The 43,849-nt window shown below is 54.6% G+C and carries 39 protein-coding genes, 1 tRNA gene and 1 rRNA gene (1 of these 41 cut by a window edge); 24 read left to right on the forward strand and 17 right to left on the reverse strand.

Annotated elements, in window-relative coordinates:
- Both K5Y30_RS10895 and orn read right to left on the reverse strand, forming a co-directional pair.
- A tRNA-Gly gene (locus tag K5Y30_RS10895) sits at positions 1-38 on the reverse strand; it reaches 38 nt to the left of the window's first position.
- Positions 39-337: 299 nt separating this feature from the next.
- On the reverse strand, positions 338-886 hold the full coding sequence (gene orn / locus K5Y30_RS10900; RefSeq protein WP_101762856.1) for an oligoribonuclease: 549 nt from the start codon (positions 884-886) through the stop codon (positions 338-340).
- A 103-nt stretch (positions 887-989) separates the two neighbouring features.
- Here orn and rsgA point away from each other — a divergent pair, with 103 nt between their 5' ends.
- The 3 genes from rsgA (at position 990) to mscM (ending at position 6,374) form a co-directional block, all read left to right on the forward strand.
- A complete protein-coding gene (gene rsgA, locus K5Y30_RS10905) occupies positions 990-2,033 on the forward strand; it encodes a small ribosomal subunit biogenesis GTPase RsgA (RefSeq protein ID WP_101762855.1) in 1,044 nt (347 codons plus the stop codon).
- Between the two features lie 93 nt (positions 2,034-2,126).
- Positions 2,127-3,023 (forward strand): archaetidylserine decarboxylase, encoded by an 897-nt coding sequence (asd, locus tag K5Y30_RS10910; RefSeq protein WP_222211387.1) that lies wholly within the window; start codon positions 2,127-2,129, stop codon positions 3,021-3,023.
- Positions 3,024-3,038: 15 nt separating this feature from the next.
- A complete protein-coding gene (gene mscM, locus K5Y30_RS10915; protein WP_101762853.1) occupies positions 3,039-6,374 on the forward strand; it encodes a miniconductance mechanosensitive channel MscM in 3,336 nt (1,111 codons plus the stop codon).
- 52 nt (positions 6,375-6,426) lie between these two features.
- Here mscM and mdh read toward each other — a convergent pair whose 3' ends face one another.
- Positions 6,427-7,362, reverse strand: coding sequence for a malate dehydrogenase (gene mdh, locus K5Y30_RS10920; protein WP_222185330.1), 936 nt, complete (start codon positions 7,360-7,362; stop codon positions 6,427-6,429).
- Between the two features lie 424 nt (positions 7,363-7,786).
- Between mdh and argR the strand changes: the two genes are divergently transcribed.
- From argR to yhcN (K5Y30_RS10940), 4 genes are all read left to right on the forward strand, one after another.
- On the forward strand, positions 7,787-8,257 hold the full coding sequence (gene argR / locus K5Y30_RS10925; protein ID WP_008101964.1) for a transcriptional regulator ArgR: 471 nt from the start codon (positions 7,787-7,789) through the stop codon (positions 8,255-8,257).
- 488 nt (positions 8,258-8,745) lie between these two features.
- On the forward strand, positions 8,746-9,009 hold the full coding sequence (yhcN, locus tag K5Y30_RS10930; protein WP_222211388.1) for a peroxide/acid stress response protein YhcN: 264 nt from the start codon (positions 8,746-8,748) through the stop codon (positions 9,007-9,009).
- Positions 9,010-9,098: 89 nt separating this feature from the next.
- Positions 9,099-9,365: a YdgH/BhsA/McbA-like domain containing protein gene (locus tag K5Y30_RS10935; RefSeq protein WP_007891990.1), complete on the forward strand. Its 267-nt coding sequence runs from the start codon at positions 9,099-9,101 to the stop codon at positions 9,363-9,365.
- A 100-nt stretch (positions 9,366-9,465) separates the two neighbouring features.
- Positions 9,466-9,732, forward strand: coding sequence for a peroxide/acid stress response protein YhcN (gene yhcN / locus K5Y30_RS10940; RefSeq protein WP_008101968.1), 267 nt, complete (start codon positions 9,466-9,468; stop codon positions 9,730-9,732).
- 50 nt (positions 9,733-9,782) lie between these two features.
- On the opposite strand, the gene K5Y30_RS10945 is transcribed toward yhcN (K5Y30_RS10940), so the two are convergent.
- From K5Y30_RS10945 to aaeX, 5 genes are all read right to left on the reverse strand, one after another.
- On the reverse strand, positions 9,783-10,052 hold the full coding sequence (locus K5Y30_RS10945; RefSeq protein ID WP_036647722.1) for a hypothetical protein: 270 nt from the start codon (positions 10,050-10,052) through the stop codon (positions 9,783-9,785).
- A 25-nt stretch (positions 10,053-10,077) separates the two neighbouring features.
- Entirely contained in the window at positions 10,078-11,532 is a 1,455-nt protein-coding gene (locus K5Y30_RS10950) for an NAD-dependent succinate-semialdehyde dehydrogenase (RefSeq protein WP_222211389.1), read from the reverse strand.
- Positions 11,533-11,643: 111 nt separating this feature from the next.
- Positions 11,644-13,596, reverse strand: a complete 1,953-nt coding sequence (gene aaeB / locus K5Y30_RS10955; RefSeq protein WP_222211390.1) for a p-hydroxybenzoic acid efflux pump subunit AaeB — start codon at positions 13,594-13,596, stop codon at positions 11,644-11,646.
- An 11-nt stretch (positions 13,597-13,607) separates the two neighbouring features.
- Positions 13,608-14,537 carry a p-hydroxybenzoic acid efflux pump subunit AaeA gene (aaeA, locus tag K5Y30_RS10960; RefSeq protein WP_101762847.1) on the reverse strand — a complete coding sequence of 310 codons (930 nt, stop codon included), beginning with the start codon at positions 14,535-14,537 and terminating at the stop codon, positions 13,608-13,610.
- A 10-nt stretch (positions 14,538-14,547) separates the two neighbouring features.
- Positions 14,548-14,751, reverse strand: coding sequence for a p-hydroxybenzoic acid efflux pump operon protein AaeX (gene aaeX / locus K5Y30_RS10965; protein ID WP_021508145.1), 204 nt, complete (start codon positions 14,749-14,751; stop codon positions 14,548-14,550).
- A gap of 258 nt (positions 14,752-15,009) precedes the next feature.
- Here aaeX and aaeR point away from each other — a divergent pair, with 258 nt between their 5' ends.
- Positions 15,010-15,927 (forward strand): HTH-type transcriptional activator AaeR, encoded by a 918-nt coding sequence (gene aaeR / locus K5Y30_RS10970; protein WP_101762846.1) that lies wholly within the window; start codon positions 15,010-15,012, stop codon positions 15,925-15,927.
- Positions 15,928-15,968: 41 nt separating this feature from the next.
- Here the strand turns inward: aaeR and tldD are convergent, their stop codons facing one another.
- The 8 genes from tldD to csrD all read right to left on the reverse strand — a co-directional run bounded on the left by tldD (position 15,969) and on the right by csrD (position 28,381).
- On the reverse strand, positions 15,969-17,414 hold the full coding sequence (gene tldD, locus K5Y30_RS10975; RefSeq protein ID WP_110867445.1) for a metalloprotease TldD: 1,446 nt from the start codon (positions 17,412-17,414) through the stop codon (positions 15,969-15,971).
- A 64-nt stretch (positions 17,415-17,478) separates the two neighbouring features.
- Positions 17,479-21,297 carry an AsmA2 domain-containing protein YhdP gene (yhdP, locus tag K5Y30_RS10980; RefSeq protein ID WP_222211391.1) on the reverse strand — a complete coding sequence of 1,273 codons (3,819 nt, stop codon included), beginning with the start codon at positions 21,295-21,297 and terminating at the stop codon, positions 17,479-17,481.
- A 46-nt stretch (positions 21,298-21,343) separates the two neighbouring features.
- On the reverse strand, positions 21,344-22,813 hold the full coding sequence (gene rng / locus K5Y30_RS10985) for a ribonuclease G (protein WP_101762841.1): 1,470 nt from the start codon (positions 22,811-22,813) through the stop codon (positions 21,344-21,346).
- Positions 22,803-23,396, reverse strand: a complete 594-nt coding sequence (locus K5Y30_RS10990) for a nucleoside triphosphate pyrophosphatase (RefSeq protein WP_222211392.1) — start codon at positions 23,394-23,396, stop codon at positions 22,803-22,805. The genes rng and K5Y30_RS10990 overlap by 11 nt, the downstream gene beginning before the upstream one ends.
- Positions 23,397-23,404: 8 nt before the next feature.
- The gene (gene mreD, locus K5Y30_RS10995; RefSeq protein WP_101762839.1) at positions 23,405-23,893 is read right to left on the reverse strand and encodes a rod shape-determining protein MreD; all 489 of its coding nucleotides are present in this window, start codon (positions 23,891-23,893) and stop codon (positions 23,405-23,407) included.
- Positions 23,890-24,924 carry a rod shape-determining protein MreC gene (mreC, locus tag K5Y30_RS11000; RefSeq protein ID WP_222185322.1) on the reverse strand — a complete coding sequence of 345 codons (1,035 nt, stop codon included), beginning with the start codon at positions 24,922-24,924 and terminating at the stop codon, positions 23,890-23,892. Before mreC ends, mreD begins: the two co-directional genes overlap by 4 nt.
- Before the next feature lie 156 nt (positions 24,925-25,080).
- Positions 25,081-26,124 carry a rod shape-determining protein MreB gene (mreB, locus tag K5Y30_RS11005; protein WP_007891976.1) on the reverse strand — a complete coding sequence of 348 codons (1,044 nt, stop codon included), beginning with the start codon at positions 26,122-26,124 and terminating at the stop codon, positions 25,081-25,083.
- A gap of 310 nt (positions 26,125-26,434) precedes the next feature.
- On the reverse strand, positions 26,435-28,381 hold the full coding sequence (gene csrD, locus K5Y30_RS11010; protein ID WP_222211394.1) for an RNase E specificity factor CsrD: 1,947 nt from the start codon (positions 28,379-28,381) through the stop codon (positions 26,435-26,437).
- A gap of 324 nt (positions 28,382-28,705) precedes the next feature.
- Here csrD and msrP point away from each other — a divergent pair, with 324 nt between their 5' ends.
- The 16 genes from msrP (at position 28,706) to K5Y30_RS11090 (ending at position 43,576) form a co-directional block, all read left to right on the forward strand.
- A complete protein-coding gene (gene msrP, locus K5Y30_RS11015) occupies positions 28,706-29,710 on the forward strand; it encodes a protein-methionine-sulfoxide reductase catalytic subunit MsrP (protein WP_101762837.1) in 1,005 nt (334 codons plus the stop codon).
- On the forward strand, positions 29,711-30,313 hold the full coding sequence (msrQ, locus tag K5Y30_RS11020) for a protein-methionine-sulfoxide reductase heme-binding subunit MsrQ (protein WP_101762836.1): 603 nt from the start codon (positions 29,711-29,713) through the stop codon (positions 30,311-30,313). It abuts the gene before it with no gap.
- Positions 30,314-30,545: 232 nt separating this feature from the next.
- On the forward strand, positions 30,546-30,998 hold the full coding sequence (gene aroQ / locus K5Y30_RS11025; protein ID WP_101762835.1) for a type II 3-dehydroquinate dehydratase: 453 nt from the start codon (positions 30,546-30,548) through the stop codon (positions 30,996-30,998).
- Between the two features lie 21 nt (positions 30,999-31,019).
- A complete protein-coding gene (gene accB, locus K5Y30_RS11030) occupies positions 31,020-31,490 on the forward strand; it encodes an acetyl-CoA carboxylase biotin carboxyl carrier protein (protein ID WP_101762834.1) in 471 nt (156 codons plus the stop codon).
- Positions 31,491-31,501: 11 nt separating this feature from the next.
- The gene (gene accC / locus K5Y30_RS11035) at positions 31,502-32,851 is read left to right on the forward strand and encodes an acetyl-CoA carboxylase biotin carboxylase subunit (RefSeq protein ID WP_008101999.1); all 1,350 of its coding nucleotides are present in this window, start codon (positions 31,502-31,504) and stop codon (positions 32,849-32,851) included.
- Positions 32,852-32,923: 72 nt separating this feature from the next.
- Positions 32,924-33,166, forward strand: coding sequence for a YhdT family protein (locus tag K5Y30_RS11040; protein ID WP_192412303.1), 243 nt, complete (start codon positions 32,924-32,926; stop codon positions 33,164-33,166).
- Complete coding sequence (gene panF / locus K5Y30_RS11045) at positions 33,156-34,601, forward strand: sodium/pantothenate symporter (RefSeq protein WP_101762832.1); 1,446 nt, start codon at positions 33,156-33,158, stop codon at positions 34,599-34,601. Before K5Y30_RS11040 ends, panF begins: the two co-directional genes overlap by 11 nt.
- Positions 34,602-34,612: 11 nt before the next feature.
- A complete protein-coding gene (prmA, locus tag K5Y30_RS11050) occupies positions 34,613-35,494 on the forward strand; it encodes a 50S ribosomal protein L11 methyltransferase (protein ID WP_110867451.1) in 882 nt (293 codons plus the stop codon).
- 240 nt (positions 35,495-35,734) lie between these two features.
- Entirely contained in the window at positions 35,735-36,424 is a 690-nt protein-coding gene (locus K5Y30_RS11055) for a carbonic anhydrase (RefSeq protein WP_222211396.1), read from the forward strand.
- 115 nt (positions 36,425-36,539) lie between these two features.
- Positions 36,540-37,280 (forward strand): carbonic anhydrase, encoded by a 741-nt coding sequence (locus tag K5Y30_RS11060; RefSeq protein WP_222211397.1) that lies wholly within the window; start codon positions 36,540-36,542, stop codon positions 37,278-37,280.
- Positions 37,281-37,590: 310 nt separating this feature from the next.
- Positions 37,591-38,556: a tRNA dihydrouridine synthase DusB gene (gene dusB, locus K5Y30_RS11065; RefSeq protein ID WP_176970593.1), complete on the forward strand. Its 966-nt coding sequence runs from the start codon at positions 37,591-37,593 to the stop codon at positions 38,554-38,556.
- A gap of 24 nt (positions 38,557-38,580) precedes the next feature.
- Positions 38,581-38,877, forward strand: coding sequence for a DNA-binding transcriptional regulator Fis (gene fis, locus K5Y30_RS11070; protein ID WP_007891954.1), 297 nt, complete (start codon positions 38,581-38,583; stop codon positions 38,875-38,877).
- A gap of 542 nt (positions 38,878-39,419) precedes the next feature.
- Positions 39,420-40,445 (forward strand): amino acid ABC transporter substrate-binding protein, encoded by a 1,026-nt coding sequence (locus K5Y30_RS11075; RefSeq protein WP_101762828.1) that lies wholly within the window; start codon positions 39,420-39,422, stop codon positions 40,443-40,445.
- A gap of 66 nt (positions 40,446-40,511) precedes the next feature.
- Complete coding sequence (locus K5Y30_RS11080; protein ID WP_110867453.1) at positions 40,512-41,690, forward strand: amino acid ABC transporter permease; 1,179 nt, start codon at positions 40,512-40,514, stop codon at positions 41,688-41,690.
- Between the two features lie 15 nt (positions 41,691-41,705).
- A complete protein-coding gene (locus tag K5Y30_RS11085; RefSeq protein WP_222185317.1) occupies positions 41,706-42,806 on the forward strand; it encodes an amino acid ABC transporter permease in 1,101 nt (366 codons plus the stop codon).
- A gap of 8 nt (positions 42,807-42,814) precedes the next feature.
- On the forward strand, positions 42,815-43,576 hold the full coding sequence (locus tag K5Y30_RS11090) for an amino acid ABC transporter ATP-binding protein (RefSeq protein ID WP_304623900.1): 762 nt from the start codon (positions 42,815-42,817) through the stop codon (positions 43,574-43,576).
- Positions 43,577-43,727: 151 nt separating this feature from the next.
- Here K5Y30_RS11090 and rrf read toward each other — a convergent pair.
- A 5S ribosomal RNA gene (gene rrf, locus K5Y30_RS11095) occupies positions 43,728-43,843 on the reverse strand.
- Positions 43,844-43,849 lie beyond the last annotated feature (6 nt).

Here is a 43,849-nt window from a genome sequence, read left to right on the forward strand (position 1 = left end):
TTGGCAAGGTCGTGCTCTACCAACTGAGCTATTCCCGCATAATCATCGTATTTGTGTTGGTTACTGCGTTGGCTGCCTTCACTCAATCAGGTCACTTACTGAAGTAAGCTCCCAGATATTCGCTCAGTTGCCGCCTTGTACCCAACTCAACTACTCGATTCTGAACTTCGCCGTACTACTTTACTTCTCCGTTCCGCATGAAATTCTTCACCGGTACGGGGTGCGCATTATACGAGAAATCCTTTCAGTCGCAAGAGTCTAAAAGCAAAATTTTGCGCTTTCCGCGCGTTCGCTGCTTTTATCGACAACCTGATGATTTCCTGCGCACCCGCGGCGGTTAAAGCTGCAGGAAGTGCTCGCGATAGTACGCCAACTCGGCGACGGACTCGCGAATATCATCCAGCGCCTGATGGCTACCGGACTTTTTAAAACCTGGCAAGATATCTGGTTTCCAGCGGCGCGCCAGCTCTTTCAGCGTGCTGACATCAAGATAGCGATAGTGGAAATAGGCTTCCAGTTCAGGCATGTACTTAAACAGGAAGCGACGATCCTGACCAATACTGTTGCCGCAAATCGGCGAGGTGTTCGCTGGCACCCACTGTTTCAGGAACTCGATGGTGGCCAGTTCCGCCGCACGGTCATCGTGCTCGCTGGCTTTGACGCGCGCCACCAATCCGCTATTGGTGTGCGTGCGCACGTTCCAGTCATCCATCAACGCCAACTGATCGTCAGATTGATGCACCGCGAACACCGGGCCTTCTGCCAGGATGTTAAGGTTGGCATCGGTCACGATGGTAGCGATCTCAATAATGCGATCGCGTTCCGGATCCAATCCGGTCATTTCGAGGTCGATCCAAATCAGGTTGTTTTCATTTCCAGCTGTCATGCGTTTCCCGCCTGTTGCCAAAGTCGTCATTAAACTCATTTCAGGTGTATCATAGACGTTTTGCCCAGCAGGGCGAAACCTGGCGAAAGCCGTGAGAGGATGCGTGAGTAAAAACAAACTGTCGAAAGGTCAACAACGTCGCGTAAGCGCCAACCATCAGCGTCGTCTGCAGCAACGGAGCGATAAGCCGGAGCCGGATGATAGTCTGTTTGGAGAAGCGGCTGATGGCGTGGTGATCAGCCGTTTCGGCATGCACGCAGACGTGGAAGATAGCGAAGGCGTTGTGCATCGCTGTAACATCCGCCGCACTATTCGCTCGCTGGTCACTGGCGATCGCGTTTTATGGCGCGCTGCCATTGGCGGCGGCAAAGGGATCGTCGAAGCGGTACACGAACGTAAGACGGTGCTTACGCGCCCAGACTTCTATGACGGCGTGAAACCGATCGCCGCCAACATCGATCAGATCATTATCGTTTCGGCGATCCTGCCAGAGCTGTCACTCAACATCATCGATCGTTACCTGGTCGCCAGCGAAACCCTTGGCGTGGAACCGCTGCTGGTGCTCAACAAAACCGACCTTTTAGATGCCGAAGGCCGCGCGTTTGTTGATGAGCAGATGGAGATCTATCGCAACATTGGTTATCGCGTCTTGATGGTTTCCAGCCACGCCAAAGATGGCCTGGTTGAACTGGAAAGCGCCTTAACCGGCCGTGTCAGCATCTTTGCCGGCCAATCTGGCGTGGGTAAATCGAGCCTGCTGAATAACCTGCTTGGCCTGGAGGTAGCGGCTGAAATTCTGACCAACGATGTGTCGAACGTTTCTGGATTAGGTCAGCACACCACCACCGCGTCACGCCTTTACCACTTCCCGGCGGGCGGCGATGTGATCGATTCACCGGGGGTGCGTGAGTTTGGTTTATGGCATCTGGAGCCGGAACAAGTGACGCGCGGCTTTGTCGAATTCCGTGAATTCCTTGGCGGTTGTCGTTTCCGCGACTGTAAGCATGATACCGATCCTGGCTGCGCCATTCGCGAAGCGGTAGAAGAGGGCAAGATTGATATCTCGCGCTTCGATAACTACCACCGAATTCTGGAAAGTATGGCGCAGGTAAAGACGCGTAAAAACTTTTCCTCCGACGCAGATTAAGCAGTACAACGGCACATTCGCCAACGCGCTGGGGCGCTGCTACAATCCGCCCCCTTTTTTGTTAACGACACGTAATTAAGCCAGGAGGCAACGGTGTTTGATCGTTTTAAACTCGGCCTGAATCATATTTTGCCTAAAAAAGGGCTCACCGAGCTCGCCGGTTGGGGCGCCAGCCGTCGTGGTGGCTGGCTCACTAAAGCGGTCATCGACATATTTGTCTGGTACTACAAAGTGGATATGGCCGAAGCCAGCAAGCCACATACCGGCAGCTACCGCACCTTCAATGATTTCTTCGTGCGTCCGTTAAAAGAGGGCGCACGTCCGATCGATCCTGACGCCTCTTTACTGGCGCTGCCCGCCGATGGCGCGATCAGCCAGCTGGGCCGCATTGCCGGCGATCAGATTTTCCAGGCCAAAGGTCACACTTACAGCCTGCAGGCGCTGCTGGCCGGTAACGACGATCTGGCGGATCAGTTCCATGATGGCGAGTTTGTTACCACTTATCTCGCCCCGCGCGATTATCACCGCGTGCATATGCCGTGTAACGGCATCCTGCGCGAAATGATCTATGTGCCGGGCGATCTCTACTCCGTCAACCCGCTGACCGCACGTAACATCCCGAATCTGTTTGCGCGTAACGAGCGCGTGATCTGCGTATTCGATACCGATCATGGCCCGATGGTGCAGATCCTTGTCGGTGCCACCATTGTGGGTAGCATCGAAACCGTGTGGGCGGGCACCATTACGCCACCGCGCGAAGGTGTGATTAAACGCTGGCGTTATCCGTCTGCCGATCATGATGGTGCGGTGGTGCTGCTGAAAGGCCAGGAAATGGGTCGCTTCAAGTTGGGTTCAACGGTGATCAACCTGTTCGCGCCTAACCGCGTGAAGCTGGCAGAAAGCCTCGAAGCCGAAAGCAAAACCCGCCTCGGTCAGCCGCTGGCCATCGCCCTGCCTCAGCCTGGCGACAGCGTCTCACTTAGCAAATAACCCGGAATCTCTCCCGTGCGTGTTTTCCTCTCCTTGCTGCTGAGCCTTGTGCTCAGCAGTTCTGTATTTGCAGCCACCGTTCCGCAATCCAGCCAGCTAAAGCAGGAACTGGATGCGGCTAAATCGGCGAAAACCTCACCCGCGCAAACCGAGCAGGTGCAGGCGCTCGAATCGGCGATCAATTTCCTCAACGAGCGCGATGAGTCGCTGGAGCGCGCGAAGCAGTATCAGCAGGTGATTGATGATTTCCCGCGGCTGGCGCGCGAATTACGTCAGCAGATCGCCACGCTGACGGACAGCAGCAAGGCGGTGCGCAGCAATATGAGCAGCGCCGAGTTGGATCAGGAGCTGTTGCAGGTTAGCAGCCAGCTGCTGGAGGAAGGCCGCCAGGCGCAGCAGGAGCAGGATCGCGCGCGCGAGATTAGCGATTCACTGTCGCAGCTGCCGCAGCAGCAAACCGATGCACGCCGGGCGATGACCGAAAGCGATCGTCGCGCGCAGAGCGCTTCGACGGCGACTACGCCGCTGGCGCAGGCGCAGATTTACGCGCGTCAGGCGGAAAACGCCGCCAATAAAGCGCGCGTGGACGAGTTAGAGCTGGCGCAGCTTTCGGCGAATAACCGTCAGGAACTGGCGCGCATGCGCGCCGAAGTACATCAGCGCAAAGCGACTCAACTGGATAACTATCTGCAGGCGCTGCGCAATCAGCTCAACAATCAGCGCCAGCGCGAAGCTGAACTGGCGCTTGAGCGCACCGAGCAGTTGGCGGAAAACAGCGGCGATCTGCCGAGTTCGATCAGCGATCAGTTCCGCGTTAACCGCGAACTCTCCGCAGACCTCAATCAGCAAGCGCAGCGCATGGATTTAGTCGCTTCGCAGCAGCGTCTCGCCACCAATCAGACCTTGCAGGTGCGTCAGGCGCTGAGCACGCTGCGTGAGCAGTCGCAATGGCTGGGGGCGTCCAATCTGTTGGGCGAAGCCTTACGCGCGCAGGTTGCCCGTCTGCCGGAGATGCCGAAATCTCAGCAGATTGACAGCGAAATGGGCCAGCTGCGCGTGCAGCGTCTGCATTATGAGGATCTGCTGGAGCGCCAGCAGGAACTGCGCAAAGCCAAGCAGGATGACGGCACGCCGTTCAGCAGCGATCAGGTACGCATCCTCGAAGCGCAACTTAAAACCCAGCGCGAACTGCTGAACTCACTGATTTCCGGTTGCGATACGCTGATTCTGGAAATCACCAAGCTTAAAGTTTCCAATACGCAGCTGCAGGATGCCTTAGCCGAAGTTAAAGATGCGACGCATCGCTATCTGTTCTGGACCGCTGACGTTAATACCATCGGCCTGAATTTCCCGGTGGAGATGGCGCAGGATCTCAAGCGTCTGCTGTCGCTGGATACCGCCGGCCAACTCGGCAAAGCGCTGGCGATGATGTTTACCAATCGCGAAACCGTGTTACCGATTATTGGTGCGATTCTGCTGGTTGGCTTCAGCATCAGCTCGCGTCGTCACTACAACGCCTTTATGGAGCGCTCCGCCAGCCGCGTCGGCAAAGTGACGCAGGATCGCTTCAGCCTGACGCTGCGCACGGTATTTTGGTCGATTCTGGTGGCGGTGCCGCTGCCGGTATTGTGGGCCGCGCTCGGTTACGGTTTACAGCATGCCTGGCCTTATCCGTTCGCCGTGGCGATTGGCGATGGCATCACCGCCACGCTGCCGCTGCTGTGGGCCTTTATGATCAGCGCGGCGTTTGCGCGTCCCGATGGCTTGTTTGTGGTGCATTTCCGCTGGCCGCAAGCGCGCGTGGCGCGTGCCATGCGCTATTACTCGCTATCGGTAGGGCTGATTGTGCCGCTGATCATGCTACTGATCGCCTTTGCCAATCTCGACGATCCGCAATTCTCCGGCACGCTGGGACGCGTGTGCTTCATCCTGATTTGTGGCGCGCTGAGTATCGTTACCGTTAGCCTGAAACGCGCCGGTATTCCGCTCTATCTGGATAAAGAGGGCAACGGTGATAACTTCGTAAACCGCATTTTGTGGAACCTGATGATCGCCCTGCCGCTGGTGGCTGCCCTCGCCTCCTGCATCGGTTATCTCGCCACCGCGCAGGCGCTGCTGGCGCGTCTGGAAACCTCGGTGGGCATCTGGTTCTTCCTGCTGGTGGTGTATCACATCATCCGCCGCTGGATGCTGATTCAGCGCCGCCGCATCGCCTTTGACCGTGCACGTCAGCGTCGTGCCGATATGCTGGCCAACCGCGCGCGCAGTGAAGAAGAGAAAGAGCAATCAACGCCAGCGAATGCCGACACCATCGAAATCGATGAGCCAAGCATTGATCTCGATGAGATCAGCGCACAGTCGCTGCGTCTGGTGCGTTCAATCCTGACGCTGATTGCGCTGGTTTCGGTGATTGTGCTGTGGTCAGAAATCCACTCGGCGTTTAGCTTCCTTGATAACATTCCGCTGTGGAATGCCAGCACTACCATTCAGGGCGTGGACAGCGTGCAGGCGATTACGCTGGGTGCGGTGTTGATTGCGATTCTGGTGCTGATCATCACCACGCAGCTGGTGCGTAACATGCCGGCGCTGCTGGAGCTGGCGCTGTTGCAGCATCTCAGTTTGGCGCCGGGCACCGGCTACGCCATTACCACTTTGACCAAGTATGCTTTGATGCTGATTGGCGGCTTGATTGGCTTCTCAATGATGGGCATTGAGTGGTCGAAGCTGCAGTGGCTGGTTGCGGCGTTGGGTCTGGGGTTGGGCTTCGGGATGCAGGAGATTTTCGCTAACTTTATCTCCGGCCTGATTATCCTGTTTGAGAAACCGATCCGTATTGGCGATACCGTGACCATTCGCGACCTGACGGGCAGCATCACGCGCATCAACACGCGTGCCACCACCATCACCGATTGGGACCGCAAAGAGATCATCGTGCCGAACAAGGCTTTCATCACTGAGCAGTTCGTGAACTGGTCGCTGTCGGATTCAGTGACGCGTGTGGTGCTGACGATTCCAGCGCCCGCCAGAGTCAACAGTGATGAAGTGACCAACATTCTTAAGCAGGCAGCCGATCGCTGCACCTACGTGCTCGATATGCCAGCGCCGGATGTGTTCCTTGTCGATCTGCAGCAAGGTATTCAGCTGTTTGAACTGCGCGTGCATGCAGCGGAGATGGGGCATCGCATGCCGCTGCGCCATGAACTGCATCAGCTGATTCTGCGCGGCTTTGAGGAGCATGGCATTGAGATGCCGTTCCCGCCGTTCCAGGTGCGCATGGAGACGTTAGGAAAGCAAAACCCCGCGACTAACGGTGCGCCCGCCAACAAGACCTTCAAATCTGGCGGATTATAGAAACAAAACGCCCGGCAGTTGCCGGGCGTTTTTTATTGCCGCTCAGAGTGCATCACTTCACAAACTCTTCGCCCTGCGCGATATCTTTCTTCAGCGTTTCCAGCATGCCGTTCAACGCCTGCTGTTCGAAGGCACTCAGCGTGCCCAGCGGACGGCGTTCAACGATGCCGTTTTTGCCCAGCAGCAGCGGCTGCGAGAAGAAGCGGGCATATTCACCATCGCCTTCCACATATGCGCACTCAACTACGTTGGCTTCGCCTTGCAGGGCGCGAATCAATGAAAGGCCAAAACGGGCCGCCGCTTGTCCCATCGACAGCGTCGCCGATCCGCCACCGGCTTTGGCTTCCACCACTTCGGTGCCCGCGTTCTGAATACGTTTGGTGAGATCAGCCACTTCCTGATCGCTGAAGCTCACGCCTTTCACCTGCGACAGCAGCGGCAGAATCGTTACGCCTGAATGTCCGCCCACCACCGGCACTTCAATCTCGTTAGGCTGCTTGCCTTTCAGCGTCGCGACAAAGGTATTGGCGCGAATGATATCGAGGGTGGAAACGCCAAACAGGCGATTCTTGTCATACACGCCGGCTTTTTTCAGCACTTCGGCCGCAATCGCCACCGTGGTATTCACCGGATTGGTGATGACGCCAATCAGCGCTTTTGGCGCGGTGCTGGCAACCTGTTCGATCAGGTTACGCACGATACCGGCGTTAACGTTAAACAGGTCGGCGCGATCCATGCCCGGCTTACGCGCCACACCCGCGGAAATCAGCACTACATCAGCACCATGCAGCGCAGGCGTAGCATCTTCACCGCTAAACCCTTCCACGGTGACTGCCGTTGGGATGTGACTGAGATCTACCGCCACACCGGGTGTTACCGGGGCGATATCGTAAAGTGAGAGAGCTGAGCCTGCGGGTAATTGCGTTTTGAGCAGCAGTGCGAGCGCCTGGCCAATACCACCAGCGGCACCGAGAACGGCAACTTTCATCCTGAACTCCTTATTAAGGTGGGGCAGAGATATGCCGAAAATCCATCAGGTTACGAGTTTAATCAACTTCTCAGGCGATAGCGACTAAACCTGTCGCGCACTAAACACTACGCCGCAATCGGCTCCCGAGACATCTCCACTTCAGAAGTCGCCTGAATGATTCATTCGCAGCCAGAAGACAATGGACGGCAATGATCATCGATATTGTTGTTACCACTTCAATAATATAACAACTTTGCAACCTTCGCTTTGCGCGTCCACCCGCGATTTTGGTGCAACATCATATTCTGTTATGATGCCCGCCCCGCAGGTCATTACCGCGATTCTCTTACCAGACTTATTGCATAAAAATTCATCTAAATGCATAATAATTTATCTGCCGTGGGCCTGTTGCCCTCTGCAACCCCTTTTTAATTGGTAGCTTATGCGAAACCCATCGAAACAAGACGACTTGATTAAGGCGTTTAAAGCCTTATTGAAGGAAGAGAAATTCAGCTCCCAGGGCGAAATCGTGCAGGCGCTGCAGGAAGACGGCTTCGAGAATATTAATCAGTCCAAAGTTTCTCGCATGCTGACCAAGTTTGGCGCGGTGCGCACGCGCAACGCCAAGATGGAGATGGTTTACTGCCTGCCTGCTGAACTCGGCGTGCCCACTACCACCAGCCCGCTGAAAAATCTGGTGCTGGATATCGATTACAACGATGCGTTAGTGGTGATTCACACCAGTCCGGGCGCGGCGCAGCTGATTGCGCGCCTGCTGGATTCGCTGGGCAAAGCGGAAGGCATTCTCGGCACTATTGCCGGTGATGACACCATCTTTATTACCCCCGCGCGCACCTTCTCGGTAAAACAGCTGTACGACGCGATCCTGGTTTTATTCGAACAAGAGCTATAAAACCCTGCTGCATACCGGCAGTTCCTCTGCCGGTAATCTTGCCCTTTGCGCTTCATTCGTAACCATTCTGTTACAAATCCCTTTGTAAATAATAAGTTATCCATATGCCTGTCGGTTCTTTTCAGCCGCTATCATTGGTACGACCTTTGTGCCCGTTTAACCTTATGCGCTATTTTACGCTGCTTCACACATTGTGCTCAGTGTCTTTCCCTTCTCTATCTGTATCAGCCAGCGAGATCAACCACGATCTTTCGCACTAAAAGATAATTTGATGTAGATCATTGTTTTTACGGTGAAATAACCACCTCTGGTTAAGATCCAGGCGTTTTTTATAACTTCAGGTTCTAAAAAAGTGCCATAAGGATAAAGAATTACAACCAAACATTATTAGCTCAGTATTAATTTCATGGGTTATTAGATCTATACTTGTTTTCGTGATGCAAATCACACGAAAGAAAAAGATAAAAATAGACGACGAGGAAAATATCATGAACGTTAAAACTACTATCGCGACTTTGAGTGTTCTCTCTGCCCTGTCATTTGGTGCTTATGCAGCAGATTCTATTAATGCCGAACAGGCAGCGAATCTGCAACCTGCGGGCACCATCAGCGTCAGCGGCGTGGGCGGTTCTCCAATGGATATCCGTCAGCAGTTAAACGATAAAGCCGACCAGCAAGGTGCGAAAGCCTATCGCGTGGTTGAGGCGAATACCGGTGACAGCTACCACGCAACCGCTGAGCTGTACAAATAAGTTATTGACTTAAAAGCAATGTGAACGGCGACCCGTTTGAGACGCTCTTGCGTCTCAGGTTGCCGGCCCCCATTTCAGGAGAGTGAATCATGAAAACCAAATTAGCTATCGCAGTACTGGGCCTGGCTTCTGTTCTTTCTTTTGGCGCGAGCGCCGCCAGCCTGGTTTCAAACCAACAAGCTGAACAGTTGCAATCTCTGAACCAAACCATCAGCGTGAGCGGTGTTGACGGCGACCAAACCAACGTTCGTCAGGAACTGTCACAGAAAGCCGATGCGCAGGGTGCCAGCCATTACCGCATCATCGAAAGCAACCGTGGCGATACTTTCCACGTAACTGCTGAACTGTACAAATAATCACTAATTGAACGTCCGGTGTCTTGATGGCGCCAGGCAATAGATCGACGACCCGCCCCCCTTTTCTGCCGCAGGTTGTTGATTAAACGAGGAGAAAATTATGAAAATCAAAACAACCATCGCAACTGCTACCCTGCTTTCCCTGTTCGCCTTTGGTGCTTCTGCAGCACAACTGGTCACCGAACAACAGGCGCAGAATCTGCAACCTACCGGCAGCACCATTTCAATCAGCGGAACCGGCGGTTCGCCAATGGATTATCGCGCCGAGCTTTCTCAGAAAGCGGATGAGCAAGGTGCCAGCGCTTACAAAGTGATTGAAGCGAAAACCGGCGACAGCTACCACGTGACAGCTGAGCTGTATAAGTAATTCCTCGTCAATTAAGACGAACCCTTTGGCCCCGCTCGCCGGGGCCCTTTTTACTTTATATTGAAGCGGAGCTGGCCTTCCAGCTCCTCTTCTGCTTCATCAAATAGCAGGATCAATGCGCCATACCGGCGTTTCTGCCCTTTCCCCAGATTTACAAATTCAATCTCCAGCGGCAACGGCAGTTGCTCACCGACAATCGCATCCCAAAGATCGTCAAGATCGTTGATGGCGAGATCGGCTAGCGCAAAACGATCGCTAAACTGTCGATAAAAATGGGCTTGATCGACAATCTCGTCGAAATCGAAACGCTCGGTTCTCATCATGACGCCCTCTTGGTTGTTGCGGCTAGCTGAGTCCGCCGAGGTGCAACGCTTTAACTTCCAGATACTCTTCCATCCCCAACACCGATCCTTCGCGTCCCAGTCCAGACTCTTTCACGCCGCCAAACGGTGCCAGCTCAGTGGATACCGCGCATTCGTTAATGCCGATCATGCCCGCTTCCAGCGCCGCTGAGACGCGGAACACCCGTTGCAGATTCTGCGTGTAGAAGTAAGCCGCCAGGCCAAATTCGGTGTTGTTGGCGCGCGCAATCACCTCGGCTTCATCGTCAAAGCGGAAGCAAGCCGCAACCGGACCAAACGTCTCTTCCTGCGCCAGCTTCATCTCTTCATGCGCTTCGCCAATCACCGTTGGTTGCCAGAAGTTGCCGCCAAGAGGATGACGTTCGCCGCCGACCAGCAATTTGCCGCCTTTACTCAATGCATCTTTGACGTGCTCCTCCACTTTCTCCAGCGCGGACGGCTCAATCAGCGGGCCAACGATCACGCCTTCTTCCACGCCATTTCCGACTTTTAGTTTGCCCACCGCATCGGCCAATTGATTAACGAAGCGATCGTAGACCGCGTTGTGCACATAGAAGCGGTTGACGCTGACGCACACCTGCCCGGCGTTGCGGAATTTGTTGGCAATCGCGCCATGCACCGCCGCATCAATATCGGCATCATCAAACACGATGTAAGGCGCGTTGCCGCCTAACTCCATCGAGACTTTTTTCATGGTTTCAGCCGCATTACGCATCAGCGTTTTGCCTACCGCGGTGGAACCAGTAAAGGAGATTTTGCGCACCGCCTTGCTGGCCATAATCGCGTCGCTGATGGCATGCGTATCGCCCGCCACCGCATTGAGTACGCCATCAGGCACACCGGCTTTCTGCGCCAGCGCCAGCAACGCGAAGGCGCTCAGCGGTGTGTTGTTAGCGGGTTTGATGATGCCGGTACAGCCTGCGGCCAATGCGGGGCCAAGTTTGCGCGTCAGCATCGCCATCGGGAAATTCCACGGCGTGATCGCCGCGACCACACCAATTGGTTCGCGCGTCGCCAGAATGCGCGAGCCTGGTTTAGCCGGCGGGATGATTTCACCGTTGGCGCGTTTCGCCTGCTCGGCAAACCACTGAATAAAGCTGGCGGCGTATTCCACTTCACCTTCGGCTTCTTTAAGCGGTTTACCCTGCTCGGCGGTCATCAACTGGCCGAGCCAGCTTTTGTTCTCAATGATCAGTTGATACCAGCGATAGAGGATTTCGGCACGCGCCTTGGCGGTTTTATCGCGCCAGGCGGGAAACGCACGCTGCGCGGCGGCAATCGCCTGTTCGGTTTCTTGCTGGCCGGCTTTCGCCACGTTAGCGATAACTTCGCCGGTGGCAGGATTGGTCACCTCAAAGGTGGCGCTGGCTTTATGCCACTGACCATCAGCGAAATAGCCGGTCTTGAAAAATTCGTGTTGTTGCAGGGAAGTGGACATCGGTTTTCTCCTGTCAGTTTGCGTCCTGTCAGGAAAGTATAGATGCCAATATCAGAGGTTTTTGTGTCAGCGTGGGATCTAAAAGGCCGCTGCAGGTTGCAGCGGCCAGTTTCAGATTTGTATTAAGGTGTTCTGATACTTATCCAGCATCAGCGCCAGCCGTTTCACCGGCTCGGTGACGTTATCAGGCGCAGCATAGTGCTGCAGCTTTTCCTGATACACATCCAGCTCCTTGAGCAGCCGCTCGAAGTAATAGCGCCGCTTATCATCGCTGGTCGCGGAGATAATGCGGTCGGCGGTGTAGCGCAGCTGGCGGTGATAGGCCGAGAGATCTGCATTCACCGGTACTTCAGCATTGCGCAGGCGTTGATGGCCGATAATCAGGGTCAGCGCGATCCGGTATTTATCGATATCGCCGGGGAACAGGTTGAGCAGCAAAAACAATTGCTGATACAGCGCCGGCAAGTGGTTTTCACGACGACGCGCCTGATTAGTGGTCAGGGCAGCAACTGCCGCATACATAAAGCGATTCAGCAGTTTACGTCCGGTACGCTCTTTGGATTTATCGCGAATCAGCAGAATCACCATCATCGCTACAAAGCAGCCAATCACCTGGCCCAGCACGTTATCGAGGAATACGTTGAACTCGAACTTCATCGGGTTATCCAGCACCAGCACGTTGATGGTACCAATCAACGCACCCAGCGTACCCAACTGACGACGCTGCACGAAGATGCCGCCGATAAAACCCAGCGCGCCGATGGCGATACACAACAGCAGCGCACTTTGCTGGGTCGCGGGCAGAATAAAGATGAAGTAGAGCGCGCCGAGCGGCACCGCAACCGTCATGCCGTAAAGAAAATCTTTCGCCATCATCAGCGGATTCGGCATACGCATCGCCAGCGCGGTAATCACCGCCAGCATCACCATGCAGCCGCTGCCTGATGTCCAGCCGGTATACAGCCAGAACAGCGATCCCAGCGCGGTGGCGACGAAGGTACGTATACCGTTGATCATCGCGTGATGGGTTTCCGCAGAGCGCACCTGAATCACTACCTCACGCTGCAGAATGCTCTCTTCCAACGTGGTGATGCGGCTATTACTTTTAATGCCGTTAATCAGCAGCAGATATTCAGTGGCCGCGCCGACCCAACTCGCCAGCGTCACCGGCACGGTTTTGCTGCTCACGCCAATCAGGCGACGCATCACCTTCATGCGCTTATGCACATCGTTGACGCTGTTGACCTCTTTTTCGATCAGCAAACGATAGTGCGGTGGAATGTATTCCGGACGCGAGTTTTGAATCAGGAAAGTTTCGGCGGCCTGCGTGATCAGCGTCAGCGATAAGGTGTTGAGCATTTGCAGGCGGCGGCTGGAGTTTTTCCAGCGTGAGGATTCCATCATCAGCTGGCCGCGCATGCCGTTGAGTGCCGTGGTGCGACGCACTAACGCGCTCCAGCCTTTATCCACTTCCTCTTTGTCTTCATGCGCGACGCACAGCTGCAGCAATTTGTAGTGCGCCACCAGCAGCGCGTCCACTTCCTGCTCAATCACTTTCTTGATCGAACGCGGCGAGAACAGCATGTCGGCGAGGATGGCACACAGAATACCGATGACGATTTCACTGCAGCGCTCAACCGCGTACTGCGGAGCCAGCGTTAAGCCGCCGCTGGCATCCGCCGTCACCACGATGATCAGCGCGGTGTAACCGGCAAGACCCAACGCATAGGAGTTTTCGACTTTGATCAGCGAAGAGAGCCACACGCACATGCCGGCCCACATACAGCACAGCAGCAGCATCACCACCGGCGCGCGCACCGTGGCAATCATGATGGTGAGCGCGGCGATACAGCCAATAAAAGTACCGATGATGCGCAGAATGCCGCGATAGCGCAGCGCGCCAGAATAGGGATCGCCCCCCGCAGCAAAGGCGGTACCACCGGCCACGATGCCGGCGGTCATTACCGCCCAACGCGGCGTTTCCAGATTGAAGTGAAAGCCAATCATCAACGCCGCAACCAGCGCGAAGGTGAGCTTCACCGGGAAACGCAAAAACTCAATCATATCGCCCTCGCTTAACCAAACTCACGCAGGCGATTGAACAACTGTGCCAGCGGCGAGACTTTGGTTTCGCGATCCTGCGCACCGGTGATCACCACCGTCGCCGTGGTTCCCGCCGGGAAGCGGTTGCCCGGTTGCTCGTCGAGACGAATACGCACCGGCACACGCTGCGCCAGACGCACCCACTCCAGATTCGAGTCGATGGTTGCCATGCCTTTGCTGTCGCTGGTGCTGCTGCTGTTGGTTACGCCCGCCGCGATACTGTCAACGGTGCCGCGCAGTACCGCGTTGCTCCCCAACGGCGTGATTTGCGCGCGGAAGCCCGGACGCACGCCATCCAGCTTGGTCTCTTCCATATAGGCCAGCACATAGAAGGAGTGCTGTTGCACCAGCGCCACGGCTACCGAGCCGCGCGTGATGAATTCGCCCTGATAGACATTGAGGTTGGTGACCCAGCCGTCAGATGGCGCTTTGATAGTGGTGCGATCGAGGTCGATCACCGCCAGGTCGCGCGTGGCCACAGACTTCGCCAGCTGATGCTCGCTGGTTTGCAGATCGTTGTTGGATTGCTCAATCGCTTCACGCGACATCGCGCTGGTCCCCAACTGATTGCGGCGACTGGCTTCACGGCGTTTTTCACTCACCAAAGCCTGGTAATATTCGACATCCGCCTGGGCTTCGTCCAGCGCTTTTTGGTAGCGCGGACGATCAACCACAAACAGCGTGTCGCCTTTTTTAACCAGCTGGTTGTCGTGCACCGGCACGTCAGTGATGATGCCGGTGACGTCAGGCGAGATCGCCACCACATCGGCAGAGAATTTGGCATCACGCGTCCACGGTGATTCGGTGTAGAACACCCAGGCGCGGAAGATGATCACGATGGCGATGACAACCAGCAGGAGTGTAATCGCGTATCGCGCGATTTTTCTTATTAGCGCTTTCACTTAAAAAACCTCAGACGAATAAACGGGATACAAGGTAAAACACGCAGCAATACAGCGCAGTGTTAAACAGTGCCGGATGCCAAACCAGATCGTAGATCCCGCTAGGCGTTAGCACGCGTTTCACCAGCCAGAACAGCGCCAGTGAAACCAGTAGTTCAATGAAGATGGGCGGAAAACTCAGCCCGAATACGACAAATACCGGAAGCACACTCATTTCGGATCCTTAGTTCGACCTTGCCGGATTGCACCGATACCTGCCCACGTGCCGTGTAGCACGTTGGGTTTACGATCAGGGGATGACGGATAAACTGATGGCAACATTCAGGCCGCGTTGAGCTAATCATAGCGTATCATCGGGCTAACACAGCCGTGTTCAGGTGCAGTGAAGAGACCCAGCGCGCGTATAGTAACGCGCTTGACTATACGTTTTCTACATATTGTGAGCTAAATCACTTTTTAGCCAGAGTAAACAATGGATCGACTTAAAAGCATGTCCATTTTCGCCAAAGTGGTTGAATTGGGTTCATTTACCGCCGCGGCGCGCCAGCTACAGCTTAGCGTTTCGTCTATCAGCCAGATTGTCGCCAAACTGGAAGATGAGTTACAGGTTAAATTGCTTAATCGCAGCACGCGCAGCATTGGCTTGACTGAGGCCGGAAAGATCTATTTTCAGGGCTGTCGCCGCATGCTGGCGGAAGCGTCGCAGGTACACGAGCAGCTGTACGCCTTTAACAACACGCCAATCGGTATTCTACGGATCGGCTGCTCATCGACGATGGCGCAGAATGTGTTATCAGCGATGACCAGCGAAATGTTACGCGAATATCCGGGTTTGGGCGTCAATCTGGTGACGGGCATTCCTGCCCCCGATTTGATCGCCAACGGGTTGGATTTGGTGGTGCGCGTGGGCGCGCTGCAGGATTCGAACTTGTTCTCGCGTCGGCTGGGTGCAATGCCGATGGTGGTGTGCGCGGCGAAGAGCTATCTGGCGCAGCATGGCACGCCGGAAAAACCCAGCGAGATCGATAATTTTTCGTGGCTGGAATATAGCGTGCGGCCGGATAACACTTTTGAACTGGTTGCGCCGGAAGGATTGGTTACCCGCCTTACGCCGCAGGGCCGTTTCGTGACCAACGATTCGCAGACGCTGATTCGCTGGCTGAAAGCAGGTTGCGGTATCGCCTATGTGCCGTTGATGTGGGTGATTGATGAGATCAATGCGGGGGAGATTGATATTCTGTTCCCGCAATATCACTCGGAGCCGCGCCCGGTCTATGCGCTCTATACCGAGAAAGACAAGCTGCCGCTAAAAGTGCAGGTGTGCATTGATTATCTGACCGAGTATTTCAGGCAGGTAGCGCAGCAGTATCAGCAGCATCGGAAAGGTTGAGGGCAGATGTTCAGGTCGCCATACATGGCGACCTGACAACGTTAGGCGGTACCACCTACGGTGATTTTATCCAGCTTCAGCGTTGGCTGACCCACGCCAACCGGTACGCTTTGTCCCTCTTTACCGCATACGCCGACGCCTTTATCCAGCGCCAGATCGTTGCCGACCATCGAGATCTGCTGCATCGCTTCGATGCCGGAGCCAATCAGCGTGGCGCCTTTTACGGGCGTCGTCACTTTGCCGTTCTCGATCAGATAAGCTTCTGAGGTGGAGAACACGAACTTGCCGGACGTGATATCAACCTGGCCGCCGCCGAAGTTTGGCGCGTAAATGCCGTACTCCACGCTTTCAATGATATCTTGCGGCGTCGATTTGCCTGCCAGCATGTAAGTATTGGTCATGCGCGGCATTGGCAGGTGCGCGTAAGATTCACGGCGACCATTGCCAGTTGGGTTGACGCCCATCAGGCGCGCATTCAGCTTGTCCTGCATGTAGCCTTTCAGCACGCCATTTTCGATCAGCATGTTGTACTGGCCCGGCACGCCCTCATCATCGACCGCCAGCGAACCGCGCAGACCTTCAATGGTGCCATCGTCAACCACGGTACACAGCTCTGAAGCCACCAGCTGGCCCATTTTGCCGCTGAATACCGATGTCGCACGACGGTTGAAGTCACCTTCCAGACCATGTCCAACTGCTTCGTGCAGCAGCACACCCGGCCAACCTGCGCCCAGCACCACCGGCAACATGCCAGCGGGTGCCGCCACGGCGGAGAGATTGACCAGCGCCATGCGCACCGCTTCGCGCGCCCAGGCATCGGCACGCACATCACCGCTCTCATCAGCGAGGAAGAATTCATAACCGGTACGCGCACCGCCGCCGCTTGAGCCACGTTCGCGTTTACCCTGATCTTCCACTTGCACGCTGATGGAAAGACGCACCAGCGGACGAATATCTGCGGCCAGCGTGCCGTCAGTTGCGGCGACCAGCACCTGTTCGTAAACACCGCTCAGACTGGCATTCACTTCCTGCACACGTGGATCGGCAGCACGCGCCACTTTATCAACACGGTGCAGCAGGGCAATTTTGTCTTCGCGCGTCAGGCTATCCAGCGGATTAACGGGCGCATACAGCGAACGGTTCAGCACCGCCGATAAGGTATGCGCTTTGCCGTTGCCTTGTTCACGCACGATGCTGCGCGCCGCTTCAGACGACTGACGCAGTGCATTCAGGGAAATCTGGTCAGCGTAGGCGAAACCGGTTTTCTCACCGCTCACGGCGCGGACGCCCACACCCTGATCGATATGGTAAGAACCATCTTTAATAATTTTGTCTTCCAGCACCCAGGATTCGTGGAAACTGGACTGGAAATAGAGATCGGCATAATCCAGACGACGTTCTGAAAGCTGCCCTAACAGGGAATAAAGGTCCTGCTGATTAATGCTGTTCGCAGTTAGCAACTGCTCACTTACCAGATTCAGAGTCATCGTTTCTCACTCATTATGTGCTCGGATAGTCATAGCCTGCGGCAATTACCCGACGGCGTCAAATTCACTTCTTCTCGTCTTCACGCGGTTTGCGCAGTACTTCATTGATTTCCGGCTTATCCAGCGGTCCGCTGATGTGGTAACGCAACAGTGAAATCTTATTCCACAGCGGTCCCAGCACTTTGCTGGCGGCGAAGACCGCAGCACCGACCACCGGATTGATGACGAATGCAGTGGCGACGCCAACCGACGCGGAGATTTCCGGGGCGACCACCGCTTCCATGTCGATCTGACGCTTCACCAAATCGATGTTGCCCTTCATGGCGATATCCGCTTCCAGGGCATCCACCAGCAGGTTATCGGTACGCATCACACCGTTTTCAATCCACGCGGTGCCGTTGATCGAATCGAAATAGAAACCGTCACTAAAGGTGTCGCTGAAATCGAAGCGCATCTTGCGTAGCAAGGCATCAAAGCTAAACAGGCGCAGTAACTGCCCGGCGCGACCGGTATTCACATCGGCGATCTGACCTTTGCCAAAGTGGGTTTTCAGCGTACCGCTTAGCGTATCTTCCGATGGCTGCCACGGCGCAGAACGCCAGTGCAGATCGTAATCGAGTTTAAACGGTGCATCGCGCAGCGGCGTATTCATGCCAAACCAGTTAGCCGCGTCATTGATGTTGTCGCCGCTCAGGCTGCCCTTTAGCGAAGTACGCTGATCGCCGGGTTTATTCACCCATTCACCCGTCACGTTCAATTTAGAGCTGCCAGAATCAATCGAGGCGTTAGTAAGTGCTAACGTATCGCCTTGTGGCTGAAGCTTCGCCTGCATATGGCCAAACTTCTGCCCGCGAATCCAGCACTCATCACAGTTGAGCTGCAACGCTGGCCAGCTGCTGAAGTTGATGTTGCTGCTGTTGCCGCCAAACGGCGATGATTTTCCATCGCTTTTCTCAGCCCATTCAGGATTGTAGTAAAGATAGCTCAGGTTGATCTGCCACGGAGAGCGCTGCGCCGTCTGCAAACTGCCACGTGCTTCACGGCTCTCCAGCTGCAAGTGGGTATTGCCGGCTGGCCCCTGCGTAACGGTAGCGTTAACGTCGTGCCATTGCTGACCACCAAGCGTCAGCGCCGGTGTGCGCAGAATAAAGTCGCCCGGCAGCGCCGCGCCGCCCACTTCCGGCTCGCCCTGAGCGTTACGCGCACTGCCCGCGCCAGCCATCATCCCCATCCAGGCTTCGCCATTCAGCGGCGGGAGATTCAGCTCCATGCCGCGCTTCTCGGGCAGCTTCGGTGTGCTTTTCGCATCATTCAGCCAGATCCCGCGATCAACGCGCAGCTGCGGCTCCAGAATCCAGCGGCTATTGAAACGATGGCGCTCGCGCACGCTGCCGCTCAAGGTAAAGCCTTTCAGATCGCCATCCGCGTTGATGGTAATCGGCATCGCTTCACCAGCCGCTTTATCCAGCGGTGCTGGTAAGTGACTGCTTACTGCTTTGCCCTCGCCTTGCAGTGCCACTTTGTAGGTTGCGCCGCCTTTATGCGGCAGCGTGATATCCACATTGCCCTGCCACGGTAAAGAACCGTCTAACTGACGCGTGATGGCATCCGGCAGCACCTTGAGTTTACCTGGCTGCCAATCGCCCAGCAGTTTGACGTTCACGCCAAAATCGTTGGGATTCTCTTTCGTGCTGAAACTCACGCCGGTTGGCTGTCCGAACCAGTTGGCCTGCAGCTCTTCACTCTCCAGATTGCCGTTATTGTAACGGAAGCGGCCGGTGAGATTGTTCAGCGTGGTATTTAACGGCTTGATATGCAGGCTGTTGTTGTTCAGCACCACATTGCCGCTGGCGTGCACCTGCTCGCCATCCAGTGGAATATCAAGATTCAACGTGCCGCGCACATTGCCGCCAATCTGTAGCTCCTGCAGCGCCGCGCCGAGCGTCGGTTTCAGCGGCGTTTGCTCGAAATAGTCAGCGATTTTTTTGCCTTCGCCGCTGATGTCACCATCAATGATCAACTTCTCTTTCAGGTAATCCGGGATCACCGCGCTGACATTACGCGCATCAACCTCGCCGAGCCTGGTTTTATCGGCTTTCATCCACAAACCGTTGTTGAGGAAGTCGAGATTGATGTCGAGGTTTTCCAGCGCAGGCCAGCCTGGCTGGAACTGGAAGGTGGCATTGCGCAGCGGAACCCAAACTTCAAACATGCCGTCATTGTGTTTGAACGGGAACAGCGAGGGATCGCCAGCAAACAGCAGCGTGGCGTTATCCACCTGCCCGCCTTTAATCGCGTCACTGAGATAGTGAGTAAGATCGTGGCCCATCAGCTGCTGCGGGAAATAACGCCACGCATCGCCAGCATCGGTAACGCGAATTCCGGCGAGAATATCGAGGCGCGGCGCGCTACCCAAATTCTGCTGGTAGCGGAAATCGCCTCGTGCCCACAGCGAACGGGCCTGCACATCCAGCTGATGTCCATCCAGCGTTAAGCCGTTAGCATCGCGTAGCCAGTTGAGCTGGCCAGTGATCTGTTTAATCTGCAGCGGAGCCTGGAACATATCGCCGTACGGTACTTCCGCCTGGCCCATCGCCACATCCAGCAAGCCGTTGTTTAAGCTACCGCTGGCGCTCCCGCTGAGATTGCTGATACCCGGCAGTAATTCCCACTGCTGCCAGGCGAGATCGCGCCATTTCACCTGCAAACGCGTTTGCTCAGGCTGCTGCAGCGGAATATCCAGCGCCAGCGCATCAATGTGGCCGCGCGGCTGCAGCGCACGCCAGTTATCCAGCAAGGTTGGAGAAAGCGGTGCAAACAGCGGAACGATGGGCGCCAGACGTTCTAAATCCAGCTGCGTGGCACGCACGCGCATCTCCGGCGCACTGTTGGCGCCGAGCATCTGCTTATCTTCCGGCTTCCACAGCAGGGAAAAATGTCCTGGCGCCCATGCGATGCCATCCGTTCTCAAGCGGGTTTGCGGTACCGAAAGGCTCCAGCCATTCTGGTAGCGCGACAAGTGCGCGGTTAAGCCATCAACCTCTAATTGATGATCGCCCTGCTCGCCGCGCCAGCGCGCGCCACCTTTGCTCAACAGCAAATCACCGGCGTAGAGATCGCCATCGCGCAAATTCGCCCACGCGGCCAGACTGAAGCGCGCGCTTTCAAGGCTGGTGTTATCACGCAGCCACGGACCAATCCACGGTCGCACATCCACATCATCGGCCTGCATCCAGATGCGGCCATCGCTGAGTAAACCGTTGCTGTCGTTGAGATCGAGCCTCACCTGCACCACGCCATGCTGGCCGGTAAAACTGGAGAGGCTCACTTCGCCCTCGGCGCGGTGACGGGTATTTTCGTTCAGCCAGGTAAGGCGTGGAATCGCCAGTTCAGCATGCTGGCCGGACGGCGTCAGAAAACGGATGCTGCTGTCGCGCAGATCGAAGTGATCGAACTGACGCAAAAACAGATCGTTAATTTGCGCCGGTTTGAAGCTGTTCTTCTGTTCGTCACTGGTGAACAGCGGGTGATTGGTTTCGAGATGCAGCTGCCAGAAGGTGAGATCGCGGAATTGCCAGCGCCAGTGCAGCAGCGATTGCCACACGTTGAGCGCCAGATTGACGCGGCCGATGGTCAATTGCCCATCTTCCTGCATCGCGACGTTGAGATTGCGCATCTGCAGCGTCGGGCCAAAATTCTCCCATTTGCCCTGCAGTTCGCTGGCCGTCACCGTGACGCCGCTGACGCGTGAGATCGTCTGCAGAATATCGCTGCGATAACTGTTGAGGTGCGGCATCACGAGGCGCAACCCGCTGACCAGCAGCGCCACAATTACGATGATTGCGGCGAGCAGCAGTAACAAAATCCTCGGCAACCGCCTCACACACCTCTCCTTGCTGTCCGTTGGCTTGCGGAACTCAACCTCAATATCACATCATGACGACATCAAACTGCTCTTGGGTATAGAGCGGTTCAACATGAACTTTGACCTGTTTACCGACGAAGATCTCCACTTCCGCCAGCGCGTGTGACTCTTCGCCCTTTAACGCGTCGCCGACCGCCGGGGAAACGTACACCAGGAAACGGTCGGAATCGTAGGCGTGATGCACGCGCACAATTTCACGCATGATCTCATAGCAGACGGTTTCCACCGTTTTCAAGGTGCCGCGCCCTTTACACACCGGGCAATCGGCGCACAGCACATGTTCAATACTTTCACGCGTGCGTTTACGCGTCATCTCCACCAAACCGAGCGCCGAGAAACCATTGATGCCGGTTTTCACCCGATCTTTGCTCAGCGCGCTCTCCAGCGAATGCAGCACACGGCGGCGATGCTCGTCGTTACTCATGTCGATGAAATCGATAATGATGATGCCGCCGAGGTTGCGCAGTCGCAGCTGACGCGCGATCGCTTGCGTCGCTTCAATGTTGGTGTTGAAGATGGTCTCGTCGAGATTGCGGTGTCCGACAAACGCGCCGGTGTTGATATCCACCGTGGTCATGGCTTCGGTTTGATCGATAATCAGATAGCCGCCGGATTTTAGCTCGACCTTACGCTCCAGCGAACGCTGGATTTCGTTCTCAACGTCAAACAGATCAAAAATCGGCTGTTTGCCGCTGTAAAGCTCCAGCTTGCTGGCCATTTCCGGAATATATTCGCTGGTAAATTCCACCAGCAAATCGCAGGTCAAACGTGAGTCCACGCGAATGCGATCCAGCGCGGCACCGGCGAAATCACGCAGCACGCGCTGCGCTAACGCCAGCTCACCGTAGAGCAGGCAGCGCGTCTGATTACGCTTTTTACGCTCGCTGACTTTGGTCCACAAACGTTTCAGGAAAGCGGCATCCTGCGACAACTCTTCTGAACCAATGCCTTCCGCAGCGGTACGAATAATAAAGCCGCCGAGATCGTCACAGTGCGCTGCAACCACCGTTTTCAGTCGTTCACGCTCGGCCTCGCTCTCAATACGCTGCGAGACGCCGACGTGTGACGCGCCAGGCATAAACACCAGATAGCGCGAAGGCAAAGTAATGTCGGTGGTGAGGCGCGCACCTTTGGTGCCCAGCGGATCTTTCACCACCTGCACCATCAGATCCTGGCCGGGACGCACCAGCTCGCCAATGTCGCGCACCACAAAATTTTTCTTCTCATCACCCGCCACGCATTCGGTGTGCGGCATGATGTCGGAAGCGTGCAGAAAGGCGGCTTTTTCCATGCCGATATCGACAAAGGCCGCTTGCATGCCAGGTAAGACGCGACTGACGCGTCCTTTATAGATGTTGCCCACGATGCCACGTCGTGCTTCACGCTCAATGTGGATTTCCTGCAGAATGCCGCCATCAATGTAGGCAACACGGGTTTCCGAAGGTGTCACATTTACCAGCAGTTCAGCCGTCATCTTGTCCCCTTAACGCCCGCAGTGACTGAAAATGACTCAGCAGCTCACCGGTCTCAACCAGCGGCAATCCCACCACGGCGTGATAACTTCCATTAATCTTGCGGACAAAATTGCCGCCAAGGCCCTGAATTCCGTACGCGCCGGCTTTATCCATCGGCTCGCCACTGGCAATATAGTGCGAAATTTCCTCCGCCGTCATCGTGCGGAAGGTCACGTCCGTGGTCACCAGACAATCCAGCTCACGCTGCGTATCGGCCAGCGCCACCGCGGTCATCACCTGATGAGTTTGTCCCGACAGCTTGCTCAGCATCGCGGCGGCGTGCGCGGCATCCTGCGGTTTTTCCAGTACTTCACCGTTCAGCACCACGATGGTATCAGCACCCAGCACCGGCAGATCCTGCGGTGCCACCGCGACGCCCGCGCGCGCCTTATCTGAGGCCAGACGACGCACGTAAGCTTCAGCCGCTTCTTCTGGCTTACGCTGCTCTTCTACGTGGGTAATCAGGCGTTCAAATTGCAGACCAAGCTGCGTTAACAGCTCACGTCGACGCGGTGAACCGGATGCGAGGTACAGGCTTATCATAGTATTCCTTACTGAACAGCGAATTGACGGCGAATCTTTCTCATCAATAAGAATAGCCAGGGCCACAGGACGCCGTCGACCACGCTACTCCAGAAGATTTCCGGACGGAAAGAAACGTTGATCACCAGGAATTCTGCCCAGAAAACAATCACATCCACCGCAAGGGACAGCACCATAACCATTAATGCCTGCTGCCACAACGCTAAGTTTCGGAATAACTGAAATTTAAAGGCCACCAGATACGCGATGATGCTAAAGGCTAATGCGCGCACGCCAAGTGTTGAACCGGCCACCAGATCCATGATCGCACCGAGACAAAAACCGGTGCCGACATTCACCCGATGCGGCAGCGCCAGCACCCAGTAAATGAGGATCAGTAATAGCCATGAAGGCCGGAACATATAGATCTGTTCCGGCCACGGCATGATTTGCAGGATAAGGGCAATCAGAAAGGACAGCCAGATAACCCATCGGCCCTGGCTGCGATATCGACTCAAGGCTGGCCTCCGCGTGTGTTCGCAGAATTCCCTTGCGAACGACTGCCATTAGCGGGTTGCGGTGGCCCCATTTGCTGCGACGACTGCAAGGTATCCGGTGCCGGAGGGCCCATTTCGCCTGCTGGCGGCAGAACCTGCGGCATCATCTGCATTAAACGTTCGTTGGCCACGCGATGCACTTCGTCCGGTGCCATTGGTGCCACGCCGTTGCGATCCGCGCCCCACAGCAGTAACAGATAGCGCAAACGCTGCAAGCCAGCTGCTGGACGCGCCTGAATCACCGTGTAAGCACGCTGTGTATCGACTTTCACCGAGGAGACAACGCCAACCGGATAACCTTCCGGGAAGCGGCCGCCCAGGCCAGACGTGACCAGCACATCGCCGACGCGAATATCGGTGTTGCCCGGCAGATGCTCCAGCTGCAGATCTTCGCTGCAGCCATTACCGGCAGCAATCACGCGAATATCGTTACGCAACACCTGAATCGGCAATGCATGCGAGGCATCGCAAATCAGTAATACGCGACTGGTCACCTGACCGACCGCGACCACCTGACCGACCACACCTTTATCACTGATCACCGGCTGGCCTTCGTAAACACCGTTTACGCTGCCTTTGTCGATAACCACCTGATCGGTATAAGGATCGGTGCCGGTGGAGATCACCTGCGTCACCATCTTATGCTCATCCTGGCGCAGCGGCGAGCCAAGCAGTTCGCGCAGACGCGCGTTTTCCTGCTTATATTGCCCCAGCATCAGCAAGTCACTGTTTTTCAGGAAGAGCTCACGGCGCAGTGCTTTATTTTCCAGCTCCAATTGCTGACGGGACGCCAGCGTTTCGGAAACGCCATCAAGAAGTTGTCTTGGCCCGTTGGCCAAAAAATAAAATGGACTGACCGACGTGTCCAGGTAGTTGCGGATCTGGGAAAAGGAGCTCACGCGGCTATCGGCGATAATAATCGCGATAGCCACAATGACTGCCAGAAAGAGGCGCAACTGCAGGGAAGGTCCCCTGCTAAAAATCGGCTTCATAAATTCTGCGTGTTCCTCGACATCAGGGAAGAAGCGTTAGCCTAATAGCCAACGCCTCCAGAGCTGGACGCATCTCGCCGTCGTGCGTTGCAGCAGCAGCGTCAGCATAGGCGCTATTCCCTGCGCAATTTGACCAGGGCCTCAGCCGTTGAGGAATTACTCCTCGCTGAACAAATCGCCGCCATGCATGTCGATCATTTCCAGCGCTTTACCACCGCCGCGTGCTACGCAGGTCAGCGGATCTTCTGCCACGACCACCGGAATACCGGTCTCTTCCATCAGCAGGCGATCGAGGTTACGCAGCAATGCGCCACCGCCGGTCAGCACCATACCGCGCTCGGAGATGTCAGAGGCCAGCTCTGGCGGGCACTGTTCCAGTGCAACCATCACCGCGCTCACGATGCCGGTCAGCGGTTCCTGCAGCGCTTCAAGAATCTCGTTCGAGTTCAGGGTAAAGCCACGTGGCACACCTTCTGCCAGGTTACGGCCGCGAACTTCAATCTCGTGTACTTCATCGCCCGGATAAGCAGAACCGATACCATGCTTGATACGCTCTGCAGTCGCTTCACCAATCAGTGAACCGTAGTTGCGGCGAACATAATTAATGATAGCTTCATCGAAGCGGTCACCACCAATACGCACAGAAGAGGAGTAAACCACGCCGTTCAGCGAGATCACTGCTACTTCAGTGGTACCACCACCGATATCCACCACCATAGAACCGGTTGCTTCAGAAACCGGCAGACCTGCACCAATCGCCGCAGCCATTGGCTCTTCAATCAGGAACACTTCGCGTGCGCCTGCACCCTGTGCAGATTCACGGATGGCGCGACGCTCAACCTGGGTCGCACCCACCGGTACGCAGACCAGCACACGCGGGCTTGGACGCATAAAGCTATTGCTATGCACTTGCTTAATGAAGTGCTGCAGCATTTTTTCGGTAACGAAGAAGTCGGCGATCACGCCATCTTTCATAGGACGGATAGCAGCGATGTTGCCCGGCGTACGGCCCAGCATCTGCTTAGCATCATGACCGACAGCCGCTACGCTCTTTGGGGAGCCGGCACGATCCTGACGAATGGCAACCACAGAAGGCTCGTTTAACACGATGCCTTGTCCTTTCACGTAAATCAGGGTATTCGCGGTACCCAGGTCAATGGACAAGTCATTGGAAAACATGCCACGAAATTTTTTAAACATACTAAGGGATAATCCTGCAAGCTGGGGGCGGAAAATAAAATCCGCCTACTTTACCAACCACGCGAAGCCGCTACAAGGCGCAAAAACGTTCGGCTTCGGTGAAAAAATACGCTGAATACTTTTTTGGCCTGATCGTAGGGTCTTTTGCCGCAGTTAAATGGCGTTAATACGCCGTTTTAACCTAAATTGCCCCGGCGCTAGCCGGCGAATTTCGACATAAAATCTAACATTTCCAGCCGCCAGCATCGCGCGCTCCGGCACTAATAAGCGATAAAAACAGCCATCAGCCTGCACTTCGCGCGCTGAAGGTCTAAATTCGATAACGTTGCGAGTGTTTCTTTACATTACTGTTGACCGGCAACGAAGGCGCAAAGAAATCGCCCTGCCCGCCCGAAACACCTAATCCCGACAGCGTTTGCCACTCCGCGCGTGTTCGCACACCCGCGGCGAAAACTTGAGTTGGCGATGACTTACACACTTCCAGCAAGCTCTGCACAAACAGCTGGTTCTCGGTGCGTCGTTCAATATTGCGTACCAAACCCGGCGCAAGTTTAATCACTTCTATCGGGAATTGTTTGATATAAGCGCTGCTCACCACCGTCAAACCGGCCTGATCCACCGCAATGCGACAGCCAAATGCGGTTAACATGTGAAAAACCGGCACTAAACGGCTGATGTGTTGACAAACGTCGGCCTCAGCAAGTTCAAATAAAAAACGTTTTCTTTGCGATTTGCTGCACTGCAGCAGCAGTTTTTGCAGCCAGCGCTGAAAAGGCCGCTGCAACAGCGAATCAATATTCACGGGAAGTGCCAGAGTTTCATCCGGCCACACTTCCGAAAGCGCCGCGATGCGCGTCACCAGTTGACGATCCCAGCTGTCAGTCATACCCAGCTGCAATACCAGCGGCATAAACTCAGCCGACACCACTTCTTTGTCGCCATCAAACACACGCGTCAGTAATTCACGATGATGGACTTTTCCATCCAGCAACACCGCCGGCTTTTGGTAAAGTCGCGGACCACCACGATTGAGCGTGTTCTCCAGCAAGGTCCGCCAGCGCACACTGCCGCGCCCCATATCCAGCGTATTGCCTTCGCCAACCGACCAGCTATTACCGCCCTGCAATGCCGCACGCCGCGTAGCCATCTCCACATTTTCCATCACCTGCGACACGCTCTGACCGCTGCGCCACGCGCTGATGCCGATGTGGATCAAATCATCACGATCGACCATGCGCATTGGCGGCAGTGAATCGACGGCATTAATCAGTTGATCGGCAATGCTGTTGGCTTCTTTTAAAGTGCGATGCGGCAGCAAGACGGCGAAATCACTGCGGAAATATCGCGCCAGCAGCGCGCCCGGATAGCGCAGCACAAAGGTCGATAGCATATTAATCAAATCAAACAGATACTCTTCCACCAGCGTTGGGCCGAGGGTTTCGTGCAGCATATCAAGGTCCGGCAGACGCACCATCATCACCACACCGTGCGTGCCGACATCTTCCTGATCTTCCAGCAATGTCGCCAATTGGTTATCAAAGAACAAACGATTGTTTAGGCCGGTACGCGGATCCTGCGCCGCAAATGTGCGAATTAAGGTGTCGATGCGTAAACGCTGCTCGCCCGCCTCCTGCAAATCGCCCAGCAGCGCATCGATGGCGCGACTGGCTTTCGGCGGCCATTCCGCGACATGGTCCTCCTGCGAACGACGTTCACCGGCCAGAATGCGATCGGCGCGCGCTTCTAATTGCTCCATATCCTGCCAGCGCCGCTTGAGCCAGCGGTTGGTCATGACCAGCAGCACGCACATAATGGCGACGACCGTAAACAGGACCACCAGCGTATAAGTGCCGGTAAAGGAGCGAAACAGCGTTTTGGCCGGATCCAGCACCACCACGCGCAGTTCGAGGCCCGGCGAATGCGTCAGGGGCAAATCGAACTGCACAAAGCGATTAGGCTCATCTTCTAACATCGGATTTTCATGGCGGGCTAAACTGAACACTAACGTATCGCCGTTCAGCAGTTGCACCTGTTCGGCATTGACCACCGGCATCATGCGCGTCAGCCACTGCGTGATTTCCTGCGGCGATTGTGAAGCCAGTGCTTTATCCACTTCAGTCGCCAGCGTTTGCATCCGCGTTTCCACGCGCTGCTGCGATAGCCAGATAAAACTAAAAGCGCAGCCCACCAGCATCAATATCATCGCTAGTAAACTTAATAAGGTAATAAACGCAGAAAATTTAGTTGTTAATCGCATCCCTGTGCCTGCATCACTGCGGTTATGAACGGTGTTAATCCGTCGGCGCCACGCTTACCCCTGGCGCAAACCTGAGCAAAATAGCACAAATCAAGGTGTGATTCAGCGCCAGACTGGCATCAAAATCGCACATAACACAGCATGATAAGCGCTACGGCGCGAGTATAGCGTTAAACCGTGATGGCCTGACTTTGCTATGGGCTTTTTCGTCCTATTCTCAAAGAGGGCGATGCGCCAGGAAATTTCACATTTTTCCCCGCAAGTTCGCGCCTGACGCTGAAGTTGAGCATGCTGGTTATAACTTACTATTCACAGGAGAACGTCATGAACCTGAAGCACTTGCTCACAGAAGCCGACGTCACGCCAGAAAGCGTCTTTAATATGCGCCGCCGTCAGGTGCTGAAAGCGTTGGGATTAGGCGCAGCAGCAGCCAGTTTACCCGGCACCGCGCAAGCCGATGTGCTGAGTTGGTTTAAAGGCAATGATCGTCCGCCCGCGCCCGCTGGCCGTGATTTAGATTTTACTAAACCGGCTGAATGGCAAGCCGATTTGCCGCTCACGCCGTTTGATAAGGTGTCAGGTTATAACAACTTCTATGAATTTGGCCTTGATAAAGCCGATCCTGCTGCCAACGCTGGCACGCTGAAAACCGATCCGTGGAAGCTGCGTATCGAAGGCGAAGTTGCCAAACCTATCACGCTGGATATGGATGACATCTTCAAGCGTTTCGCCATGGAACAGCGCATCTACCGCATGCGCTGTGTCGAAGCCTGGTCGATGGTGATTCCGTGGGTCGGTTTTGAACTCAACAAGCTGCTCAAACTGGCTGAACCCACCAGCAATGCGCGCTTTGTGGCGTTTGAAACGCTGTACGCACCTGACCAAATGCCGGGTCAGAAAGATCGCTTTATCGGCGGCGGGCTGGATTATCCCTATGTGGAAGGCTTGCGTCTTGATGAAGCGATGCATCCGCTGACGCTGCTGAGTACCGGCGTGTATGGCAAAGCGCTGCCGCCGCAGAATGGCGCACCGATTCGCCTGACGGTGCCGTGGAAATATGGCTTCAAAGGGATTAAATCGATTGTGAAGATTACGCTGACGCACGATCGCCCGCCAACGACCTGGAGCCAGATCGCCGCCAATGAGTATGGTTTCTACGCCAATGTGAACCCGCATGTGAATCATCCGCGCTGGTCGCAGGCAACCGAGCGCTTTATCGGCGCGGGCGGCATTCTGAAGGTTGATCGCCAACCTACGCTGCTGTTCAACGGCTACGCGAAAGAGGTGGCGTCGCTGTATCGCGGCCTGGATTTACGGGAGAACTATTGAGTGCGCCTCTCTTTACGTCACATCACCGCGTTAAAAGTCGTGCTGCATCTGGCGGCTTTTCTGCCGTTTGTGTATCTGTTTATGGCAGCGAGTCAGGGCTGGCTGAGCGCTGATCCGGCGAAAGATATCCAGCATTTTACCGGCAGAATGGCGCTTAAGTTGCTGCTCGCCACGCTGCTGGTCAGCCCACTGACACGCTACCTGAAACAGCCGCTGCTGATTCGCACTCGCCGCCTGCTTGGCGTGTGGTGTTTCGCCTGGGCCAGTTTGCACCTTACCAGCTACTACCTGCTGGAACTTGGCTACGATCATCTGCGTTTACTCGGCAGCGAGCTGGTTTCGCGTCCTTATTTGTTACTGGGGATGATCAGCTGGATTATTCTCTTCGCCCTCGCCATCACCTCATTCCAGCGCATGCAGCGCAAACTGGGGCGTCGCTGGCAAACGCTGCATAACGGCGTCTATCTGGTCGCGATCCTCGTGCCGATTCACTATATCTGGTCAGTGAAAGTGCTCTCCCCGCAGCCGGTGATCTACGCCGTGCTGGCCATTGCGCTGTTAGCGTGGCGTTACAATAAGTTGCGTAAACTTCTTCCCAGATAATCCCCGCACGGTTGTGTTCCTCCCGCGAGATCTGTTAAAAAGTGTGGCCTTCGGGCCGCATTCGATCAACTTCGCAGATAAGACCAGTATTTTGCTGCGAATGTCGACGAAACGGATATAATGCCCGGCTTTATTGCAAGCGAAGTCTGGTTTTTCATCCACAAGGGTGACAAACGCAAGATGTCGCGGTATTTTACGCGATGCCTTACTGATTGCAGGAGATAGCAGCAAGATGGCGCACAAATTTCACATACTGCTTTTGAACGGTCCCAACCTGAATCTATTGGGAACGCGCGAGCCTGATAAGTATGGTCACACCACGCTGGCGCAAATCGTCGGCGATCTGACGCAACAGGCCGATCAGCACCATGTGAAATTGAGTCATTTGCAATCGAACGCAGAGTTTCAGTTGATTGACCGTATTCACGAAGCTCGCGGCAACGTGGATTACATCATCATCAATCCTGCTGCGTTCACGCATACCAGCGTTGCACTGCGTGATGCCCTGTTGGCGGTTAGCATTCCTTTTATTGAGGTGCATCTCTCGAACGTACATGCACGCGAACCGTTCCGACATCACTCCTATCTTTCCGATGTATCTGCCGGCGTCATCTGTGGACTTGGCGCTGATGGATACGCATGGGCTTTACAAACGGCAGTAAAACGCCTGTCACATTCCAATTAAACAGAGTACGGAACCACACTCATGGATATTCGTAAAATTAAGAAACTGATCGAACTGGTTGAAGAGTCTGGCATCTCCGAGCTGGAAATCTCCGAGGGCGAAGAGTCCGTTCGTATCAGCCGTTCACCTGCAAATGCCGGCTACCCAATGATGCAGCAGGCTTATGCTGCGCCAATGATGCAGCAGCAGCCTGCGCTGTCTACCGCGGTGGCGCCTGCCGCACCGGTTGCAGCAGAAGCCGCTAAACCAGAAATCAGTGGCCACATCGTGCGTTCACCAATGGTCGGCACTTTCTATCGCACGCCAAGCCCGGACGCGAAAGCTTTCGTTGAAGTTGGTCAGAAAGTGAATGCCGGCGACACCCTGTGCATCGTTGAAGCGATGAAAATGATGAACCAGATCGAAGCCGACAAATCCGGCGTTGTGAAGGCGATTCTGGTCGAAAGCGGCCAACCGGTTGAATTTGACGAGCCGCTGGTCATCATCGAATAACGAGGCGAAGCATGCTGGATAAAATTGTCATTGCTAACCGTGGTGAGATCGCGCTGCGCATTCTGCGTGCCTGCAAAGAGCTGGGCATTAAGACTGTTGCCGTGCACTCCACCGCGGACCGTGACCTGAAGCACGTGCTGCTGGCAGACGAGACCGTCTGCATCGGCCCGCCACCTTCAGTCAAAAGCTACCTGAACATCCCGGCACTGATCTCCGCCGCTGAAATTACTGGCGCGGTCGCGATCCACCCGGGTTACGGCTTCCTCTCTGAGAACGCCGATTTCGCCGAGCAGGTTGAGCGTTCAGGCTTTATCTTCATTGGCCCGAAAGCCGACACCATTCGCCTGATGGGCGATAAAGTGTCTGCCATCACCGCCATGAAGAAAGCGGGCGTGCCCACCGTGCCAGGTTCTGATGGCTCGCTGACCGACGACATGGAAAAAAACCGTGCTTTCGCTAAGCGCATCGGTTATCCGGTGATCATCAAAGCCTCCGGCGGCGGCGGCGGTCGCGGTATGCGCGTAGTGCGCAGCGACAAGGATCTTGAGCAATCCATCAACATGACGAAAGCGGAAGCCAAAGCGGCTTTCAACAACGACATGGTTTACATGGAGAAGTACCTCGAGAATCCACGCCACATCGAAATTCAGGTGCTGGCCGATGGCCAGGGTAACGCGATTTATCTGGCGGAACGTGACTGCTCAATGCAGCGTCGTCACCAGAAAGTCGTCGAAGAAGCACCAGCGCCAGGCATCACGCCGGAACTGCGTCGCTACATCGGCGAGCGCTGCTCTAAAGCCTGTATCGATATCGGCTATCGCGGTGCGGGTACCTTCGAGTTCCTGTACGAAAACGGTGAGTTCTACTTCATCGAGATGAACACCCGTATTCAGGTGGAGCATCCGGTGACCGAGATGATCACCGGCGTCGATCTGATCAAAGAGCAGCTGCGTATTGCTGCTGGTCAGCCGCTGTCGATCAAACAGGAAGACGTGGTGATTCGCGGTCATGCGGTTGAATGCCGTATCAACGCCGAAGATCCCAACACCTTCCTGCCAAGCCCAGGCAAGATCACCCGTTTCCACGCGCCGGGCGGCTTTGGTGTACGTTGGGAATCGCATATCTATGCCGGTTACAGCGTGCCACCGTACTACGATTCCATGATTGGTAAGCTGATTACCTACGGTGAAAACCGTGACGTGGCAATCTCGCGCATGAAGAATGCGCTGGCGGAACTGATCATCGACGGCATCAAGACCAACATTGAGCTGCAGATGAAAATCATGTCCGACGAAAACTTCCAGCAGGGTGGCACCAACATCCACTATCTGGAGAAAAAACTCGGCCTGCAAGAGAAGTAATTGCAGCGCAGAGCAAAGCAGAGGCCGGTTAACTCCGGCCTTTTTCATTTTTGTCGCCTTTGAGGTTACATAATGGATTGGCGTTTTTTACAAGCGAACAAAGAGGCGCGCTGGTCACTGTATCTGACGCTGGCCTACCTTGCCGTTTGGGGACTTTCTGCCTGGCTGGGCGGCAATGAGATCGGCGTCTTTGGCTTACCAAGGTGGTTCGAGCTTTCGTGTTTGTTCGCCCCGCTGCTGTTTATTGTGTTGTGCTGGCTGATGGTGCGCGTGCTGTTCCGCGACATGTCGCTGGAGGATAACGATGGACTCTGAAATCATTCTTCCGCTGTTGGCCTATCTGGTGCTGATCGCCGCGCTGTCGGTGTTTGCCATGCGCAAGCAGCGTCAGGGCAACTTCCTGAGCGAATACTTCCTCGGCAGCCGTTCGATGGGCGGCTTTGTGCTGGCCATGACCATCACCACCACATATATCAGCGCCAGCTCGTTCATTGGCGGCCCCGGCGCAGCCTATAAATATGGCCTTGGCTGGGTGCTGCTGGCGATGATTCAGGTGCCTGCCGTCTGGCTTTCGCTTGGCGTGTTAGGCAAGAAATTCGCCATTCTGGCGCGTCGCTACAACGCCGTGACGCTCAACGACATGTTGTATGGCCGCTACGGCAGCACGCTGCTGATTTGGCTCTCCAGCATCAGTTTGTTGGTGGCGTTTATCGGCGCAATGACCGTGCAGTTCATCGGCGGTGCGCGCCTGCTGGAAACAGCGGCCGGCATTCCTTATGACACCGGCCTGCTGATCTTCGGCGGCACCATCGCGCTCTACACCGCTTTCGGTGGCTTCCGCGCCAGCGTGCTGAACGATGCGATGCAAGGTTTGGTAATGCTGATCGGCACCTTCCTGCTGCTGTTCGCAGTGATTCACCACGCTGGCGGATTAGCCTCCGCAGTGACCAAACTGCATGATATCGATCCGCAGCTGACCTCACCGGAAGGCGTGGGCAATGTCATCAACCCAACCTTCCTCAGCTCGTTTGCCGTGCTGGTGTGTTTCGGGGTGATTGGTCTGCCCCACACCGCGGTGCGCTGTATTTCCTATAAAGACAGCAAAGCCATGCATCGTGGCATTGTACTCGGCACCATTGTAGTGGTGATCCTGATGCTTGGTATGCATCTGGCCGGCGCGCTGGGGCGCGTAATTTTGCCCGATCTCACCATCCCCGATCGCGTGATTCCTACGCTGATGATTACCGTGTTACCGCCCATGGCGGCGGGCGTATTTCTTGCGGCGCCGATGGCGGCCATTATGTCGACCATCAACGCGCAGTTGCTGCAATCCTCCGCTACGCTGATCAAAGATCTCTACCTGCGTATTGCCCCGCAGCACAGTGAAAATGAAGCGCGCCTGCGCATGTTGTCAGGCACCATCACTTTCGTACTCGGTGTGTTGCTATTGCTGGCAGCGTGGAATCCGCCCGATATGATTATCTGGCTGAATCTGCTGGCATTTGGTGGCCTTGAAGCGGTCTTTCTGTGGCCGCTGGTGCTGGGTTTGTACTGGGAGCGCGCCAACTCCACCGGTGCGATCAGCGGCATGCTGGTCGGCGCGGGATGCTATACGCTGCTTGCCAGCCTGAATATTGAGTGGTGGGGCTTCCACCCGATCGTTCCGTCATTGACCTTAAGCCTGCTGGCCTTCCTGGTGGGTAATCTGTTTGGCCGCACGCCTGCAACGCATGCCGCGGCACTGGAATAAAGAGAAACGCTATGCCTTGGATTCAAATCAAAATTAACAGCACCGGCGAAAACGCCGAGACCCTGAGCGATGCGCTGATGGAGGTTGGCGCGGTGTCGGTCACTTTCCAGGACACGCACGACAATCCGGTGTACGAGCCGCTGCCGGGCGAAACGCTGCTGTGGGGCGATACCGATGTCATCGGCCTGTTCGACGCTGAAACCGAGATGAGCGATGTGGTGGCCGAGTTAAGCCAGCATCCGCTGCTGGGATCCGCGTTTCGCCATAAGATCGAGCAGATCGAAGATAAAGACTGGGAGCGCGAATGGATGGATAACTTCCACCCGATGCGTTTCGGTGAGCGCCTGTGGATCTGCCCAAGCTGGCGCGATGTGCCGGATCCAAATGCCGTCAATGTGATGCTGGATCCGGGCCTCGCCTTTGGTACCGGCACGCATCCTACCACATCGATGTGTTTGACCTGGCTTGATGGCCTGGATCTGCAGGGCAAAACGGTGATCGACTTTGGCTGTGGCTCCGGCATCCTCGCTATCGCTGCACTGAAATTGGGAGCGGCGCAGGCGATCGGCATTGATATCGATCCGCAGGCGATTCAGGCCAGCCGTGATAACGCCGAGCGTAATGGCGTCTCTGAGCGTCTGGCGCTCTATCTGCCCCACCAGCAGCCGGAAAACTTGCAGGCTGACGTGGTGGTCGCCAACATCCTCGCGGGTCCGCTGCGTGAGCTGGCACCGCTGATTAGCGTGCTGCCGAAAGCCGGCGGTCATCTTGGATTGTCCGGCGTGTTAGCGAGCCAGGCTGAAAGCGTGTGTGAAGCCTACGCCGAGCGTTTTGAGCTCGACGCGGTTGCAGAGAAAGAAGAGTGGTGCCGCATCACCGGCGTGCGCCGCTAACCTGCCCGCTTGCCAGTCGGGCTAACTGACTGGCAAGCCGTACTATTTTCTGAGACCCGTCTTAAAGCGCCAGCCCTTCTCAACCCTTGCCGTTTCTTTACATTTCAGTCATTACAATCCTGCTCCAGGCGATAGCGCTATCCCTGCTGGCAATGCCTTTAATGGCATTTCACTTCGATAAATCGCTGAAAGTAATGGATGATGAAAAAGAAACTTTCCTTACTCGCTCTGCTGACAAGCATGGCATCGTATGCGCACGCTCACAGCTCAAACTGGTCTTATGAAGCGCCGGATGAATGGGGCAATCTGCACGCCGATTATCACACCTGTAAAAGCGGTGTGAACCAGTCGCCTGTCGATATCCGCAAGGTGGTGAATGGACAATTGCCGCCGCTAACGTTGAGCTATCAAGCCAAACAAAAATCCATCATCAATAACGGTCACACCATCCAGATCAACGTCAAAGATGGCGATGCGCTCGCGCTGGATGGCGAAGCTTATACGCTGCGTCAGTTCCACTTCCATACGCCGAGCGAAAATCTGATTGATGGCAAACGCTTTCCGTTGGCCGCGCATTTCGTCCATGCCAGCGAAGAGGGACATCTGGCTGTGGTTGGCGTGATGTTTGAAGCCGGGGCAGAAAACCCTGCGCTGGCGGAGATCCTGCGTGAGCTGCCACCTGAAGTTAACAAAGAGGCGGCGCTGCAACAGCCACTTAATCTCAGCGCTTTGATTCCGGGTCAAAAGAACTACTATCGCTTCAGCGGCTCATTGACGACACCGCCTTGCACCGAAGGTGTGCGCTGGTTTGTGATGAAACAAACTGTTTCGGCATCGGCTGAACAGCTCAAAATGTTCACTACTCTTTTAGGCCAGCATGGCAACAGTCGTCCTGTACAGCCGCTTAATGGTCGTGTGATCGTCGAATGACCCAAGCCTTGTCTGGTTCTACCCTGTGAAGCTGCTTGCAGGGTAGTCATTTTCCCATCGCCACGTATTATTTGCGGCACGCCGCTTGCCGGTATTCTTATTACTGAGATTGAAAATGAAACCCTCCCTTTTACTTAGCTTAATGTTGGCTTACAGCATTAGCGCGCATGCTTCTTCCCCTTCCGCACCACACTGGAGCTATGAAGGCAGCGCTGGCCCAGAGCACTGGGCCGAACTTTCTGCTGATTTTCAAACCTGCCATAACGGCAAGTTTCAGTCGCCAATTGATATTCGCCATACCATAGATGGTCAACTGCCGCCCCTTAAGCTGGAGTTTCACGCCGCAGCAGAAAACCTGACCAACAACGTGCACACACTGCAAGTGAACGTGGATGATGAAGATGACTTTATGCTGGATGGCGAAACCTTCCGCCTTAAGCAATATCATTTCCATACGCCGAGTGAGAATCAAATCGACGGGCACTCTTATCCGCTCGAAGCACATTTCGTTCACGCAAACGCCGATGGGGAAATAGCGGTCATTGCCGTGATGTTCGAGGTTGGCAAAGAAAACACCGCTCTTAATCCGATTATTACCGCAATGCCTAAGCAGATAAATCATGAGGTGGTGGTGAAACAGCGTATCGATTTAGAACCCCTCTTCCCGGAGGATCGCCATTATTATCGTTTTAGTGGATCGCTGACTACTCCACCTTGCACCGAGGGTTTACGCTGGCTGATCATGAAGCATCCCGTCACGCTCTCCCAATCACAGTTGCACCATTTCCAACTGGCGCTGAAACACAGTAATAATCGTCCCCTGCAACCATTACATGGTCGACTGATTGTCGAATGATGAACTGGCAATCCCTACGCTAATAAATTAGTACAATTAATAATCACATTGCCGTCATTTCTATGGCTAATTACCGGAAGTGACGGTTTTTATGTTGTGATTTCGGTCATGTTTTGAGAAAAATTTTTGTACACAATTTCATCATATTTTTTTAATCGTATGAATTATAATGATTAATGCTTATCTTTGTGTCTGATAAGTTAATTTCCCTGCTCTCTCACGGCGAATTGTTCAAAGTTTGGCCTTTCATCTTCTTTAAAAAATGCGTAATATACGCCGCCTTGCGAACAGTTAGGGTCACTTCTTTTTCATGCGCATTGGACAACATCAGCTACGTAATCGACTCATTGCTGCGCCTATGGCCGGAGTATCCGATAAGCCATTTCGCACCCTGTGTTATGAGAACGGCGCCGGTATGACTGTCTCCGAGATGCTGTCGTCGAACCCGGAAGTTTGGGCCAGTGACAAATCCCGTTTGCGTATGGTGCATAGTGACGAGCCTGGTATCCGCGCCGTGCAAATTGCCGGTTGCGATCCTGATGAGATGGCTGCTGCCGCGCGCATTAATGTGGCGTCTGGCGCGCAAGTTATCGATATCAACATGGGCTGCCCGGCCAAAAAAGTGAATCGTAAGATGGCAGGTTCAGCGCTGCTGCAACATCCGCAACTGGTGGAGTCGATTCTCCGTGCGGTCGTCAATGCAGTGGATGTACCGGTTACGCTGAAGATTCGCACCGGCTGGGACAAAGAAAATCGTAATTGTGTAGAGATTGCCCAATTGGCTGAACGCTGTGGCATTCAGGCTCTCACCATTCATGGCCGCACGCGCGCCTGTTTGTTTGAGGGATTTGCTGAATACGACAGCATTCGGACAGTTAAGCAGAGCGTTTCCATTCCGATTATCGCGAATGGCGACATTACTGACCCGCATAAAGCCAGAGCGGTGCTCGACTATACCGGAGCCGATGCTCTTATGGTTGGCCGTGCCGCTCAGGGAAGACCGTGGATCTTCCGGGAAATCCAGCATTATCTGGACACAGGGGAGCTGCTGGCACCGAAGCCGCTGGCTGAAGTGAAGCAAATGCTGATTGGACATATACGGGAGCTGCACGACTTTTACGGTCAGCGCAAAGGATACCGTATTGCCCGAAAACACGTATCCTGGTATTTGCAGGAAAGTGCTCCTGATGACCAGTTTCGGCGCACATTCAACGCCATAGAGGATGCCAGCGAACAGCTGGAGGCGTTGGAGGCATACTTCGAAAATCTTGCGTAAACGAAATAAAGAGCTGAAAGAACTATGTTCGAACAACGCGTAAATTCTGACGTACTCACCGTTTCTACCGTTAACTCTCAGGATCAGGTGACCCAAAAGCCACTGCGTGATTCGGTTAAACAGTCACTGAAGAACTATTTTGCTCAACTGAACGGTCAGGATGTGAGTGATCTGTATGAGCTGGTATTGGCAGAAGTCGAGCAGCCTCTGTTGGACATGGTGATGCAGTACACCCGTGGCAACCAGACCCGTGCAGCTCTGATGATGGGTATCAACCGCGGTACCCTGCGTAAGAAGCTGAAAAAATACGGCATGAACTAATCTGTTCGTTGCTGCGATAACGCCAGCCTTGCGGCTGGCGTTTTTGTTTCTGCTGCCGGTAATTTCCTGAGGTTAAAAACGCATGAAACAATTGGCGCGATAATGGTAACGATAGTTGCAATTGCAGCAGTGATATCCTATCCCTCTTAGCAACGCATTTCCCCTCACTTTATTACGCGCTCACTTATCCTTTCATCACCCTTCAGCCCGCTTTCTCTGTGATCCTCAACCGCTTCGGCCGTAAGCGTGCAAACTCATACATCCACTCCTGAGCGTTAGCTCACACTGCTTCCATATAGTGAAACTTTTTGCACTATTTGTGATCGTGTCGTCTCGTCATGCTGCCTTTTGGTGCGCCATATTAGCCAGAATCTTCTGAGTGCTTCAGTTTATTAAAAGATCTTTCCAGAGAATTCAGGATTCTGCAAACCTGGCATCAGGTTTGCAGAGTTGTGGATGGCTAACCACCACAGACAGAAAACAGCGCACATTAAAGTGCGCGCAAACATAACAACACACGATATCGCCACACAGGATGCTTTATGAAAAAGATGATGCTTTCCACTCTGGTCGCTGCAGCCTCGCTGTTAGCTGTTGCTCAACAAGCGCACGCTGGCACCACGCTGGATGCCATTAAGAAGAAAGGTTTTATACAGTGCGGCATCAGTGACGGCCTGCCAGGCTTCTCTTATGCTGACTCTAACGGCAAATTCACCGGTATTGACGTGGATGTATGCCGTGCAGCCGCTGCCGCAGTATTTGGCGACGCAACTAAAGTGAAATACACCCCGCTGACCGCGAAAGAACGCTTCACCGCGCTGCAGTCTGGCGAAGTAGACATCTTATCTCGTAACACCACATGGACCTCATCACGCGATGGCGGCATGGGCTTCCTGTTTGCAGGCGTGAACTATTACGACGGTATCGGCTTCCTGACGCACCAGAAAGCCGGTCTGAAAAGTGCTAAAGAGTTGGATGGCGCCACCGTGTGTATCCAGGCCGGTACTGATACCGAGCTGAACGTGGCTGACTACTTCAAAACCCATAAAATGCAGTACACCCCAGTCACCTTCGACCGCTCTGACGAATCCGCTAAAGCGCTCGACAGCGGCCGTTGCGACACCCTCGCGTCTGACCAATCTCAGCTGTATGCGCTGCGTATCAAACTTGGCAAGCCAGACGAGTTCATTGTACTGCCAGAAGTGATCTCGAAAGAGCCGCTGGGGCCCGTGGTACGTCGCGGTGATGACGATTGGTTCACCATCGTCAAATGGTCGCTGTATGCCATGCTGAACGCGGAAGAGATGGGTATCAGCTCTAAAAATGTCGATGACATGGTAGCGAAACCGACTACGCCGGATATGGCACATCTGCTGGGCGCGGAAGGTGACTTCGGTAAAGACCTGAAGCTCGATAACAAGTGGGCTTACAACATCATCAAACAAGTGGGTAACTATCAGGAAGTGTTCGACCGTAACGTCGGTAAAGACAGCGCACTGAAAATTAAGCGCGGCCAGAATGCGCTGTGGAATGCGGGCGGCATCCAGTACGCTCCGCCAGTTCGTTAATTCCATTCTGCCAGTCGGGCACCGCATCCTGCGGTGCCCACGCGTAATCTTCACTGAGGTTTTAACATGTCGCAACGCCCAACCGTAAAAAGGGATTTTTCGTTCGGTAATCCTACGGTTCGCGCCTGGCTTTACCAGATCGTCGCGATTGTTGCCGTGCTTGCTGTGGTGGGATATTTAATCCACAACACCGTAATCAACCTGGCCAATCGTGGCATCACTTCCGGATTCGGGTTTCTGGATCGCAGTGCCGGCTTCGGCATCGTCCAGCACCTGATCGATTACACCGAAGGCGACACCTATGCGCGCGTGTTTATGGTGGGGTTGACCAATACCCTGCTGGTTTCCGCGCTCTGTATTGTTTTCGCTTCGATCCTTGGCTTTGCCGTGGGCCTGGCTCGCTTGTCTGAGAACTGGCTGCTGCGCAAGCTTTCAACCATTTATATCGAGACCTTCCGTAATATCCCGCCGCTGCTGCAGATCTTTTTCTGGTACTTCGCGGTACTGCGTAACCTGCCCGGCCCACGTCAGGCACTCAACGCTTTTGATTTGGCATTCGTCAGCAATCGCGGTTTGTATATTCCGTGGCCCGAGTACGCACCTGGCACATGGCCATTCCTGATCGCGCTGGCGTTAGCGGTGCTGGGTTGCATGGCGCTGTTCCGCTACAACCGTAAGCATCAGTTAAAAACCGGCCAACTGCGTCGCACCTGGCCGGCTGCGGTTGGGTTGCTGATTTTGCTGCCGCTGATTGCTCATACCTTGTTTGGCGTTGCCATGCATTGGGATGTGCCGGAACTACGTGGATTTAACTTCCGCGGCGGTTTCGTGATGATCCCTGAGCTCGCCGCGTTGACTCTCGCGCTGTCGGTTTATACCTCGTCGTTCATCGCCGAAGTGATTCGCTCCGGTATTCAGTCGGTACCACATGGTCAAAGTGAAGCTGCACGTTCGCTGGGTTTGCCTAATCCAGTGACCATGCGTCAGGTGATTATCCCGCAGGCAATGCGTGTGATTATCCCGCCACTGACCAGCCAGTACCTCAATATCGTGAAAAACTCATCGCTGGCGGCCGCGATCGGCTATCCAGACATGGTTTCGCTGTTTGCCGGTACCGTGCTGAACCAAACCGGTCAAGCGATTGAAACTATCGCGATTACCATGGCGGTTTACCTGATTATCAGCCTGATCATTTCACTGCTGATGAACCTCTACAATCGCAAAATTGCGCTGGTTGAGCGTTAAGAGAACGGGATCATTATGTCTGTTACTACACATGAAACACCGCCGATTCCGACCCATCCACTCAGCAAGGCTTGGCTCTGGGCACGCAAAAATCTGTTCTCCAGCTGGCTGAATACGCTGCTGACATTGTTCAGCATCTGGCTTATTTGGAACGTGATTCCTCCGGCACTGAATTGGCTGGTATTTCAGGCTAACTGGATTGGTGAGACGCGCGCAGACTGCACCAAAGAAGGCGCATGTTGGGTGTTTATCCATGCACGCTTTGGCCAGTTTATGTATGGCCTCTATCCGCATGAACTGCGCTGGCGCATCAATCTATCTCTGGTTATCGGCTTGCTCTCGATTATTCCGATGTTCATCAAATCAATGCCGCGTCGTGGTCGCTATATCGCCTGTTGGGCGGTGGTCTATCCGATTGTGGTTTGGTTCCTGATGTATGGCGGCTATTTCGGTTTAGAGCGCGTAGAGACTCGCCAGTGGGGCGGCCTGACATTGACGCTGATTATCGCTTCAGTGGGGATTGCCGGCGCGCTGCCGTTGGGGATTTTACTGGCGCTGGGACGCCGCTCAGAAATGCCGGTGGTGCGTACACTTTCGATCATCTTCATTGAGTTTTGGCGTGGTGTACCGCTGATCACCGTGCTGTTTATGTCGTCGGTGATGCTGCCGCTGTTTATGGCGGAAGGCACTACCATCGACAAACTGGTGCGTGCGTTGGTTGGCGTGATCTTGTTCCAGTCTGCGTATGTTGCGGAAGTGGTGCGCGGCGGTTTGCAGGCGCTACCGAAAGGCCAATATGAAGCCGCTGAATCGCTGTCGCTGGGCTACTGGAAAACCCAGATGCTGGTAATTTTACCGCAGGCGCTCAAGATGACCATTCCCGGTCTGGTGAATACCATCATTGCGCTGTTTAAAGATACCAGCCTGGTGATCATCATCGGCCTATTCGATCTCTTCAGTAGCGTGCAGCAAGCCACCGTCGACCCAACCTGGTTGGGGATGTCGACGGAAGGCTATGTGTTTGCTGCCATGGTTTACTGGATTTTCTGTTTTAGCATGTCGCGCTATAGCCAGTATCTGGAGAAGCGTTTTCACACCGGGCGTGCATCGCACTGAGGTTTAACATGACACAAACTATGACTAATGCGGCTGATGCCATGATGATTACACTCGAAAAAGTTAACAAATGGTACGGTCAGTTCCATGTACTGAAAGACATCAATTTAAAAGTAAAACCACGCGAACGTATCGTACTGTGCGGACCTTCCGGTTCGGGTAAATCGACCACTATTCGCTGCATCAATCACCTCGAAGAACATCAGCAAGGACGCATCGTGGTGGATGGTATCCATCTCAATCACGATGTGCGCAATATTGAACGTGTTCGTACCGAAGTCGGCATGGTTTTCCAGCATTTTAATCTTTTTCCGCATCTTACCGTCTTGCAAAACTGTACGCTGGCACCGATTTGGGTGCGCAAAATGCCGAAGAAAGAAGCGGAAGAGCTGGCCATGCATTACCTTCAGCGTGTACGTATTGCTGAGCATGCACATAAATTTCCTGGCCAGCTTTCGGGTGGTCAGCAGCAGCGCGTAGCGATCGCTCGCTCACTCTGTATGAAGCCGAAAATTATGCTGTTTGATGAGCCCACTTCAGCGCTCGATCCTGAGATGGTCAAAGAAGTGCTCGATACGATGATTGGCTTGGCAGAAGATGGCATGACCATGTTGTGTGTTACCCATGAGATGGGATTTGCGCGTACCGTGGCGGACCGCGTGATCTTTATGGATCGCGGTGAAATTGTCGAAGAAGCGCCTCCTCAGGAGTTCTTCGCCAACCCGAAATCAGAACGTACGCGTGCGTTTCTTTCGCAGGTTATTCACTGATATTCAGCGAGTTAAATTAAGAAGCGCCTCTGCTGAAAAGCAGGGGCTTTTTTATAACTACAATTTGAATCGGGGCGTTTTTGGGTGGCATTGAAGCTTTTATCGCATACAAAAAAGCCCTGAACTTTCGTTCAGGGCTTCTGTGTTTGATGCCTGGCAGTTCCCTACTCTCGCATGGGGAGACCCCACACTACCATCGGCGCTACGGCGTTTCACTTCTGAGTTCGGCATGGGGTCAGGTGGGACCACCGCGCTAAAGCCGCCAGGCAAATT

It is taken from the genome of Pantoea sp. DY-5, from assembly GCF_019795955.1.
GTDB lineage: Bacteria > Pseudomonadota > Gammaproteobacteria > Enterobacterales > Enterobacteriaceae > Pantoea > Pantoea leporis.

Bases quoted from the DNA above. Each gene is read 5' to 3' on its own strand.
- orn (WP_101762856.1), bottom strand. From the start codon at position 886: ATGACAGCTGGAAATGAAAACAACCTGATTTGGATCGACCTCGAAATG.
- mdh (WP_222185330.1), bottom strand. From the start codon at position 7,362: ATGAAAGTTGCCGTTCTCGGTGCCGCTGGTGGTATTGGCCAGGCGCTC.
- argR (WP_008101964.1), top strand. From the start codon at position 7,787: ATGCGAAACCCATCGAAACAAGACGACTTGATTAAGGCGTTTAAAGCC.
- yhcN (WP_222211388.1), top strand. From the start codon at position 8,746: ATGAACGTTAAAACTACTATCGCGACTTTGAGTGTTCTCTCTGCCCTG.
- K5Y30_RS10935 (WP_007891990.1), top strand. From the start codon at position 9,099: ATGAAAACCAAATTAGCTATCGCAGTACTGGGCCTGGCTTCTGTTCTT.
- yhcN (WP_008101968.1), top strand. From the start codon at position 9,466: ATGAAAATCAAAACAACCATCGCAACTGCTACCCTGCTTTCCCTGTTC.
- K5Y30_RS10945 (WP_036647722.1), bottom strand. From the start codon at position 10,052: ATGAGAACCGAGCGTTTCGATTTCGACGAGATTGTCGATCAAGCCCAT.
- K5Y30_RS10950 (WP_222211389.1), bottom strand. From the start codon at position 11,532: ATGTCCACTTCCCTGCAACAACACGAATTTTTCAAGACCGGCTATTTC.
- aaeB (WP_222211390.1), bottom strand. From the start codon at position 13,596: ATGATTGAGTTTTTGCGTTTCCCGGTGAAGCTCACCTTCGCGCTGGTT.
- aaeX (WP_021508145.1), bottom strand. From the start codon at position 14,751: ATGAGTGTGCTTCCGGTATTTGTCGTATTCGGGCTGAGTTTTCCGCCC.
- aaeR (WP_101762846.1), top strand. From the start codon at position 15,010: ATGGATCGACTTAAAAGCATGTCCATTTTCGCCAAAGTGGTTGAATTG.
- tldD (WP_110867445.1), bottom strand. From the start codon at position 17,414: ATGACTCTGAATCTGGTAAGTGAGCAGTTGCTAACTGCGAACAGCATT.
- rng (WP_101762841.1), bottom strand. From the start codon at position 22,813: ATGACGGCTGAACTGCTGGTAAATGTGACACCTTCGGAAACCCGTGTT.
- K5Y30_RS10990 (WP_222211392.1), bottom strand. From the start codon at position 23,396: ATGATAAGCCTGTACCTCGCATCCGGTTCACCGCGTCGACGTGAGCTG.
- mreC (WP_222185322.1), bottom strand. From the start codon at position 24,924: ATGAAGCCGATTTTTAGCAGGGGACCTTCCCTGCAGTTGCGCCTCTTT.
- mreB (WP_007891976.1), bottom strand. From the start codon at position 26,124: ATGTTTAAAAAATTTCGTGGCATGTTTTCCAATGACTTGTCCATTGAC.
- csrD (WP_222211394.1), bottom strand. From the start codon at position 28,381: ATGCGATTAACAACTAAATTTTCTGCGTTTATTACCTTATTAAGTTTA.
- msrP (WP_101762837.1), top strand. From the start codon at position 28,706: ATGAACCTGAAGCACTTGCTCACAGAAGCCGACGTCACGCCAGAAAGC.
- aroQ (WP_101762835.1), top strand. From the start codon at position 30,546: ATGGCGCACAAATTTCACATACTGCTTTTGAACGGTCCCAACCTGAAT.
- accB (WP_101762834.1), top strand. From the start codon at position 31,020: ATGGATATTCGTAAAATTAAGAAACTGATCGAACTGGTTGAAGAGTCT.
- accC (WP_008101999.1), top strand. From the start codon at position 31,502: ATGCTGGATAAAATTGTCATTGCTAACCGTGGTGAGATCGCGCTGCGC.
- K5Y30_RS11040 (WP_192412303.1), top strand. From the start codon at position 32,924: ATGGATTGGCGTTTTTTACAAGCGAACAAAGAGGCGCGCTGGTCACTG.
- panF (WP_101762832.1), top strand. From the start codon at position 33,156: ATGGACTCTGAAATCATTCTTCCGCTGTTGGCCTATCTGGTGCTGATC.
- prmA (WP_110867451.1), top strand. From the start codon at position 34,613: ATGCCTTGGATTCAAATCAAAATTAACAGCACCGGCGAAAACGCCGAG.
- K5Y30_RS11055 (WP_222211396.1), top strand. From the start codon at position 35,735: ATGGCATCGTATGCGCACGCTCACAGCTCAAACTGGTCTTATGAAGCG.
- K5Y30_RS11060 (WP_222211397.1), top strand. From the start codon at position 36,540: ATGAAACCCTCCCTTTTACTTAGCTTAATGTTGGCTTACAGCATTAGC.
- dusB (WP_176970593.1), top strand. From the start codon at position 37,591: ATGCGCATTGGACAACATCAGCTACGTAATCGACTCATTGCTGCGCCT.
- fis (WP_007891954.1), top strand. From the start codon at position 38,581: ATGTTCGAACAACGCGTAAATTCTGACGTACTCACCGTTTCTACCGTT.
- K5Y30_RS11075 (WP_101762828.1), top strand. From the start codon at position 39,420: ATGAAAAAGATGATGCTTTCCACTCTGGTCGCTGCAGCCTCGCTGTTA.
- K5Y30_RS11080 (WP_110867453.1), top strand. From the start codon at position 40,512: ATGTCGCAACGCCCAACCGTAAAAAGGGATTTTTCGTTCGGTAATCCT.
- K5Y30_RS11085 (WP_222185317.1), top strand. From the start codon at position 41,706: ATGTCTGTTACTACACATGAAACACCGCCGATTCCGACCCATCCACTC.
- K5Y30_RS11090 (WP_304623900.1), top strand. From the start codon at position 42,815: ATGACACAAACTATGACTAATGCGGCTGATGCCATGATGATTACACTC.